The following is a 57,671-nucleotide window of genomic DNA, read 5'->3' as shown; positions in this document are numbered from 1 at the left end:
GGTGTCCTGAAAAAGATGCGCGCGCGCCGCGAGACGGTGTTGTCCGCAGGAGCGGTCGGCTCGCCGCATGTTCTGGAACTTTCCGGCATTGGCCGGGGTGACGTCCTGCAGGCAGCCGGTATCGATACCGTGGCGGAAGTTCAGGGTGTGGGCGAGAACCTGCAGGACCATCTGCAATTGCGCATGGTCTACAAGGTCTCCGATGTTCTGACGCTGAACGAAAGGGCTTCCACCCTGTTCGGCAAAGCGAGGATCGGCCTCGAATATGCGCTGACCCGCTCCGGGCCGATGTCGATGGCGCCGAGCCAGCTTGGCGTCTTCACCCGCTCCTCGCCGGAAAAGGAAACTGCGGATCTGGAGTATCATGTCCAGCCGGTTTCTCTCGACAAGTTCGGTGATCCGGTTCACACTTTTCCGGCCATTACGGCAAGTGTCTGCAATCTGCGGCCGGAAAGCCGGGGCTCAGTGCATGTGAAAGGACCGGATTTCGCCATGCAGCCGGAAATCCGCCCCAACTATCTTTCAACGGAAGGTGACCGCCAGGTTGCCATCGATTCCATGCGGCTGACGCGCCGCATCGTCTCCCAGCCGGCCTTTGCCCGGTTCAAGCCGCAGGAATACCGGCCCGGCCCGTCTTTCGAAAACGACAACGATCTTGCCAGGGCGGCAGGGGATATCGGCACCACGATCTTCCATCCCGTCGGCACGCTCCGCATGGGATCGGACGCCGAAAGTGTCGTCGATACGCGACTGAAATTCCGCAGACTTGCCGGCTTACGCGTCGCGGATGCCTCCATCATGCCGAGGATCACGTCCGGAAACACCAATTCGCCGACGATCATGATTGCCGAAAAGGCCGCCGACATGATCCTTGCGGATAATCGTTAAGAGGAGCGTTCCCATGAAGACCGTCGCTTTTATCGGACTTGGACATATGGGCCTGCCGATGGCCGCCAATCTTGTCAAAGCGGGTTACGCCGTCAGGGGTTTCGACCTTTCCGAGGCCTGCCGTGCGGCGGCAAGGGAGGCAGGCATTCCCGTGGCAGTTGATACTGCCGAAGCCATTGCAGCGGCGGAGGTGATCGTCACCATGTTGCCGAAAGGGGAACATGTCGTTTCGGTTTATGGTGATCTGGTGCAGAAAATCTCTGCCGGAACGCTGCTCATCGATTGCTCGACGGTGGATATGGAAAGCGCCCTGAAAGCGCATGAACTGGCCGCTTCCGCCGGTTGCCCCTCCGTCGATGCCCCTGTCTCGGGCGGCACGGGTGGCGCGGCCGCCGGCACCCTGACCTTCATGTGCGGCGGCGAGGCAGAGGCATTTTCGGCGGCAAAACCGGTGCTGGAAGCGATGGGCAAGAAGATTGTCCATTGTGGCAAGGGCGGCAACGGGCAGGCGGCAAAGATCTGCAACAATATGATCCTCGGCATTTCCATGATCGCGGTTTCCGAAGCCTTCGTGCTGGGTGAAAGGCTCGGCCTTTCGCATCAGGCGCTGTTCGATGTCGCATCCACCTCGTCAGGCCAATGCTGGTCGCTCACCACCTATTGCCCGGTTCCGGGACCGGTGCCGACATCGCCCGCCAACAAGGATTATCAGCCGGGATTTGCGGCGGCCCTGATGCTGAAGGACCTGAAGCTTTCGCAGGCGGCTGCAAATGGAGCCGGGGCCTCCACCCCGCTCGGTGCGGCTGCGGCTGCGCTTTATGAGAACTTTGTCGGTGAGGGCGGCGGGGCGCGTGATTTCTCCGCCATCGTCGAGATGCTACGCGGGGGCGAGGCATGATGGACGCTACGCCGTCGGATATTCTATGGGTGCCGCCTCGGGAAAGGATGGAGCGCTCCTCGCTTTTTACCTTCGCTGTAAGGACGGCGTCGCAGCACGGGATTGCTGCCGATGATTATTCCGGTCTGCTGCGCTGGTCCATCGAAGCACCGAATACCTTTTACGACGCCTTGTGGGATGAGCTCGGGATTATCGGCACACGCGGTGAAGCGGCCTTCAAACCCGGCGCGACGATCCGCGAGGCCGAGTTTTATCCGGGCGCGAGGCTCAACTATGCCGAAAACCTGTTGCGTGATGCCGACGACCGGTTGGCGATCATCGCCCATCGTGATGATGGCACGAGGCGCGAGATAAGCCGCAGGCAGCTTTATGAACATGTCTCCCGTCTGGTGCAGGCGCTCGTCCATGCCGGCGTGAAGGAGGGCGACCGCGTCGGGGCCATCGTCACCCATGATATTGAGGCGATTGTCAGCTATCTGGCAACGAGCGCCATCGGGGCCATCTGGTCGTCCTGCTCGCCGGATTTCGGCCCGGCGGGAGCTTCCGACCGGCTATCGCAGATCGATCCGAAAATCCTCATCGCCGTGCCGGAATATGGTTATGCCGGCAAGCGCATCGATGTCGGCCCCACCATCCGCGCGGTGGCGGAAAGCGCTTCGCCTCAAAAGATCGTGCTGATCGGCGATGCCGTTCCGGCCAGCCTTTCCGATCTCGGCTGCGTGACGCTGCATGATTTCGTCGCGCCCTTTGAGCCGGGTGAAATTGCGTTCAACCGGCTGCCGGTCAAGGCGCCGCTCGCAATCCTTTATTCCTCCGGCACGACAGGCAAGCCGAAATGCATCACCCATTCCGGCGGCGGCCTGCTTCTTCAACATATGAAGGAGCAGAAGCTGCAATGTGATATTCAGCAAGGGGAGCGCTTCTTCTACTTCACCACCTGCGGCTGGATGATGTGGAACTGGCAGGTCTCCGGTCTGGCGCTTGGCGCTACTCTGGTGACCTATGACGGCAATCCCGGTTATCCCAACCCTGCGCGGCTGATCGATCTCATCGACGCCGAACGGATCGCCACCTTCGGAACCTCGGCCAAATTCATCGACGCCTGCCTGAAGGCCGGGCTGAAGCCGCGCGAAAGCCATGACCTTTCGTCCTTGCGGACGATCCTTTCCACCGGCTCACCGCTCATCCCGCAATCCTTCGATTATATCTATCGCGACTGGAAGGCGGACGTGCATCTCGCCTCCATTTCCGGCGGTACGGACATCTGCGCCTGTTTCCTCGGCGGCAATCCGCTGCAGCCGGTTCATCGCGGCGAATTGCAGGGCGCGATGCTGGGCATGGATATCGATACGCTGGATGACGAAGGGCGTTCCGTGCGCGGCGTTGCCGGTGAACTCGTCTGTCGCAATGCCCACCTGTCGATGCCGGTCAAGTTCTGGGGTGATGAGGACGGTTCGCGGTATCAGGCCGCCTATTTCGACCGCTTTCCTGGTATCTGGGCGCATGGCGATTTTGCCGAGATGCGTCCGTCCGGCGGATATGTCATTCACGGGCGTTCGGACACGACGCTCAATCCCGGTGGGGTTCGCATTGGAACGGCGGAAATATACCGCCAGGTGGAAACCGTGCCGGAGGTCGAGGAAGCCATTGCCGTCGGGCAGGATTTCGACGGCGACCAGCGGGTCATCCTTTTCGTGCGCCTGAAAGCGGGGGCTGAGCTGACGGAGCCGCTGGAAAAGACCATTCGCAGCCGCATCCGTTCGGGCGCGACGCCCCGGCACGTTCCGGCAAGGATCATCGCCGTCAGCGCCATTCCCCGCACCCGCTCGGGCAAGATTTCCGAAATCGCGGTTCGTGACACCATTCATGGCCGGCCGGTGAAGAACACCGATGCGCTCGCCAATCCCGAAGCGCTCGATCTTTTCCGCAACCTGCCGCAGCTGAAGGACTAGGCCGATGGAAGATCAACCGAAGACCGTTCTCGTTACGGGTTCCACCAGCGGCATCGGGCTCGCCATCGCCAAACGTTTCGCCGAGGAGGGATTTCTGGTCGCCGTCCACGGCATTGAAACGTCGGAGGAAGCGGCGCAGGCACTGGAGGCGGTTGCGAAAGTGGCGCGACATCGCCCGGTCTATTTTTCAGCCAACCTTGCGAATTATGATGAGAGTGCACATCTGCCGGAAAAGGTCATTGCCGAGTTCGGTCACATCGACGTGCTCGTCAACAATGCCGGCATCCAGAAGGTCGCGCCGATCGATGAGTTCGATTTCGCCGATTTCTCCCATATTGTCGCGATCTCGCTCGACAGCGCTTTTCATACGATCCGTGCCGCCCTCCCCGGAATGAAGGAAAGGGGATGGGGACGCATCGTCAACATCGCTTCCGCCCATGGCTTGCGCGCATCACCGTTCAAGGGGCCCTATGTGGCGACCAAACATGCCGTGGTGGGCCTGACCAAAAGCGTGGCGCTTGAGGTGGCCGAGCTCGGCATTACCTGCAACGCAATCTGCCCCGGTTACGTCTGGACACCGCTTGTGGCCGCGCAGGTCGCCGATCAGGCGCGGGTGCATGGCATGAGCGAGGAGGATGTGGTGAAGAAGGTGATGCTTGCGCCACAGCCGACGAGACGCTTCATACAGCCGGAGGAAGTGGCGGAGATGGCGTTTTATCTCACCGGCGATATGGCCCGCTCGATTACTGGCGCGACCATTTCCATCGATGGCGGCTGGACCGCAAAATAATCTTCGCGCAACCGGTGCCTGTTCCCACGTCTGGAACCAAATTGTGGCCCCGTGGATTAAATCTGCAGGGTTACAGGGAGTAAAAGACATGGCCAGAGAAAATGCCAGCTATCTCGACGGTCGGGATTCCCCGAAAAACGAGACGGCAACGCGGGCGCGGCAAGGGGCCAGAGGACGGCCTGTCCTCGTCATATTGATCGTCAGCGTGCTTCTCGCACTGGTGGTCTGGGCCGTGGTCGAATATTCGGTTTTTGAGCCCGATGAGAACCGGCCACCAAATCCTCAGACCGAGAATGCGCCTGTTCCGCAGCAGCCATCCGGATCCGGAAGCTTCGATAACAACCCGGCGAATGGGCGTGCCGCACCGCCGTCATCGACGGAGACAAATCCTGCGCCGCAGGACTCGACCGGCGCTCCGCAAAACCCATGACCACCATGCCGTGAAATTTTTCATGCCAAATGAATAGTTTGTATGGAACCAGATCGCACCCGATTTCATTTCACGCAAAGTGACAGGAATCGGGGGTCTCATTCATGGCAGTCACAGTCACTGCGGTTATTCTCTCGCTGATCGGCCTTGCGCTGTTCGGTTTCGGCTCTCAGCTCGTCATGCTGGGCGGGAGCTTTTATTACGTTCTTTCCGGGCTGGCCTTCCTTTTGACGGCCATCCTCCTGTTCAAGCGCAATCGCGCAGCACTCCACGTCTACGCCGTTTTCATTGTCGCGACCCTCGCCTGGGCTGTCTGGGAAGTCGGCTTCGACTGGTGGCAGCTTGGCCCGCGTGGCGGCATCATCATTCTCATCGGCCTCTGGCTTCTGGTGCCCTGGGTCAGAAAACCGCTTGGTTTTGCGAGCCCGACAGGGCTGAGTTACGGCCCGAATGCCTGGCCGCTTGCGCTCTCGGTTCTGGCCTCCATCGTGGTGGCCGGATATTCCATGGCGCAGGATCCGCATGACAAGCCGGGCTCCCTGCCGCAGGAGACTGCGTCTGCTGCACCCGTCTATGGCGGCAACGTGCCTGACGGTGACTGGCATCAATATGGCCGCACGCCCTATGGCCAGCGTTATTCGCCGCTCACGCAGGTCAATGTCGACAATGTCTCGCAGCTGAAGGAAGCCTGGCGTTACCAGACGGGCGACGTGAAGCTGCCGGATGATGTGGGTGAGACCACCTATCAGGTCACGCCGCTCAAAGTCGGCAATACGCTTTATATCTGCACGCCGCACAATTGGGCGATTGCCATCGACGCGGCCACCGGCAAGGAAAAGTGGAAATACGACCCGAATGTCGGCCTTAACCCGGACCGCCAGCACCAGACGTGCCGCGGCGTGTCCTATTATGCCGAACCTAACGCCGCACAGGGTACGGCATGCGCAGAACGCGTCTACCTGCCGACCTCGGATGCACGGTTGATCGCGCTTGATGCGGCAACCGGTCAGGTCTGCACTTCCTTTGCCGATCAGGGTGTGCTGCATCTTGAACAGGGCATGAAATACAATCCCGCCGGTTATTATTATTCGACCTCGCCGCCCGTGATCGCGGCGGGCAAGATCATCATTGGCGGCGCGGTGAACGACAACTATTCCACACAGGAACAGTCCGGTGTCATCCGTGCCTTCGATGTGAACAGCGGTGCACTTATCTGGAACTGGGATTCCGGCAATCCGACAAAGACCGAGCCGCTGGCGGAAGGCGAAACCTATACGACGAACTCGCCGAACAGCTGGTCCGTGCTGAGTTATGATGAAGGATTGGGTCTCGTTTACGTCCCGTTGGGCAATCAGGTGCCGGACCAGCTCGGCATGGGTCGAAGCGAGAATGTGGAGAAATATTCCTCCTCCATTGTCGCGCTCGATATCAATACCGGCAAGGATCGCTGGGTGCGCCAGACGGTTCACCACGATCTTTGGGATATGGACGTGCCCGCTCAGCCGGTGCTGCTCGACATCACCAAGGACGGTCAGAGCGTTCCGGCGCTCGTCGGTCCCACCAAGCAGGGCGATATCTACGTTTTGGACCGTCGTACCGGCGAGCCGCTTCTGCCGATCACGGAAGAACCGGCTCCGAGTGGTGCGATCCCTGAAGACTTCACATCTCCGACCCAGCCGACGACCGCGCTGTCGTTCAAGCCGGAGCCGCTGAAGGAAAAGGACATGTGGGGCGTCTCCATGTTCGATCAGCTCGCCTGCCGCATCCGCTTCCACCAGCTGAACTACAAGGGCCGTTACACCCCGCCGTCGCTGACCGGATCGATCATCTATCCCGGCAATTTCGGCACCTTCAACTGGGGCAGTGTGGCGGTCGATCCCGAACGTCAGGTCATGTTCGGCATGCCGACATACCTTGCCTTCACTTCGAAGCTCGTGCCGCGCGCCGACATTCCGCCGAAGGGGCAGGACGAAAAGGGCAGCGAACAGGGTTTGAACCGTAATGATGGTGCGCCCTATGGTGTGTTCATGGGTCCTTTCCTCGGCCCGCTGCAAATTCCCTGCCAGGCACCGCCGTGGGGCTATGTGGCAGGCGCTGACCTTCGCACCGGCGATATCGCCTACAAGCACAAGAACGGCACGGTCTATGACATGACGCCGCTGCCGCTGCCCTTCAAGGTGGGCGTGCCGGGCATTGGCGGACCGATGATCACCAAGGGTGGCGTTGCCTTCCTCGGCGCCGCCGTCGATAACTATCTGCGGGCCTACGACCTCACCACCGGCAAGCAGCTCTGGGAAGCGCGCCTGCCGGCCGGCGGTCAGGCAACGCCGATGACCTACGCGCTGGACGGCGGCAAGCAATATGTCGTGATGGTTGCCGGCGGTCATGGTTCCGTCGGAACCAAGCCGGGCGATTATGTGATCGCCTATACCCTGCCGTAAAACGCGGCCGCTTCAGGCAAACAAAAAACCGGAATGGGTAACCATTCCGGTTTTTGCTTGTGCAGCTGATGCCGTGATCAGGCTGCCTTTTTCTGGGCGGCCGCATTGATCGAAGTCTTGGCAAGCGAGGTCAGCGCGTCGTCGGTCTTGTTTTCTTCCTTGAGCGTCGCATCCAGCAGGGAAACGGCGTTGGCGTGTCCAAGCTTTTCCGCCCATGCCTTGAGGGTGCCGTAACGGGCGATCTCATAATGTTCGACGGCCTGAGCCGACGAGATGAGGCCGGCATCGAGAGCGGCCGTGCCCTTGAAGTCATCCATGATTTCCTCGCCCTCGGCGATGATGCCCTGGATTGCCTCGCAGGTCTTTCCCTGCGCCCGCTTGCCGATCATCTCGAACACTTCCTGCAGGCGTTCAATCTGGCCCTGGGTTTCTTCCTTGTGCTTTTCAAAGGCCTGTTTCAGCTTCGGATCGGTCGCTGCCCGTGCCATCTTCGGCAGGGCTTTGAGGATCTGTCTTTCGGCGTAGTAGATATCCTTCAACGTGTCGTAAAACAGGTCGTCGAGTTTCTTCTCGGCCATTGGTCCTTCTCCCATGTGTGAAAGTGCGTGGCGTGCGCCCGCACGGGAGACAAACCCTTCGCAGCTCCCATAGTTCCGGCTCCGTTGCGCGCAACGTTTATATTACTGCAGGGAACCAACAGGCTTTCCCGAACTTACTGTGCTGAAATTTCGGGAGGAGACACGACTGTGCCCCAAAGCCTTGCAGAAGAATTTTCCATGAATATTTCCATTCCCTTCGAGGTGCTGGTGGTGCGCGTTTTTGGTGCGGTCATCCTGTGCGGCCTGATCGGTCTGGAGCGCGAATTTCACAAGAATACTGCCGGTCTTCGCACCAATATGCTGATCGGTCTTGCAGCGGTCACTTTCTGCGTCATCACCATCCATATGATGGAGACGATGGCGGAAGGTCATGAGGCCGCGCGGCTCGATCCCATCCGGCTCGTGGAGGCCGTGACGGCGGGCATCGCCTTTCTTGCGGCAGGTGTGGTCGTCTATACCAGGGGCGATGTCAAAGGTCTGACGACGGGGGCAAGCATGTGGCTCTCCGCGGCGATCGGCCTTGCCGCCGGTCTCGGCATGTGGCCGCTGGCCATTGTTGCCGCCGGCATCGGCATTATCGTCCTGTGGACGCTGCGCCGCATACAGGTGGTGGCCGGCATCAAGGAAGAATGAATGGTGATCAATCGAACCGGAAGAGATCGGCGTCGGGATCCTTGCCGCCATTGACGGCGGCAGCGATTATCTCGGCGGCGATCTGGCTGAAGGTGATGCCGTTACCCCCAAAGCCCATGACGGCGTAGACGTTCCTCATGCCGGGAACCGCGCCGATCAGCGGCAGGCCGGTGGTGGTGGTGCCGAAGGCCGCCGCCCAGCGATATTCCGGCTCTCCGATGTCGATACCAAGGAGACTTTCTATCTTACGCCGGATTGCGTCCTGTTTGGCAAAGAGCTTTCCTTCAGAAAGGTACGATGTCGGGTTTTCCTCATCCTCGCCCCCCGCGATCAGGCGTCCGTCACGGTCGGTACGCAGGTAGAGATATGGATCGGAAGCCTCCCAGACGATATGGCTTTTCAGCCAGTCCGGCAGGTCGATGCCCTTCCTGCTCGCCAGCGCCCAGGTGGAGATGATCTGATGCTTCGGGCTTTCAAGCGACTTCAGGAATTCGTATCCGGTGCAGAAAACGACATTGCGGGCGGAAAGGATCTTGCCCTGTGCGGTGGCGACGACCACCTCGTCACCGAGGTTTCTGAGATCGGTGATTTCCAGATGGGACACGATTTCCGCACCGGCGCCCGACGTGTGGCGCAAAAGGCCGGCCGTCAGCTGTGCGGGATTGGCGGAGGCCGAAATGTCGCTGAGGATAGCCCCGGTCCGATCGATGGCGTAGTCGCTCCTCAATTCGGCGGGGCCAAGGAGGCGCGCTGCAATTCCTGCTTCTTCCCGGGCTGCCGCTTCAGCCTTCAGCGCGCGCGAACCCATTTCGTCGCCGGCGAGATAGAGCGCCTGCTTGCGCGCCATGCTGCAGGATATGCCGAGCGACGAGACGATTTCCTCAAGGCGCAGGACGGCCCGCGCCGAGCGTTGCCACGCCCGATCCGCAGCGTCCCTGCCGATCATCTTTCTGAGCTCGGTCAGAGGCGTGTCGATCTCGTGCTGAATCATCGCGGTGCTGGCGACGCTGCTGCCCATTACCGGGTCACGCCGGTCGACGATCAGCATCGACTGGCCCGGCCTGTGCAACGCATGGGCCACAAGCGCGCCGCTGATGCCGGCACCCACCACGATCGTGTCATAATGGTTGGCTTCCGGGGTCTTTCCGCTGCGAATGCCGATGCGGGGCGTATCGGCCCACAGGGGTTTTGATTCCCTGAGGTCTCGTTCCTTCGTCAGTTCCGATGTGGGCATGAAAGTGTCCTGAAAGGTCTCACGGCTCGGTATAGCCGGCGACGTTGATGATGAGCGTTCCGTTTTGGGGATTGTTGCGAAAGAAGAGCGTGCCGGTGTCGCGGGATTCCGAGGCGACATAATCGAACGTCACGTCGGCGCTTTCCAGCGTGGCGGCATTTTGCTGCAGGTCGCCGCGCACATGCACCTGCGCCGCCGTCGTCATGGAGAGATTGCGAATGTCGAAACTCACCCGGTACTGTCCAGCCTGCGCCTCGACGTCCGTGACGGCAATCTCGAAGCGTGCCCTGTCCGGCTTGTAGCGATAGATGTCATAGCCGATCCAGCCGAGCATCGCGACGACAAGAAGCGTACAGACGGCGCCCGTCAGCCACTCCACCCAATGCGGCTTGGGGCTTTCAACATGTTTGCGGCCCTTCGATATGGTCATTTTGTCCTCACAGGATCAGCCGGGCAGAGGCTGCGCCGATCGAAGCGGGAACGCCGAGAATAACGGCGGCATTCATGATCTGCGACAGCGAGGTATGGTCGAGACGTTCGAAGGTCCAGAGCGTGTAGATACTGATGGCAATGGCGATGACATAACCGGGCAGGGTGAAACGCAGGAAGGACTGCCACCATTCCTGCCCCTTGTGCACTTGGTGCGACCCCTTGAAATGAAGCGCATAAACGAAGCCATGCATGATGGCGATCGAGACCAGGCAAAGCGCCAGAATGTGATAGGGGGTTACCTTGTAGGCAATCAGGATCATTTCTTCCGTCGGGGCGACATTGAGGCTGAGAAAAAGCGCGCCGACCATCATCATGAAGAGTTCGTGCAGATAACCCGTCTCGCCCGAATATTCGCCATCCTCCTCATCCTCGGTGTCGGAATGTTCGCCGAGCTGGCTGCGGCCAAGCAGCGCCCCGATGCTTGCAGGTACGGATTGCAGGGCGATTTTGGCGATGAGATTTGAGGTGGTGAGCTGATCGTTCAAAATGCCGAACAGCAAAAGCACGGCGGCGCTGACGGCAATGCCCAGCCCATAGGCCGTTATCGCATCGCGTAGCGCCTGTGTTCGGGAATGAATATTTTCAAAGCCGATGCGGCGGGCGAGCAGGAAAAGCAGCGGCAGGTTCAGGATGCAGAGCAGCAGAAGCCGCCAGGAATTGATATAGAGGCCCAGAAACCACATTTCCATGGTCATCAGCATGGGCAGGGCAAACAGCAGTGCGCCTGCCGTTCCACGTGCAAGACCGATCAGAAATTGCCTGACCTCATCACTATCCGCATCTTTTCGTATGATTGCCGCCGCCATGCGTCCCCCTGCATGAAGGGATAACGCAATGGCGTTTTTCCGGTTCCGTTGGTCTATTTCGCGGGATCGATGAGGGCGATGCCGAATTCGCGGCGGTAACTGCGCCGCAACTCCGCCGGTGTTTCGCGAATGACGACTTCGAGCGTCGGGCGCACCACCCCCTTCAGGAAATGGCCGCCTTTTGTGGAACCATCGGCAAAGCCCAGGACGACGTGCAGGTGCGGATTTGGCGTGTCGTTTTCGTCAAGCGTAATATCGCCAAGCAGGCTCAGAACCTCGCTCTGCTCTGTCACGGGAATCTCCTTATATTCCCGCGTCGAAAGGTCGAAAAAAGCGAGCGTCGCAGTTGAAAAGGCACCTATCGCGGTCACCGAGGCGGCATTGATGTTTTCCGATTTTGCGAAGCGGCGGATCGCCTCGAATGCCTCTTCCTCCGGGTCGATGACAAGAATGAAGGTACGTTCGGCACCGGTGGCCAGCAATCTGCTTTTCATGGATGTCTCCCAATAAAAGTGCCGCCGGCAGGCGGCGGCACAGGAATGTCATGCACCTCAGGCGGCGCGGCGTTCGTGGCGGCCTTCCTCGACCTCCTCGACGATTTTCGCAACGAAGGCATCGAGGTCTTCCGGGCTGCGGGACGTGATGATGCCCTTGTCCGTCACCACCTTTTCGTCCTTCCAGTTGGCGCCGGCGTTTTTCAGGTCGGTCTTGATCGACCAATAGGAAGTGGCGTTGCAGCCGCGCAGGGCATCGGCTTCAACCAGAAGCCAGGGGGCGTGGCAAATGGCGGCCACGACCTTGCCGGACTTGACGAAATCGCGAACGACGCGCATCGCATCCTCGTCGTGGCGCAGGACGTCCGGATTGATCTGGCCGCCTGGAAGAACCAGCGCATCGAAATCATCCGATTTGACACTTCCGGCGGAAAGATCGACGGCAATGCTGTCGCCCCAGTCCTTTTTATCCCAGCTCCTGATCTCGCCATCCTTGATTGAGGCGATCTTTACATCTGCACCCTTGGCCTTCAACTGGTCATAGGGCACGCGCAGTTCGGAGCGCTCATAGCCGTCCGTTGCGAGAATGAGGATCTTTGCAGCGTTGATGGCAGTCATATCTGTCTCCTTATGGGTTCAATCGTCCTTGTCGGAATTTACGGAAGGGAGGAAAAATTCCACGTCCTTCAGGCGCTCCTCGTCGAGATTTTCGATGTTGGTCTGCCAGAATCTCTCCGCTTCCGCCGGTTCGTCTTTCCATTGGCGCACGAAGGTCTTGTTGTCGTCGATCATGACCTGGCGGGTTCCGCCGAGCCGCAGATATTCTTCCGCAAGTTTGCGCGTTTCGGTCTTTTCCATGTCGCGGCTCCTTGTGCGTGGAAAGCGGGGACGGAGGGACGCCGGATGGGTAAGAAGCTCGGCTGCCATTTCGTTGGCCACCGGGAGAAAACGGAAAAATCCCGATGTTCTTCAGCGCCATCGCGTCCGTTTGACACGGCGGCCCTCCTGCCAGAACAACGTGAGCTCTCCGGTATGGTTCCCCATTTTTTAAAGGGGTGTCATTGCCGGGGCCAAATACATCGCGCGCAATTTTTCCCGGAACAAACGGGCAAGTCACGTTGTTTTAGCCGTGATGCAGGGGAGGCAGCATGGCAGCCAGACAGAGCGACGGCGAATACAGCGACAACAACGAAAACAAGGGTTTCTGGTCGATCGACTTCGGCAATTCGCCCGTCATCGGCACGGCCATTCATGACGGTCATCGCATCCGCCCCGATATTGCCGATCTGATGGCGCTTTCCCCGGACGAACGCCTGCGGGAAGAAGATCCCTTTACCGGCGAAATGATCGCGGGGATGACCAACCGCATCATCGTCCATCATTCGCGTTTCGAAATCGATCTCAACCGTGCGGCCGACCAGGCAATCTACCTCAAGCCGGAGCAATCCTGGGGACTGGAGGTCTGGAAACAGGAGCCGCCCGCGGCATCCATCCGCCAATCGCTCGATTTTCACGCCGACTATTACGCAATGCTTGAAACCGTTCTTTCAACGGTCGAACGGCGGCACGGTGCTTTCGTGGTACTGGACGTGCACAGCTATAATCATCGCCGGCAGGGTGCCGCCGCGCCGCCGACGGCCCAGGCGGAAGCGCCTGATATCAATATCGGCACCTTTTCCATGGACCGCAGCCGCTGGAGCGATGTCGTCAGCGCCGTTGGCCATCATTTTGCGTCAGCGACCATCGGCGGCCGCCGTCTCGATGTTCGCGAGAATGTGGCCTTTCAGGGCAAGGGGGAGCAGACACGTTTCATTCACGAGCGTTTTGCGCAGAACGGCTGTGCGATTGCGGTGGAGTTCAAGAAATTCTTCATGGATGAATGGACCGGCAAACCGGCCGTACGCGTGGTGTCGGATATTCGCGACACGATGGCCGCACTTCAACCGGTTCTTGAAGAGTGCCTGAGGGCGCGGCGATGAACCTCTCTTCCGCACGCAGCGAACCGTCACCGGTCGCCGATCTGGTAGACGATGTTGTCTCCTGTCTGGAAGCTGGCAAGGCGGTCCGTCGCGATGTCGGAAAGACTGGCAGGCTGCATATCGACCGGCCGCTGCCGTTTCTCTGCCTGCATCTGACTGGCGGTACGAAGGATCTCGCGGCCCGCGACATCGCGTCTGCACATGCGTCCTATCTGATCGCATCGACCATTCAGGAGGCTGCGCCGCTGATTGAGGCCGTAGGCGCTGCCATGCGGCAACGCTTCGGCGCCTTCATGGTTCTCGATATCGGCGAACTGGAACATGACATTCTGCTCGCTGACGATTCGCCCTTTCTGCCGCATTATGAGGTTTCCGTCTCGGCGACGGACGAGCCCGAAACACAGAACGCCCGCCGTGTTTTCATCAAGGCGGTTTGCGACGCCGAAGTGCGGTTTCGCACGCCGCGCATCACCAGGCCAGAAGTGGCGGCGGATCCGATCCTTAGATTTCAGAATGCCGGCCTCGATTTCCCCTGCATCAGTGTGCGTTTTGCGCCGATCTACCGGCAACCGGAATCCGGCGCGGATTATCCCGGCCTGCGCGAGACGATGATTGCCGATATTTTCGATGCCGGTTTACAGGCCTTCTCGTCATTCGCGGCCGGTAAAGATGCCCTCAAGGTCACCAGTCACCGGGCGCTCGGCCGCAAGGCTTTCGTCGATGCCGTCAGGCGCGCCGATCGCTCGATCGACGACATCGTCTCTTCCTTCGATTTTCTTCTGTCCGTCACGCCGATCAATGCCCGCCGGGCCTTCGAGGAGTTTCGTGACGGCAGCTTTCAATATGCGCCGCGCCTGCTTTACCGGCCCCTCGGCGTTGATGTCGAGGAACAGAAACGCAAGCTGTATTCCGTGGTTTTCGACCATCTGGAAGACCCGGTGCTTTATCATCTTTACCGGGAAAAGCAGCAGGAGATCGATCTGCAACTGACGATGCTCGCCAATCTGCATCGCCGCACGTTCACAGATTTCTCCCGCGCCCTTTACGGCGCCGTTGAACCCGCTCTTTTGACACTGGCCCTCAGCGTGCTTGCGGATTGCCCGCGCAAGGATGAGAGCGGCGAAATCACCATGGTTGATTGTTATGCGGTCGCCAGAAAGTCGCGCGAGATGGTCGAGACCTATCTGGCGGAGGAGCCGGAATTCAAGGCCCGTGTCGAAATCAGGGACGACCTGCCGCCCGGCCTGATGGTGACGGGCGAAAAGCTGCTGATCTCGCGCCACACTGTCATGGAACAGCGCCGGGTCGAGGCGCTTCTCTCGCATGAGATCGGCGTGCATCTGCTCACCTATTTCAACGGTTCATCTCAGGGCCTCAGGCTCTTTCGCACCGGCCTTTCCGGTTACGAGGGCGTGCAGGAGGGGTTGGCGGTGCTGGCGGAGCACCTGGCCGGTGGCATGACACGCGAGCGCCTGCGGCTGATCGCCGGCCGTGTCGTCGGCTGCGCCGCCATGCTGGACGGCGCGACTTTCGTTGAGACGTTCCGGATCATGACCCGGGATCACGGTTTCGACGAGGCCGGCGCCTTCAACATGGTGCTGCGCATCTATCGGGGCGGTGGTCTTTCGAAGGACGCAATTTATCTGCGCGGACTGGCAGAGGTGCTGGAACATCTGCGCAAGGGCGGCGCGCTCGATCCATTCTGGATGGGCAAAATCGCCGCCGCCCATTTCCCGGTTATGCAGGAGCTTGCCTTGCGCGGCCTCCTGCGTCCGCCGGGCGTACGCCCCGCTTTTCTGCTGCCGGCCAAGGCCAATGAGCGGCTGGAAAAGATCCGGGCGGGATTATCCATCGCCGAACTGGCGACACTATAACATGACAGGAGGGGCTACATGCGTATCGCATTTTTCGTCAATTCCATCGAAACCGAGGGACCGAATTTCGCTACCGGGCTTATGGCCATGGCTGCGCTCAATCGCGGACATGAGGTGGTCTATCTGACGCCTGGTGATTTCACCTTGCGGTCGGACGACAGTCTGACCATTCATGCCTCTGTGCTGCCGAAGGCGAAATACAAGAAGGCCGACGCTTTCCATGCCGCCCTTCAGGACAAGGCGTTGGAACGGCGCACGATGGATGTGGAGGAAATCGACGCGCTGATGCTGCGCAACGACCCTTCGCTTGACCAGACGACGAGGCCTTGGGCGGTGCATGCCGGCATTCTGTTCGGCCGGCTTGCCGAACAACGGGGCGTCGTGGTGCTGAACGATCCCGAAGGTTTGGCGCTTGCGCAGAACAAGCTCTATTTCCAGAGCTTCCCCGAAATCGTCCGTCCGACCACGATCATCTCGCGCAATGTCGATGAAATCCGCGCATTCGCCGATGCTCATCCCAAGGGTGTCATCGTCAAGCCGCTTCAGGGTTCAGGCGGCAAGAATGTCTTCAAGATCGGCTCCAGCAAGGAGGCCAATCTCAACCAGATTTTCGAGGCCGTCAGTCTCGAGGGCTATCTGATTGCGCAGGCCTATCTGCCTGCTGCCAAGGATGGCGATGTCCGTTTCTTCATGATGAATGGCAGGCCGCTGATGCGCGACGGAAAATATGCCGCACTTCGCCGCGTGCCGGCAAAAGGCGATCTGCGCTCCAACATTCACGCCAAAGGCACCGCCGAGGCGGTGAAAGTGACCGATGAGATCGTGGCGCTTGCCGAAATGATGCGGCCGAAGCTGGTGGAAGACGGCATGTTTCTGGTCGGGCTCGATATCGTCGGTGACAAAATACTGGAGGTGAACGTGTTTTCGCCGGGTGGTCTCTCGAACATCCTCGAACTCACCGATGTCGATTTCAGCGATACGATCATAGAGTCGATAGAGACCAAGGTTGCCATGCAGAGCGCGTCCGGCGGCATGCTCTCCAATCGCCTGCTGGCGACGCTTTGAGTTATTCGCGCAGTTCCGTCGAGCGCATCTCACGATACCAGGCGACGAGGGCCTTGATGCCCTCTTCGACCGGGGTTTGCGGCACGTAGCCGGTCAGGGCTCTCAAAAGATCGGGCGAGGCGAAGGTGCGGGGAACGTCTCCCTGCTGCATGGGCAGCATGTTGCGGATCGCCGGCCTGCCCACCGCCTTTTCGACCGTTTCGACAAAGTGCATCAGTTCCACCGGCTGGCCGCCGCCAATATTGACGATACGGAAGGGGGCATGGTGCGACAGCGTGTCGGTCACGCCTTCCTGCGTCACCCGGTTTTCCTCGGACGGGACGATCTCACTCAGCCGGACGATGCCCTCCACCAGATCGTCAATATAGGTGAAGTCGCGGCTCATATTGCCTTCGCCGTAAATATCGATCGGCTGGCCGTTCGATATGGCATCGACGAATTTGATCGGAGCCATGTCGGGCCGTCCCCAGGGTCCGTAGACGGTGAAGAAGCGGAAGGCCGTGGTGGGCAATTTGTGGAGATGGGCATAGCTATGCGCCATCAGTTCCATCGATTTTTTGGTGGCCGCATAAAGCGTCATCGGCTCATCGGCCTTGTCGCTTTCCGCAAAGGGCACTTTTTCGTTGGCGCCGTAGATGGAGGAGGTCGAGGCCAGCATCAGGTGTTTGACACGCAGGTTCTTGGCAAGCTCCAGCATGTTCCACGATCCGATGAGATTGGAATCGATATAGGCGCGTGGATTTTCAAGGCTGTAGCGGACACCCGCCTGTGCTGCGAGGTGAATGATGATTTCCGGTTCGGCAGCCTCCGCCGCCCGCTTCAGGGCGTCCACGTCTTCCAGCATGCCGATTTCGGCCCTGAAACCATTGGAACGGGAAAGGATGGTGTGGCGTTTTTCTTTCAGGCTGACGTCGTAATATTTCGTCATTCCGTCAAAACCGGTCACGAAATGGCCGGCATCCAGAAGCCGCTTGGCAACGTAAAAACCGATGAAGCCCGCGGTGCCCGTAACCAGATAACGCATGATGATTATATCCCGAATCCGTTGGTGCGTTTGCCGTCGAACCGGAAAGCGCGAAAACCTTTTAAGTGAAATGCCGAAGGCGAAACGTTATAGTTCTTTGCCGGAACTGCTCTCGTGCGGACGGCCAACCGCAGCATAGATGAAGCCATGTGCGGCGACTTCATCCGTGCGGTAAATATTGCGCAGATCGACCAATACAGGGCTCTTCATGATCGCTTTCAGGCGCGGCAGGTCGAGCGCGCGGAACTGGTTCCATTCCGTCACGATGACGACGGCGTCAGCATCTTCCGCAGCCTCGTAAGGACCCGTCGCATATTCGATATCCTCCATGATATGGCGGGCATTCGCCATGCCTTCCGGATCGTAGCCCCTCACCCGGGCGCCGCCATCCTGCAGGGTCTGGATGATGGCGATTGCCGGGCTGTCGCGCATATCGTCGGTGTTCGGTTTGAAGGTCAGACCGAGCACCGCGATCTTCTTGCCGCGCACGTCGCCGCCCACTGCGTTGATGACCTTGCGGCCCATGGCGCGCTTGCGGTTGTCGTTGATGGCGATGGTGGTCTCGATCAGCCGCACCGGCGCGTCATAGTCCTGCGCGGTCTTGGCGAGCGCCAGCGTATCCTTGGGAAAACAGGAGCCGCCATAACCGGGGCCGGCATGCAGGAACTTGGAGCCGATGCGGCCATCAAGGCCGATGCCGCGCGACACGTCCTGAACATTGGCACCAACCTTTTCACACAGATCCGCCATCTCGTTGATGAAGGTGATCTTCATCGCCAGAAAGGCGTTGGCGGCATATTTGATCAGTTCCGACGTGCGTCTGGTGGTGAAGAGCAGCGGCGACTGGTTGAGGTAAAGCGGACGGTAAACCTCGGTCATGACGGGGCGCGCGCGCTCATCCGAAAGGCCGACGACGATGCGGTCCGGCCGCTTGAAATCCTCGATGGCCGCACCCTCGCGCAGGAATTCCGGATTGGAGACCACGGCGAAATCGGCCGACGGATTTTCCTCGTGAATGATGCGCTCCACTTCGTCGCCCGTGCCGACGGGAACGGTGGATTTCGTGACGATAACGGTAAAACCATCAAGCGAATGGGCGATTTCTTTTGCCGCGGCGTAGACGTAACCGAGATCGGCGTGGCCATCGCCACGCCGTGAGGGCGTGCCAACAGCGATGAAGACGACATCGGCATTGGCGACCGCGGAGGAAAGATCGGTGGTGAAGCTCAGACGGCCGGCCCTGGCATTATTGGCGACGATTGTCTCCAGACCCGGTTCGAAGATCGGAATATGGCCGCTTTTCAGCGCTTCGATCTTTTCCGGCATCTTGTCGACGCAGATCACGTCGTGGCCGAAATCGGCAAAACATGCGCCTGAAACAAGACCGACATAACCGGCACCGATCATCACTATCCGCATTCTTCTTCCTTTCGGTTCGTGAGGCGATGTTCGCGCAGCAAGCTTCAGGCGAAATCAGCGGGTGCAATCACACCACAATGTTTAGCCGCCTTCGCGCTTGCCGCCAAGCGTCACGATCAACACGGGCTAACCTCTTTCCATGACGGTGATGTGATGGCGGTGGCGGGACAAATTTGCCGCACCTTGCAGCCATTTGCATCGGTTGGGTTCAATCGGGCAATTTTGCCGTTTTTCCGGCTTGCACTCATAGGTAGCCGGGTCTAGCCATAGGGTGAGGATCAAATCTGCCAGACTGTCTGTCCCTTTAAGGGGCGTCCGGGTCGCTTTACGCGGCCGGGGTGCGCTTTGCATTCCGGTCGGTGTTCGGGGAAGTTCAAATGCAAAAGGGTTTTCTGCTCGGTCTGTTCGCCTATGCGAGCTTTTCCTGGGGCGATGCCACGATCAAGTCGCTTGGATCACAGGTCAGCGTTTTCGAGATCGGCTTCTTCAGCATATTGTTTTCCGGCATCTTCATCTTCTTCAGCAAACCCCGCGAGGAAAGGTGGCGTGAATTCTGGCGCATGAGCCGTCCCTTCGCCGTGCACGGCCGGGCGATCTCGGGTCTGTTTGCCGGTATTCTCGGCATTTACGCCTTCACCACCATTCCCTTGGCGGAAGCCTATGCGCTGATCTTCCTGTCGCCGCTCTTCGTCACCGTGCTGTCGGCCGTTGTCCTCAAGGAAGATATCGGGCCGTGGCGCTGGGCGGCGGTTCTGGCCGGCATCGTCGGCGTCATTCTTGTCGTGCGGCCCGGCTTCAAGACGCTGGAACTCGGGCATTTCGCCGCGATCGGTGTTGCATTTCTGGCGGCCATGACCATCGTTTTGCTGCGCTCGCTGGCGGGTAAGGAAAAGCGCACCTCGATCATGGGCGTGCTGTTGATCTACGGTCTTACCTTCAACGGCCTTGCCTCCATCCCTGAATTCGTCATGCCCAATCTGCACCAGCTTGTTGCCTTTGCCTTCATCGGGCTTTGCACGGCAACGGGACAGATAACGCTTCTGGTGGCAACCCGCATCGCGCCGGCGAGCCAGATTGCGCCGTCGCATTATTCGCAAATCCTCTGGGCCGTCGCGATCGGCATGGCCTTCTTCCACGAATATCCGGATGCGATCGCCGTTCTCGGTCTCGCCGTCATTGCGGCCTCGGGACTGCTGACGATGATCCGTGAAAAGGTGAGGCTCGGCACCGTGCGCTGGAACCCGTTTTTCCGCAATCGTCTCTGACCCTTTCGCCGTTATCGTGATGATCGGAAACAGTGCGTCAACCGAAGCGCGGCTTGCGGGGTGGCCTCAGGCGGCTCCATAAGGCTTTTCATCTTTAGATGAATGGAGAGCCTAAATGCTCGTTGATGGAAAATGGACGGCCGAGTGGCATCCCGTGCAGGCGACCGACAGGAAGGGTGGCTTCGTTCGCCAGACATCCGGTTTCCGCAACTGGGTGACACCGGATGGTTCGGTTGGCCCGACGGGTGAGGGCGGGTTCAAGGCCGAGGTTGGGCGCTATCACCTCTATGTCGCGCTGATATGCCCATGGGCATCGCGCACGCTGATAGGCCGCAAACTGAAGAAGCTGGAAGAGGTGATTTCGGTTTCCGTGGTCGAGCCGGCGCTTTCCGACGAGGGCTGGAGGTTCGGCGATTATCCGGGCTCGGGACGCGACGGGCTGAATGGCTTCACCTATATGCACGAGGCCTATACCAGCGCCGATCCGCACTATACCGGTCGTGCCACTGTTCCCGTGTTGTGGGACAAGAAGACGAAAACCATCGTCAACAATGAATCCGCCGATATTCTGCGCATGCTGAATTCCGGCTTCGGCGATCTGGCCGATAACGGGATCGATCTTTATCCGGAGGCGCTTCGCGATGAGATTGATGCCCTCAACGACCACATCTATCCGCGCCTCAACAATGGTGTCTACAGAACCGGTTTCGCCACCACCCAGCTTGCCTATGAGGAAGCCTTCGCCGACGTCTTCGCGACACTTCAGGAACTGGAAACCCGCCTCGCATCAGGCGGATCTTTCCTCTTCGGGGATCGCCTGACAGAAACGGATGTCCGGCTTTTCGTGACGCTGGTGCGTTTCGATGCTGCCTATTACGGCCTGTTCAAGTGCAATCTTCGCCGTATTGCCGACTATCCGGCCTTGCAGGCTTATATGATGCGGGTGCTGACTGTTCCGGGCGTGCGCGACACGGTGAATATCGATCACATCAAGCGCGGTTATTATTCGATCAAGGCGCTCAATCCGACCCGGATCGTGCCGGTCGGCCCCGATCTTCCGGGGCTTGACGAGGTTTCCGCGAGAACTGTGTGAATCTCTAAGCCGGCTTGCCGACCTGATCGAGAAGCCATGCCTGGAAGGCGCGGGCAAGGACATTGTCCTGCCGCCCTTCCGGCAAGGCAACGTAATAGCTCTTGTCGGTTTGCAGGGGGATATCGAAGACGATTTCGAGGCGGCCGGAGGCGAGTTCCGCCTCGATCAGATATTTCGGCAAGAGGGCAAAACCGATGCCGCTTATGGCCGCTTCAATGATCATCGAAAACTGGTCGAAACGGCTGCCCTTATAGGCATTCTCTGCCGTTACCCCGTTCATCTCCAGCCATTCCGTCCACAGTTTCGGGCGCGTGGTCACATGCAGCAATGGCTGCCGGTTGAAATCGCCGGGCTCTCTCATTCCTGCGCGCTGAAGCAGAGTGGGGCTGGCGACCGGAACGATCACCTCATTGCATAAAAAGGTGCAGGTGCCGTGTGCCCAGACCGCTTGGCCATAGTGAATGGCGAGGTCGAAACCTTCCTCGTCGAAATCGAAGGGGTGCGAGCGCGAGCCGATCGTGATCGTCATGTCCGGATTGGCATCGATGAAGCGGTGCAGACGTGGCATCAGCCAGCGGCTGCCAAACGTTGGCAGAGTGGCGACGGAAAGCGAGGCGTGCGATGTTCCGGCCGAAACCGCGCGCACCATCAGCTGTTCGGATTGCTGCAGCAGGCGCCGTACGTCGGGCAGGAATTTGCGGCCCGCTTCCGATAAAACGACGCGCCGGCGGATGCGTTCGAAAAGCTGCATTCCGGTCTGGGCTTCCAGATCGCTGATCTGCCGGCTGACGGCGCTTTGCGTGAGGTTGAGTTCTTCCGCGGCACGGGTAAAATTCCCATGCCTTGCAGCACACTCGAAAGCTTGCAGGGTGACGATGTCAGGGACCAGTCTTCTGCGCGGATCCATACCATTCTCGCATCAACATACCCGCTTTCCTCATTGGAAAAGGGTCATTATGCCCATATATGATTACGGGAGAGAATGGAATGGTGTTTTGCCGGTTGCGGCGGAGGTCGTTTCCACAGAATGACAAATTCGGGGAAAGAACAGCGACGGGAGTTGAAAGAGCCGTATCAAAAACGGCCTTTCCTCCCCTTTGAGCCAAAAAGGAAATTGGACATGGATGCGACCACGAAGCTTGACGTGAAAAAGGAAGCCGCGGCCCTGCTCGACAGGATGGGTGTTGCCCGCGATCTTTATACCGGTGGCGACATGGCGTCCTTCAGCCCGGTTACGGGTGAACAGATCGCCAGCCTCAAGACCGTTTCGGTTGAAGGTGTCGCAGCCGTGGTCGAGAAGGCCGATGCGGCCTTCAAGACATGGCGCAACGTGCCGGCACCCCGCCGTGGCGAGCTGATCCGGCTTTTGGGCGAAGAACTGCGCACCTTCAAGGCCGACCTCGGCCGCCTCGTCTCGCTGGAAGCGGGCAAGGTGCCGTCCGAGGGTCTCGGCGAAGTGCAGGAAATGATCGATATCTGCGATTTCGCCGTCGGTCTCTCCCGCCAGCTTTACGGCCTCACCATCGCCACCGAACGCCCCGGCCATCGCATGATGGAAACCTGGCATCCGCTCGGTGTCGTCGGCGTCATCTCGGCATTCAATTTCCCCGTTGCGGTCTGGTCGTGGAACGCGGCGCTCGCGCTCGTCTGCGGCAATTCGGTGGTCTGGAAGCCATCTGAAAAGACCCCGCTCACGGCGCTTGCCGTGCAGGGCATCTTCGAGCGCGCGGCCGCCCGTTTTGGCGATGCGCCAGAAGGTCTTTCGCAGCTTCTGATCGGTGACCGCGCCGTGGGTGAGGCATTGGTGGACAACCCCAAGGTTCCGCTTGTTTCGGCCACCGGTTCCACCCGCATGGGCCGCGATGTCGGTCCGCGTCTGGCGAAACGCTTCGCCCGCGCCATTCTGGAACTTGGCGGCAACAATGCCGGCATCGTCTGCCCCTCTGCCGATCTCGACATGGCGCTGCGCGCCATTGCCTTCGGCGCCATGGGCACGGCCGGCCAGCGCTGCACCACGCTTCGCCGTCTCTTCGTGCATGACAGTGTTTACGACCAGCTCGTGCCGCGCCTGAAAAAGGCCTATGCCTCCGTTTCCGTCGGCAACCCGTTGGAAACCTCCGCACTCGTCGGCCCGCTGGTCGACAAGGCGGCTTTTGACGGCATGCAGAAGGCGCTCGAAGCGGCCAAAGCGCATGACGGTGTGGTGAATGGCGGCGGCCGCGTGGATACGGGTGCGCCGGATGCCTATTACGTCAAGCCGGCTCTGGTCGAAATGCCGAAGCAGGCTGGACCGGTGCTGGAAGAGACCTTCGCGCCGATCCTTTACGTGATGAAGTACAGCGATCTCGATCAGGCAATCGACGCGCATAACGCCGTCGCCGCTGGTCTGTCGTCATCGATCTTCACCCGCGACATTCAGGAATCAGAACGTTTCCTGTCTTCGGAAGGCTCGGATTGCGGCATTGCCAACGTCAATATCGGAACCTCGGGCGCGGAAATCGGCGGTGCCTTCGGTGGTGAGAAGGAAACCGGCGGCGGCCGCGAATCCGGCTCGGATGCGTGGAAGGCCTATATGCGCCGCGCTACCAACACGATCAATTACTCCAAGGCTCTGCCCTTGGCGCAGGGCGTGTCCTTCGACATCGAATAAATCGCTCGCAGGTCTGATCGCGATTGTGACATTGATCCGTTATGCCGGTGCGGTTCGTTCCGCACCGGCATTTGCTTGTCGAAAGGGTTCATACAAGGGCGCCTGCGATGATTTGCGGGAAAGCGGCCTATCTGCGGAATTTTATTCCCGCAAGATTGCTGATATTGAATTATCGTCTCTCTATCGTTTTAATGGAAAACCCTAGCATTGCTCCATATCGCAAACCGGCACAGCGCCGGTGATAAGGAGATAAAATGCCAGTCATCACCCGCCGTGCCCTTTCCGCCAGCATTCTCGCCGTTGCGGCATTATCCAGTCTGCCTTTGCAGGCTAAGGCGACGGAAGAGCTCAAGATCGGTTATCAGAAAACCGGCCTGCCGGTGATCGCAAGGCAACAGGGCGTCATCGAAAAGGCGCTTGAAGCCAAGGGCGTCAAAGTGTCGTGGGTCGAATTCACCGCAGGCCCGCCGCTGGTCGAGGCCTTGAATGTCGGCTCGATCAATGTTGGCTGGACGGGTGATGCGCCGCCGATTTTCGGTCAGGCGGCCGGTTCGGCCATCGTGTATGTTGCGGCACTGCCCTCGAACGGTAAGGGCGAGGCGGTCTTTACCAAGCCGGAGAGCGGCATCAAGTCGGTTGCAGATCTCAAGGGCAGGAAGGTCGGCGTTGGCAAGGGCACCAGCGCCCATAACCTGCTGGTGGCGGCGCTGGAGAAGAACGGCCTAAAATTCAGCGATATCGAAGTGATCTATCTCAGCCCGGCTGATGCCGCCGCAGCCTTTGCCAGCGACAAGATCGACGCCTGGGCCGTCTGGGATCCTTTCTATGCGATTGCGGAGACCCGCTACAAGCCCGTCACGCTCGCCCGCACCAGCGACGTTCTTGATGTCAGCACCTATTTCCTCGCCAATCGCGACTACGCAAAGTCGCATGCGGACACCATCAACACCACCATCGATGCCCTGGGCGAAGCGGCCAAATGGTCTGCCGCGAACCGTGACAAGGTTGCCGCAGCGCTGCACGAGGTGACGGGTGTGCCGCTGGAAGCGCAGACGCTTGCCGCCAACCGCTCAGAATTCGGGATTACGAAGATCGACGACAAGATCGTTGCCAGCCAGCAGGAAACCGCCGACCGCTTTTATCGTCTCGGCCTGATCCCGAAACAGATCAGCATCAAGGATGCCGTCTGGTCGGGCGCCACCAACTGAGCAAGAGCCGGAGGGCATGCCATGAGCACCGGAAAGCGTATCGAGATTGGCGGCATCACAGGCTGGCTGCTCCCCGCACTCATTCTTGCGGGCTGGGAGGCGGCGTCGCGTGCCGGTCTGATTTCCGCCAATGTGCTGCCAGCCCCTTCCGCTGTCGCGGAAGCCTTCTGGCGGCTTCTGCTTTCGGGTGAGCTTCTCGCCAATATCGGCGTCAGTTCCGCTCGTGCGCTTGTGGGTTTCGCCATTGGCGGCTCCATCGGCTTCATTTTCGGATTGGCCAATGGCCTCTCCAAATTCTCCCGCAGCTTCACCGACACGACGCTGCAGATGATCCGTAACATCCCGCATCTGGCGCTCATTCCGCTCGTTATCCTGTGGTTCGGCATCGACGAGGAGGCGAAGCTTTTCCTTGTGGCACTCGGGGTGTTTTTCCCGATCTACATCAACACGCTGCTCGGCATTCAGGGTGTCGATCCGCAACTGGTGGAGATGGGACGCACCTATGGCATGTCGCCCTTCACCCTGTTCCGGCGGGTGATCCTGCCCGGTGCGCTGCCTTCCATTTTCACCGGCCTGCGTTATGCGCTCGGCATCATGTGGCTGACGCTTATCGTGGCGGAAACCATCTCCTCGTCCTCCGGGCTCGGCTACATGGCCATGCAGGCGCGCGAGTTCCTGCTGATCGATGTCGTCGTGCTGTCGATCCTCATCTATGCGCTTCTCGGCAAGCTGGCGGACAGTTTCGCCCGCTTCCTCGAAAGCATCTTCCTGCAATGGCATCCAGCCTTCAAGAAAGTCTGAGGTAACCCATGTCGACCAGCAATGTTACGACGTTGAGACGCCCCGATGCCCCGCCATCCTCCCCGCCCGGGGCGGAGCCGAAGGTTGAACAGCGCGGCAAGCAGAACGACAGCAAGGTCGCCTTCAGCTTCCGAAATTTGACCAAGACCTTTGGCGACAAGCCGGTGCTGCGCGGCATCGATCTCGATGTGCGGGAAGGCGAGTTTCTGGCAATCATCGGCAAGAGCGGCTGTGGCAAGAGTACGCTTCTGCGTATCCTGGCCGGTCTCGATGCGCCCACAAGCGGCACCGTTTCGAAAGATGCATCGAGCCGCACCCGCATGATGTTTCAGGAGCCGCGCCTTCTGCCATGGGAGCGCATTGCAAACAATGTGTCCGTGGGCCTGACCGGCATTGCCAAAGGCGAGGCCGCGAATGAGCAGGCGCTTGCCATTCTCGACGAAGTCGGGCTGAAGGATCGGGCGGGCGAATGGCCCTATGTCCTGTCTGGCGGTCAGAAGCAGCGCGTGGCGCTGGCGCGCGCACTGGTGGCCCATCCACAAATATTAGCGCTAGACGAACCGCTCGGCGCACTTGATGCACTCACCCGCATCGAAATGCAGCTTCTGCTCGAGCGCATCTGGCGCAAGCAGAGATTCACCGCTGTCCTCGTCACCCATGATGTCTCGGAAGCTGTTGCGCTTGCCGACCGCATTGTCGTCATCGATGAAGGACGCATTGCGCTTGATCTCGACGTGAAACTGCCGCGACCGCGCCGTCACGGCACAGCGGAATTTGCAAAGCTGGAAGAGCAGGTCCTGAACCAGCTCTTCGGGCGTGGCGAGATCAGTGGATAAGGGTTGGCCGGCAGGGCCTGGGCCCTGCCGGGTTATTTATCAGCCGATGCTCATCAGGCTGGCATTGCCGCCGGCGGCGGTGGTGTTAACGCTGACGGAGACTTCTTCGACCAGCCAGTCGAGCGTATAGGGCTGGTTTTCCCCGGAAAGCGCTTCCGTTGTCGCGGCCTGAACCAGAACGAGCGGGCCGGGCAAGGCGGCAATCTTCTTGTTGAGTGCAACGACGCGTTCCGCATCGCCTTCGATCAGCGCGCCGGCGAAGGGTACGGATTTTTCCCAGCTGTCAGCCCAGGTGATACGCGAGGTGACGGTTGCCGGCAATCCGTAGATCGATTTTTCCAGCCCCGACGCATTGTCGATGACGACCGAGTTGCCGGTGGCAAGTGCTGCGGCCAATTGGCGATAGAGCCCCTGCTCGGTGGCCGGGATCAGCAGAACCTTGCCGCGCGGATGCAGCGCATAGACGTTGCGTTCGCCGACCGGGCCCGCCAGTTCGGTTTCGAAACCGAGGCCGGAAAGCGCTGCGGCCTGCCGTGCGGCTTCGGCTGCCACGGTCTGGCCGTTTTCATCCAGCCAGCGGGCAAGATCGACAGCCGCCTGATCCTGCTGGCTGGCGACACGATCAATCTTCGGCGCGCTTTGTGTGACGCGGCCGAGATAAAGCGGGCCGCCGGCCTTTGGACCGGTGCCGGAGAGGCCGCGTCCGCCAAAGGGCTGCACGCCGACCACCGCGCCGATGATGTTGCGGTTCACGTAAAGATTGCCGGCGGCGACGCGCGACAGAACGTGCTGGATTGTATCGTCAAGGCGCGTATGCAGGCCGAAGGTGAGGCCGTAACCGGTGGCGTTGATCTCGTCGATCAGCCGGTCTAGATTGTCGCGCTTGAAGCGGATGACATGCAGCACCGGACCGAAGACTTCGCGTTTCAGATCGGCGAGCGATTTCATCTCGATGATCGTCGGCGGTACGAAGGTGCCCTTGCCGGTTTCGCCGGCAAGCGAAATCTGCTCGATCCGGTGGCCGAGCGTGCGCATGCCATCGATGTGCTTTTCGATGATGCCCTTGGCTTCAGCGGTGATGACGGGGCCGACATCGACGGAAAGGCGGTCGGTACGGCCAATGCGCAATTCATGCAGCGCGCCTTTCAGCATCGTCAGCGTGCGATCCGCCACATCTTCCTGCAAGCAGAGAATGCGTAGCGCCGAGCAGCGCTGGCCGGCGCTGTCAAAGGCAGATGCGATGACATCGGCGACGACCTGCTCGGCAAGTGCGGAGGAATCGACGATCATGGCGTTCTGGCCGCCGGTTTCGGCAATCAGGGGAATCGGCTGGCCGTTGGCCAGAACCCGGCCGGCAAGCTGGCCCTGAATGAGCCGCGCCACTTCCGTCGAACCCGTAAACATCACACCGGCCGTCAATGGTGAACCAACAAGTGCGGCACCCGTCTTGCCGTCGCCCGGCAGAAGCTGCACGGCATCCTGTGGAACGCCAGCCTCATGGAGCAGGCGCACGCCTTGGGCCGCAATCAACGGCGTTTCTTCGGCGGGCTTCGCCAGCACCGGATTGCCGGCAACCAGCGCCGCCGTCACCTGACCGATGAAGATGGCGAGCGGGAAGTTCCACGGGCTGATGCAGACGACCGGGCCGAGCGGTGTTTCGCCGGATTTGAAGTTCCTGCGGGCTTCAGCGGCGTAATAACGCAGAAAGTCGATCGCCTCGCGCACCTCGGCAATGGCGTTCGGCATGGATTTTCCGGCCTCGCGCATGATGAGGCCAAGCAGGGCCGGCATCTCAGCCTGCATCTGGTCGGCAGCGCGCTCCAGGCAGGCGGCGCGTTCGTCAACCGGTGTGGAAGACCAGTTCGAAGCGGCGGCCCGCTGCATCGCCGCGTCCACATCGGCCTCTGTCGGTTCGGCCACATAACCGACGATATCATTGTGGTCGCCGGGGTTGAGAACCGGGCGTGTCTTGCCGCCCGCCTGTGGTGCTGCAGCTTTCCATTCCGTTGCCGCACTCGCCTTCAGGACGTTGTCCAGCGCCGCAAGTGTCGTTTCGCTAGAAAGATCGAGACCGGCGGAATTTGTCCGTTCGGGGCCGAACAAACCGGCTGGCGCGGCGATACGATCGTGTTGAGCACCGGGAACGGGATAGGCATTGACCACGGTGACCGGATCTTCCAGCAGCGAATCCACCGGCACGGCGGGATCGGCAATGCGGTTGACGAAGGAAGAGTTCGCACCGTTTTCCAGCAGGCGGCGGACGAGATAGGCAAGCAGCGTTTCATGGGTGCCAACCGGCGCATAGAAACGGCAGGGACGATTGAGCTTCTTTTTACCGACGACTTCGCTGTAAAGCGGTTCGCCCATGCCATGCAGGCACTGGAACTCGTAGTCACCGAGTTTGAAATCGGGACCGGCGAGGTGGTAGATCGTCGCCATGGATTGCGCATTGTGGGTCGCAAACTGCGGGAACACCAGATCGCGCGCGGCAAGCAGCTTGCGGGCGCAGGCAATGTAGGAGACGTCCGTGTGCACCTTGCGGGTGAAGACCGGGAAGTCCTCCAGCCCGTCCACCTGCGCACGCTTGATTTCCGCGTCCCAGTAAGCGCCCTTGACGAGACGCACCATGATGCGGCGACCGGCGCGGCGGGCAAGATCGATGATGTAATCGAGAACGAAGGGGCAGCGGCGGCCATAGGCCTGCACGACGAAGCCGAGGCCGTTCCAGCCGGCGAGATCCCTGTCGAGCGCCAGTTCCTCCAGAAGATCGAGCGACAGTTCCAGCCGGTCGGCTTCCTCGGCGTCGATATTAAGGCCGATATCGTATGTCTTGCTGAGCAACATCAAGGATTTGACGCGTGGCAGCAGCTCCGCCATCACCCGCTCGGCCTGGGAGCGGGCGTAACGCGGATGCAGCGCCGAAAGCTTGATGGAAATGCCGGGACCGCCATAGATGCCGCGCCCGGCCGATGCCTTGCCGATGGCGTGGATGGCGTTTTCGTAGTCCTTGTAATAACGCTCCGCATCCTTCGCGGTGGTCGCGGCTTCGCCCAGCATATCGTAGGAATATTGGAAGCCCTGTTCTTCCAGCGGCTTCGAACGCTTGATTGCCTCACCGATGGTTTCGCCGGTCACGAATTGTTCGCCCATCATGCGCATCGCCATATCGACGCCGCGACGGATGACGGGTTCGCCGGCGCGAGCGATCAGCTTGGTCAGCGCCGCCGAAAGGCCGCTGTCGTTTACCGTCGAGGTCAGCTTGCCGGTGATGACGAGACCCCAGGTGGCGGCGTTGACGAAAAGCGAGCGCCCGCCGCCAATGTGGGACTTCCAGTCGCCGCGGGCGATCTTGTCGCGGATCAGCGCATCGCGGGTGGCGGTGTCTGGAATGCGCAGCAACGCTTCGGCAAGGCACATCAGGGCCACGCCCTCATGGCTGGAAAGCGAATATTCCTGCACCAGCCCTTCGACCCCCGTGCCCTTGGTCTTGGCGCGCAGTGCCTCGATCAGCTTGGCAGCCGTGGTGCGAATGGCGCTCGCCTGCTCGGGCGTGACGGTCGCAGCCTCGATCAGCGGCGCAAGGCATTCTTCCTCGGGGCGGCGATAGGCGGCGGTAATCGCCTTGCGCAGCAGGCTCTGTTCGCGCACCGGCGGCGCAAAATTCTGGAAAATACCGTTCACTGCTACACTGGCGTTGCTTGCACCATCGGCCATTCTGAAGATCCTGAAAAAGCGTTGAAGACAGACCGTCGGCGGCAGCGTGTCCTCCGCCCGCCGCTTTTCATCCTGGCGGGTACAATACCATTGTCGCGGAAATTGCTATGGCCCTATTTTTGGATTAAAACAGGAAATATGAACTTTTATTGCTCGACTTAGGCGTGAAATTACATGGCAAATAGTCATAAAACAGACGATCTGGATCATTTCGATCTCAAGATTCTTGAGGCCCTGAGTGAAGATGGGCGCATGTCCGTGCTGCAGCTGTCAAAAAGGGTGGGCCTCTCCAAGACGCCGTGCCAGACGCGGCTGAAACGGCTGGTGGACGAGGGCTATATTCTCGGCTTTCGGGCCGTTCTCAATCCGCACAAACTTGGGGTCGATCACATCGCCTTTGCCGAGGTGAAGCTTTCCGATACGAGGGAAAAGGCGCTGGAGGAATTCAATACTGCGGTGCGCAAGATCAAGGAAGTGGAGGAATGCCACATGATTGCAGGCGCCTTCGATTATCTCCTGAAGGTGCGCACCAGTGACATTCGCAAATACCGCAGGGTGCTCGGCGAAAAAATCTCAAGCCTGCCATCGGTTTCCAACACCTCCACATTCGTAGTGATGCAGTCGGTCAAGGAAACCGGCATCTAGCCAAGCGGGCAACGAAAAACGGGCAGGCGCTTGCCTACCCGTTTATTGCCTGGTGAATCCCGTTATTTCAACGCGCCGTTGCCGCAGCGGTTACCGCGCTCATCTGCGCGTCGGGTCCAAACTCGTTCTCGTTCTCGATGCCGAGAAGCTCCTGCAGGCGCAACCTTGCGCGGCTGACGCGGCTCTTGATCGTGCCGACGGGGCAGCCGCAAATCTCGGCAGCTTCCTCATAAGCAAAGCCCGAGGCTCCGATGAGGAGGATCGCTTCGCGCTGATCGTCCGGCAGCTTCGCGAGCGCCGTGCGAAAATCCTGCAGGTCGACCGATCCATGCTGCTCAGGCGGCACCGACAGGCGCGAGGTGTAAACCCCATCCGTATCCTGCACTTCGCGACCGGATTTGCGGATCTGGCTGTAAAACTCGTTGCGGAGGATCGTCACCAGCCAGGCGCGCATATTGGTGCCCGGTTGATAGCTGTCCTGTTTCGCCCAGGCTTTCATGATCGTATCCTGGACAAGATCGTCGGCGCGGTCCCTCGAGCGGATAAGCGAAATCGCGAATGCCCGCAGGTTCGGCAGCGCTGCCAGCATTTCCCGCTTGAAATTATATTCTGTCTGCTCCGGCTCTTTCGCCATCATTCCTCCGAAGCCTTGATTTTGGCTTTGCTTTCGGCTTCATCAAGTTTTTCGAGAAGATCGAGGAATTTATCTGGGATGCCTTCATCCTGAACAGCATCGTAAAGTTCTCTGAGCTTGCGGGAAATCACCGCCCGCCCGGAGTGCGGAACCTGGGGGGCGGCCGGATTGTCCGGCGAGTCTTGGTCCGATTGAAATATGTTCATAACGTCCGGTATTCCTTTTGTGTCGAGCAAAGAATGCGCGGTGAAAAAAATAGTTCCGACGCTTCGGAACTTTTTTTGCGATACGCACGTTGCTATCTTGGGTTTGCGTTGCAGACCGCATGAAAGGGGAGAATTCCATGTCAGTTTCTACACGCATCGCACCGCACCTGCCATATCTGCGCAGGTTCGCGCGTGCCGTTTGCGGCTCACAATCCACGGGCGATGCCTATGTTGCGGCAACACTCGAAGCTCTGATTGCCGATATCAGCATCTTCCCGCAGACAAGCAGCGATCGGGCTTCGCTCTATCAATTGTTTGTATCGATTTTTAGTTCCGTCACGATCAATATTAAGGCCGATGAAAATCTGTCGGGATGGGAAAAACGCGCCTCCGCGAACCTTTCCGCCGTGCCGCCTCTGGCACGTCAGGCATTCCTTCTGACAACGGTTGAGGAGTTCACGCCTTCGGAAGCCGCAGAGGTTCTGAAAGTGTCTGAAGAGCGTGTCGGTCAATTGATCGATGAGGCGGCTTCGGAAATCGCCCGCCAGGTGGCGACCGATATCATGATCATCGAGGATGAGCCTCTGATCGCCATGGATATCGAGCAGATGGTCACCGATCTCGGCCACCGCGTCACGGGCATTGCCCGCACACATACCGAGGCGCTCGACCTCTTCCATCGCACCCAGCCGAAAATGATCCTTGCCGACATCCAGCTCGCGGATGGGAGCTCCGGCCTCGATGCGATGAAGGATATCCTTCAGATGACGTCCCTGCCGGTGATCTTCATCACGGCCTTCCCGGAACGGCTTCTGACGGGTGAACGTCCGGAACCGACCTTCCTCGTTACCAAGCCGTTTAACCCGGATATGGTAAAAGCACTTATCAGCCAGGCTCTGTTTTTTAACGAAAGCTCTCGCGTCGCAGCGTGAAGTTTGCCGAAACCGCGGACGAACTGGGAACCAGTCGGGTACCTGGGCGTTGGCGGTTACGGTCGTGGGGCTATCCCGCGGCTTTCTGCAAGGAGACGAATTTGCATCGGCTGGCATGGCATAACGCGGAAAGGAACGAGAGCGAGCTTCACGATTCGCTCGTCCTTGCGTTGCTCGACTCGGGTGAAACAGTCATGCTGCAGGACTGGAACCGCGATTACATATTCGTGGCCAACCTGCCGGATGTCTGGCGTTTGCCGGCAGATTCCCATCCGACCGATGAGAACCTGTTCGGCAACGATCTCTCTGCGCGGCTTGCCGAACTTAAAAAGGATATGAATGCCGCGGGTAGCCGGGGCATGCTGGAAGTCAATGCCGGGAATGACCGGGTCTTCCAGTTTCAGGTCTATTCCACCTTCAACCAGTCCAACCAGACAGTGTTGAAAACCACCATACGCGAAGTGACAGCGGAAAGGCGGCGCGAGCAGCTTTTGCGCTCACTGCTGCGTGAAGTCAGCCACCGTTCCAAGAACCTCCTGGCTATCATCCAGAGCCTTGCGGGCCAGACGGCTCGATTCAGCCTCACCAAGGATGATTTTCTGCGCAAATTCCGGGGGCGGTTGCATGCCTTGGCTCAAAGTCAGGATCTTATCACCGATTCCGATTGGAGGGGCGCTCGTATTTTCGAACTTCTTCGCCAGCAATTCGATCTTTATGTGCCGGAATATCCAAACCTCATCCACATGGAAGGGGAAAACCTGCTGCTCAATCCAAATGGTGCGCTTTATATCGGGCTCGCCTTCCACGAGCTGGTCGTCAATACGGTGAGCCACAGCGGCAATCTTGCCTATCATCCGCCGATATCGCTGCAGTGTCGCCAGGAAGATGATGTCTACATCGTCGAATGGATAGAGCCGATCAAACCGTCGAAAGAGCCGGCAGAGGCCCGGCGCGGCAGTTTCGGCAGCGTTGTGCTTGAAAAGGTGGTTCCATCCGCACTGGGCGGAAGCGCAGAATATCAGCTGACACCGGAACGGATCGTCTATCGGCTGAAATTTCCCACCGGGGATAGCGTAGATTCTTGAGATGATTGCCGGATGTGCAGGTCGGGCCTGACAGGCGTGACCCGGCTTCGATCGTGCAAAAAGCGCAATAAAAAAGCACGGCTCGTATGAGAGCCGTGCTATTTTTATAACAGGTTTTCAGGGGCGAAACCTGTTTATTTTCAGCCAAGCTTCAGGCGGGGACGGGGGAATTGCTTGGCCTGCAGTAAAAATGCATGTCGCCGGATTCGGTTCCCATAAAATGCATTTTTTTGACAAAGGCCAGATTTTGCCCGTGGTTTATCCTTCAGTGCGGCTGTTCGGCCCGCTTGGGAATGAAATAGCGCATGGGTGCTTCAAGCGACCATTCGAACCCGGTTTCCCGATATTCCGTCGTCACCTGTCCGCCGAATGCGCCTTCGGCGTGCCTTTTGATAACGGTGGTGCCGAAACCCTTTCGGGTCGGCTCCATGGCAGGGGGGCCTCCGGTTTCTGTCCAGACGAGACGGATCATCTGCCGCCCGTCTTTTTCGAAAGCCGTCCAGCCGACGTTGATCTTCCCCGCCGCAACTGACAGCGCCCCATATTTGATGGAGTTTGTCGTCAGCTCATGTACCACGAGGCCAAAATTCTGCGCCGCTTCCGGCGAAAGCATGAAATCGTCTCCCGAAAGCACGAAACGCTCCGATACGGTGCCGAAGACGTCGAGGTGTGTCTCGATCAGCTTGCGGATCGGCAGACCCTGCCACTGAACCTCGGCCAGTGCCCGGATCGACATTCCAAGACCGCGCAGTCGATGATCCACTTCTTTCTGGAATTCCGGAATGCTTTTGTTTTCGCGACCCAGCTGCCGGATCATGGCCTGAACCAGCGTCAGAATGTTCTTGGAGCGGTGAACCAGTTCGTGCAGCAGCAATTGCAGCCGTTCTTCCGACTGACTTCTGTCGAAGGAGGCGTTGGAGAGCGCAATGGCAACCTGGTTGGCCTCCTTGATCTTGGTGTCGACGGGCGCCACGATCTCGCCCTCACCGATGCGCTCGGCCATATGGGTCAGGTCGCGAATGGACATCCGCAATTGCCGGCCGACCAGATACGCGCCGCCGACGGCGATCAGCACCAGCATCAGGCTGCCGATCATCATTTGCCGCCAGGTATCCACCAGTGCCGCCTGGCTTGCGGCAAGCGGTCCCCACATCACGATCTTCCATTGCCAGCCGGGCAATTGGGCGTAAGCGTAAAGATTGCCTTTGCCGTCGAAAAAATTGCCGCTGAAGGCCTGCATTTCCGAAAGAACGGCGGGGGTGACGAAGGGTTTGCCCACCTCCGCCTCACCCTGCGAACTGGAAACGACGACGCGACTTGTACCGTCGATGATGGCGACCACCCAGTTGCGCGGCAGGTTTTCGGTGGGGATGAGCCGGCTGAGGTCGCTGGCATTCTGCGTCAGGATCAGGGCGTCTCCGGCCGAACCCAGTTCCGGGTTGAGCGGCATGGTGACGTTGAATACCCATTCCTTGCTGGTCGCGCCGAAAAACATGTCCGAGACGGTGATGCGGCGGGATTCGATCGCCTTGGCGAGATTGGCCTCCGCCGGCACTTTGCCCAGGGGCTGGCCATAGGGCACGCGGGTATTGAGGCGCTGCTGGCCGTCCTTGGTGGCGAGAATGGCGAAAAGCCCTTCCCGCTTCAGACTTTCGGCGACACGTCCCTGAAAGGCGGAAAGATTGCCGCTTTCAAGCTCGGGGAATTGCGACAGCAGATTGAGGGAGGTGGCGATTTCCTGCAGGCGGCGATCGATATTGCGGCTGACGACCCGCGCATCCTCGATCGTCTCGCGTTGCAGGTCATCGCGTTTTTCCGCTTCGAGACGCAGCATCAGATAGCCGCCGAAAAGAATAAGCGGCAGGGTAATGACGGTTGCCATCACCACCAGATAGGTGCCGATGGATGCTGTCGGGAAAAAATTCGCGCTGCGTCGACGCAAAGCGGAGATCACGTCTTTCATTTTTTTGCCGGGTTGAGGCATACAAAAACTCCGGCAGTTACTGCATTGTTACGTCAGGGATAATAGCGTGCCAGCCCCCTTTAGCAATGCCTGATTTTTACCCCCGGTTGTCGCGACACGCCACAATTGCATCGGCATGATTGAAAAAATCGGAACTATTTCAACGATCAACCCGTTTGCAAGACGAACCGGTCATGGAGCGGAAACGAAATTCATTCACCGCCCGGCCAGTTGAGAACGATGAAAGGAAGGTACGAAAATGGCAAAGAAACTGAACATACTCGTCACCGCCGCCCTGATGGGCACGACGGCTTTCGCGCCGCTTGCCATCGCTCAGGGCACCACTCAGCCCGCACCTGCAAATCCGAGCGCACAGACCGAGCCGGCAACGCCCCCGGCCACCCCGATGGCGCCGGCGGCCCCGACGGCGAATGACAGCGCGGCAGCAACGACGGGCGGCGCCTACATCACCGAGCAGGGTGAAACGCAGATCAGCGCCATTGATTATATCGGCAAATCGGTCTACACCGCCGCTGATGAAAGCATCGGTAACGTCACCAACCTCATCATGGAAGAAGATGGCGGTCTTGTCGCAGCCGTGATCGGCGTCGGCGGCTTCCTCGGCATCGGCGCCAAGGATGTAGCTGTTCCCATGGACAAGGTGACAATGACGCGGAACGCGCAGGACGGGACAATCCGTCTGACGACGACGGAGACGGCGGAAACGCTGAAGGCGGCTCCGGAATTCAAGACGCTGGAGCAGAAGACCAGTGAAAAGAATGCCGCGACACCTGCTGCTCCGGACAGCACGACCACTTCAGCTACAAAGCCTTAATCCCATACCTGGGAGGCAGGAGCGAGACTGGCTGACACCAGCCGTCTCGCGAGAGGCACCGGCCAAAAGGCCGGTGTCTTTTTTGTGCTGTTTACGCCTGCAGGTGTTCAGTCCCCGGCGTTGCGCGAGGAATGCCAGGCCCAGGCGGATTTGATGATGTCGGCCAGCGAATAACGCGGTTCCCAGCCGAGAACCGCCTTTGCCTTGTCATTATTGGCGACAAGGGTTGTGGAATCGCCATCGCGGCGGTCTGTATATTCCACGGGGAAGGGGCGGCCGGACACTTCCGAAATCGCCGCCAGCAATTCCTTCACCGTCGTGCCGGTGCCGGTGCCGAGGTTCAGTTCAACCGTTTCACCGCCTGCCAGCAGATAATCCACTGCCCGCACATGGGCGTCGGCGAGATCGAGAATGTGGATATAGTCACGCACGCAGGTGCCGTCACGGGTGTCGTAATCCGTGCCGAACACCTTGAACCCCTGACGCCGTCCAAGTGCCGCCTCGATGGCAAGCGGGATCGCATGGGTTTCCGGCTTGTGCCACTCACCGATACGGCCTTCGAAATCCGCGCCGGCAGCATTGAAATATCGCAGCATCACCGAGCGCAGCCCCTTGTAAGTGCTGTAATCCTTCAATGCCTGCTCGACCACCCATTTGGTGCGGCCATAGGGGTTGATCGGCGCCTGACGGTGCGTTTCGTCGATCGGCACCTGTTCCGGCAATCCATAAGTGGCGCAAGTCGACGAAAAGACGAAGGTCGTGACACCCGCATCGATGGCGGCGGAGAGAAGGTTGAGCGAGCCGATGACGTTGTTGTCGTAAAAGGCGACCGGTTGCTTCACCGATTCGCCGACCTCGATCAGCGCGGCAAAATGCAGGACGGCTTCCGGCTGGTGTTTGGCAAAGACTTCGTCAAGCCGCGCCCGGTCGCGAATATCGCCCTGCTCGAAAGGTCCCCAGCGGACGAATTCCTCATGTCCATTGGACAGATTGTCGAAAACGACCGGTTCATATCCTCTTTCGGAGAGAAGGAGGCAGGTGTGCGAACCGATATAGCCGGCACCGCCGACGACAAGGACTTTCTTCTTCATCAATCGCCTTTCAGAAAAATACGAGGACGCGCCGAGACTGTATGTCACTTTGTTCAAATAAGGGCGGCGTGGCGGCAGGCGCCAGCAACCAGTCTATCCATCGCGGGTAACATAAAAAAAACTGCGCATCCATCATCTGGATGCGCAGCCTGCATGAGAGTTTTAATAAGTATCGAAAACACGCCCGGAGGCGTGTTTATTTCTTTTTCCTCGTATTCGCCCGTGTCGCCAGAAAACCGGCGGCCATGGCGACAGCAAGCGTTGCATAGGGCCGCGCCTGGATGGCCAGCGTCAGCAGCGATTGCAAGGCGAGGGGTGCTGCGGTCAAGGGTGCCGCCGTCAAAGGTGCGACTGGCCGTGCGGCATAGGCTCTTGGGCGTTTGACGATCGCCAGCGCCACCAGCATGATGACGCCGAGCAGAAACGCCGTGCCGGCGACCACAAGCGCGGCAGGACCGGCGCCGACATGCCGGGCAAGATAGATCGACCCCGCAACCACAGCGGCGACGAAGGCGATCAGGAAAAAGACACCGGTCAGCACCCACAGGATGATGGTGGCGCGCAGACGCCGCGTCACGACGCGTCCTTCGCGCTGGGTGTCTCCCAGATAGACCAGCAATGCCTCAAGCATGATGCGGCCTTATCGACGTGTGAGAAGAGCGAGCACGAAGCCGACGCCGACGGCGATGCCGAGGGACTGGAGCGGATTTTTCTGGACCTGATCCGTCAGATTGTCGTTCAGCGAAGAAATTTCGTTGCGAACGCTGTCGGCCATCTCGCCGGAGGCGGTCAGCGCATCGTCGGCAACGCGGGCGGCCTGCGCCTTCAGCTCATGCGAGGCGCCAACGCCTAGCGCCTTAACGCTCTTGGCAAGATTTGCGAGATCTTCGCGAAGCTGGGCAAGCTGTGCCGCCACGTCGGCTGCATCACCGCTTTCGAGGGATTGCTGGATCTTGTCATTAACGCTGCTACGCACGCTTGCCATAGGTGAAGTCCTTCCTGGAACATCGTTGATGGAAATTGCGGCGGGCCAAACCGACCGCCGCTGCAGGTGCATTCTGTCGCTCAAGACCATTCGTTCCGGCGACCGAAACACCTGCCTGTCCGCCATTCAAACGCGCCGATGCATGCTTGGTTCCGCGCCTCCGATGTTTTCTTCATGCAGATTTAGGGGCGGGGGCAAATTTCCGGGAATTCGGTGCCGAACATTTGTTTTCCTGTCACAAGCATCATATAAGGCCCATCATCGAGACGTACCTTGACTTCAATCAATCTGTGAAACGACATGCTTCAGACGCCTTATTACCTCATCGACAAGACAAAACTTCTTCGCAACATGGAGAAGATTGCCTATGTGCGGGAAAAATCCGGCGCCAAGGCGCTCCTGGCGCTGAAGTGCTTCGCCACATGGTCGGTGTTCGATTTCATGTCGCAATATATGGACGGCACGACCTCGTCTTCGCTTTACGAAGTCCGTCTCGGCCGTGAGAAATTCGGCGGTGAAACGCACGCCTATTCCGTCGCCTATGCCGATTATGAAATCGACGAAGTGATCTCGAACGCGGACAAGATCATCTTCAATTCCATCGGCCAGCTGGAACGGTTCGCAGAGAAAGCCTCGGGCATCACCCGGGGTCTGCGCCTCAATCCGCAGGTCAGCTCCTCTAGCTTCGATCTTGCCGATCCCGCGCGTCCCTTCAGCCGTCTTGGCGAATGGGATGTCGCCAAGGTCGACAAGGTCATGGACCGTATTTCCGGTTTCATGATCCACAATAATTGCGAAAACGGCGATTTTTCGCTGTTCGATCGCATGCTGACGCAGATCGAAGAGAAATTCGGGTCGCTCCTGTCGCGCGCGGAATGGGTGAGCCTTGGCGGCGGCATTCATTTTACCGGCGACAATTACCCGCTCGACCAGTTCTGCGACCGTCTCCGGGAGTTCTCGGAAAAATACGGCGTGCAGGTCTATCTGGAGCCGGGCGAAGCCTCGATCACCAAGAGCACGACGCTGGAAGTGACGGTTCTCGATACGCTTTTCAATGGCAAGAACCTCGCCATCGTCGATAGCTCCATCGAAGCGCACATGCTCGACCTCCTGATCTATCGGGAAACCGCCAAGGTTTCTCCGAACGAGGGCGAACATCCCTACATGGTCTGCGGCAAGTCCTGCCTTGCGGGCGATATTTTCGGTGACTTCCGGTTCGACAAGGAGTTGAAGGTCGGCGACCGCATCTCCTTCCAGGATGCGGCCGGTTACACCATGGTCAAGAAGAACTGGTTCAACGGCGTGAAGATGCCGACCATCGCCATCAAGGAACTCGACGGCACCGTCCGCGCCGTTCGCGAATTCGACTTTGCCGATTTCGAGCAAAGCCTGTCTTAAACCCCTGTTTTAACATGAAACGAAGCTCATCCCTGCGGGGAAAAGGAGGCATCACCTGAAATGAAGAAGAACGTTCTGATCATCGGCGCCGGTGGCGTAGCACAGGTCGTGGCGCATAAATGCGCCCAGAACAGCGATGTATTGGGAGACATTCATATTGCGTCACGGACTTTGGAAAAGTGCCGCAAGATTGTCGAGTCCGTACGCGAAAAGAAGAGCCTCAAGACAGATGTGAAACTTGAGGCCCATGCGCTTGACGCTATGGATATCGAGGCGACGAAAGCCTTGATTAAACAGACCGGTGTTGAAATCGTCATCAATGTCGGTTCGGCTTTCGTCAACATGTCCGTTCTTCAGGCCTGCATGGATACAGGCGTTGCCTATATGGACACGGCGATCCACGAGGATCCGACCAAGATTTGCGAGGCGCCGCCGTGGTACGGAAACTACGAGTGGAAGCGTGCCGCGGAATGCAAGGAAAAGGGCGTGACCGCCATTCTCGGCGTCGGTTTCGACCCCGGCGTGGTCAATGCCTATGCCCGCCTTGCCAAGGATGAATATTTCGACAAGGTCACCTCGGTCGATATCGTCGACATCAATGCCGGCAGCCATGGCCGCTGGTTCTCGACCAACTTCGATCCGGAAATCAACTTCCGTGAATTCACCGGTGTCGTCTATTCCTGGCAGAATGGCGAGTGGCAGACGAACCAGATGTTCGAAGTCGGCCAGGAGTTTGATCTGCCTGTCGTCGGCAAGCAGAAGGCCTATATGACCGGCCATGACGAGGTCCATTCGCTGTCCCGGAACATGGACGGCGCCGATGTGCGCTTCTGGATGGGCTTCGGCGATCACTACATCAACGTCTTCACCGTGCTGAAGAACCTCGGCCTGCTGTCGGAGAAGCCGGTCAAGACGGCTGAAGGCCTTGAAGTCGTGCCGCTGAAGCTGGTCAAGGCCGTGCTGCCTGATCCGTCTTCGCTGGCGCCCGATTATGTCGGCAAGACCTGCATCGGCGATATCGTCAAGGGCACCAAGGACGGCAAGGAACGCGAAGTCTTCATCTACAACGTGGCTGACCATAAGGAAGCCTATGAGGAAGTCGGTTCGCAGGGCATTTCCTACACCGCCGGCGTTCCGCCGGTCGCCGCCGCCATGCTGATTGCGACAGGCGAATGGGACGTGAAGCAGATGGCCAATGTGGAAGAACTGCCGCCGAAGCCGTTCCTCAACCTTCTGAACAAGATCGGCCTGCCGAACCGCATCAAGGACGAAAACGGCGACCGCGCGCTGACGTTCTGATTGATGATCTTCCGATCTGTCGAGACAATAAAGCCCCGCAAAAGCGGGGCTTTTTTAATGGCGACCTCAACTTTTGGTGAGCTGCCTTATGAAGAGATGCAGCGTTTTATGCATTGCCTCCGAAGGCGGTTCTGCACCATGCCATTCCGGAAAATGCCCATCGATTGCCATCCGGGCAAGGCCATAGACCAGTGCGCGAGCGCCCAGTACGAGCTGGTTGAGGTCGAGGCTTGGGGATAGCTGGCCGTTTTCGCGCGCCTGCGTCAGCAAACTGATCATCAGACGCCGGATGGCGTCATTCTGCTCACGCAAAATATCGGAAGAACTGAAGTCGATCAGCGTTCGAGAACTTATGACCTCGAAATGCGTCGGGTTGGCCAGCGCCCAGCGTAAATAACCGTGGCCAATGGCCTCAAAGATGACAAGCGGGGCCTCATCGCCGGCCTGTGCTCTCGCGGTTTCGACGGATTCGGTCAGCCGGTTCATGGCCTGCTCCGCGACAGCCGTCATCAGTGCCGTTTTTGAACGGAAATGCCTGAATGGTGCTCCGGGGGAGACGCCCGCGCGTTTGGCCGCCTCGCGCACGGAGACGTTTTCAGCGCCCCGCTCCTCGATGATGGCGATCGTCGCCGCGACAAGTTCATCGACAAGATTTCCGTGGTGGTAGGGCCTGTCTGGCCCCGTCTTTTTATCCTGGCGTTTTTCCATGGGTCTTTGGTTAGCACCGAACCCAGATGTAATCACTGTTTATTTTCTTGCGTCGGAGTGAATCTTATGTAAGCATCGATTACATTGAGCCATGGAGATTTCAATGCTGCATTTGTTTTTAAGAATCACTCTCGTATTTTCATTCCTTCCGATCGCCGCCGCCCAGGGCGAGGAAAGCCCGAAGCTGGAAATCGTCTGGCCGAAGGCCGGCGATGTCATCGAATTGGGCAATGATCCGGAAGGCGCGATCGGCGTCATCGTGAAAAGCACCTTCAAACTGCTCCCCGGCGGGCAGTGCGGAGGAAACGGCCAATGCGGCCATGTGCACATGAAAATCGACCCTTCGGGCGATACATGCAACATTCCCGGCCGCGCCTATAACAGCATGAACAGTGACTTCGGTGGCGATCTCATCAAGGCCCGTTTTGGACATTGCCCAAGCCCGACCGGGCGGCATGTCATCGGCATTCTGCTGGCCAATGATCACCATCAGCCCGTTCTGGTAGACGGCAAACCCGTGACGGCGCTTGTCGAAGTGACGACAAAAGACTGATCCCTGGGAACGGCGTCCATCCCGCAGGTTGGCACAATAAAAAAGGTCCCGTGCAAACGGGACCTTTGTCTTGAAAATTCTGAACGCGGGTGAGTCTTCAACCCTTTGTGGGCTTCGGCCCGCGCTTTTCGAAGGGCTTGTCTTTCTTGCCTTCGAATTTCGGCTTGTCGCCGAAGGCCTTTTTCTTTTTCCAGGGCTTGTCCTCAGCCTTGCGGTCATCACGCGGCGCGCTTGCATTGTCCGATTTGGTGAATTTGCGCTGGGCCTTGGCCGGGCGGGTGTCTTCGCGGACGTTGCCGGTCATTTCCGGCTTGCCTTCGAGCGCCTTAAGGCGAATGCCCTTCTCAAGCATCATGTCCTTGCCGATGGCGGAGGTGAAACGATCAACGGCATCGGCCGCCAGTTCCACGAAGGTCTCCGTCTGCTGCATGCGGATGGCGCCGATATCCTGACGGGTGATCTTGCCGAAACGGCAGAGCATGGGAATGAGCCAGCGCGGCTCGGCGCTCTGCTTGCGGCCGACGGACAGCGAAAACCATGCGCTGTCGGAAAAATCCGACCGTTCGCGGCGCGGCGCATTGTTTTCGACCGGTTCGAAACTGTCGCGACGCGGTTTGCGGGTATTGTCCAGCGCGACTTCCGTGATGTCCTCCGGAGCGGAGCGTCCGGCATGGTAAAGACGCACGAAGGCGGCGGCGACTTTCTCCGCACCGTGCTGCTCGAGCAGCTGGGTGACGAAATCGCGTTCGTCCTCGGCCACGGCCTCGGTCAGCGAAGGATCGGCAAGAAGGCGAGCGCCGTCGCGCTCGACGATTTCTTCAACGGACGGTGGGCGAACCCATGCCGCACTGACCTTGGCGCCTTCGAGAAGGCGTTCTGCCTTGCGGCGCTGGTTGATCGGCACCACGACGGCGCTGACGCCCTTCTGTCCGGCACGGCCGGTACGGCCTGAACGGTGGAGAAGCGTCTCCGAATTGGTCGGCAGGTCGGCGTGGATGACGAGTTCGAGACCCGGCAGGTCGATGCCGCGTGCGGCAACGTCGGTTGCCACGCAAACACGGGCGCGGCCGTCACGCATGGCCTGCAGCGCGTGGGTGCGCTCGTTCTGGGTGAGTTCACCGGAGAGCGCCACGACCGAAAAGCCGCGATTGTTCAAGCGGGCCGTCAGATGGTTGACGGCAGCGCGGGTGGAGCAGAACACGATGGCGTTGCGGGCTTCGTAAAAACGCAGCGCGTTGATGATGGCGTTCTCGCGGTCCGCACCCGTTACCAGCAGGGCGCGATATTCGATATCCACATGCTGCTTCTGTTCGGAAGCGGTGGCGATGCGCACGGCATTTTTCTGGTAGCTTTCTGCAAGCTTGGCGATGCTGCGCGGAACGGTGGCCGAGAACATCAGCGTGCGGCGGGTATCCGGCGATTCTTCCAGAATGAATTCCAGATCCTCGCGGAAACCGAGATCGAGCATTTCGTCGGCCTCATCAAGAACGACGGCGCGCAGCGACGACAGATCGAGCGCGCCGCGCTTGATGTGGTCACAGAGGCGGCCGGGTGTGCCGACGACAATATGCGCACCGCGCTCCAGCGCCCGGCGTTCGCTGCGGATATCCATGCCGCCGACGCAGGAGGCGATCGACACACCGGCGAATTCATAAAGCCATTCCAGCTCGCGCTTGACCTGCATGGCCAGTTCGCGGGTCGGTGCAATGGCAAGCGCCAGCGGTGCGGAAGCCTGACCGAAACGGGTGTTTTCCGAAAGCAGCGTGGTCGCAAGCGCGATGCCGAAGGCAACCGTCTTGCCGGAGCCGGTCTGCGCGGAAACCAGCGCGTCCTTGTCGGCGAGTTCCGGCGACAGCATTGCCTGCTGCACGGGGGTCAAGTCTTTGTAGCCGCGTTTTTCCAACGCCTGCGCGATCGCCGGGGCGATACCCTGGGTGTCTGTCATCTACCGTCTTTCGGATATGAAGCTGCCCGCATCCGCCCGAAACCAATAGGTCCTAATGTCTCCGGGGCAGCCGATACAGGCCATTTCGGCCATCTGGCCGGTTGCATTGCCGCGCTCATACTGCGAATGGGCCCGTTTGTACAGTGCACTGCGGTACGCTCTTTCACGGTTGGATATGCGGTCGCCTGCTCCGTACCCCCATCTTCTTTCTCTGGCGCCACTAAAAAAGGCGTACCGCATGGTTCATAAACGGCATTGCGTGCCCCCCGCCTTTTCGCTAAGAGACCCGCAACTTGAGGCTCTTTGTCAGGAAGAGCCGACTGGGTTTGTTCTTGTCCACACCCGGCAAACGGGCTGGCGGAAAAAAGGGATGGTACTGGTCAAGGCTATGGCTCGCATTGTCATGAAATTCGGCGGCACGTCCGTCGCGAACCTCGAACGCATTCACAATGTCGCAAGGCACGTGAAACGCGAAGTGGATGCCGGCCATGAAGTGGCTGTTGTCGTTTCCGCCATGTCCGGCAAAACCAACGAGTTGGTGGACTGGGTGCAGAACGCCGCGAAGGTGGCTGGCACCAATGCCGCTTCCTTTTACGATGCACGCGAATATGACGCGGTCGTCGCATCCGGAGAGCAGGTGACGTCTGGTCTTCTGGCGATCACGCTGCAGTCCATGGGCATCAATGCGCGCTCCTGGCAGGGCTGGCAGATTCCGATCCGCACCGACAATGCGCATGGCGCCGCCCGCATTCTCGAGATTGACGGTTCGGATATCGTCCACCGCATGGGCGAGGGCCAGGTTGCCGTGGTTGCCGGTTTCCAGGGTATCGGCCCTGATAACCGCATTGCGACGCTGGGTCGCGGCGGCTCGGACACATCAGCTGTTGCCATCGCTGCCGCCGTCAAGGCGGATCGTTGCGATATCTATACCGATGTCGATGGCGTTTACACCACCGATCCGCGCATCGAGCCGAAGGCTCGCCGCATGAAGAAGATCGCTTTCGAGGAAATGCTCGAAATGGCGTCTCTCGGCGCGAAGGTTCTGCAGGTTCGCTCGGTCGAGCTTGCCATGGTACACAAGGTGCGCACCTTCGTTCGCTCCAGTTTCGAGGATCCCGATGCGCCGGGCATGGGCGACCTCATCAACCCGCCCGGTACTTTGATTTGTGACGAGGATGAAATCGTGGAACAGGAAGTCGTAACCGGCATCGCCTATGCCAAGGATGAAGCACAGATCTCGCTGCGCCGCGTGGCCGACCGTCCGGGCGTCTCCGCTGCGATCTTCGGGCCGCTGGCGGAAGCGCATATCAATGTCGACATGATCGTGCAGAACATCTCCGAAGACGGTTCGCGCACCGACATGACCTTCACCGTTCCCTCAGGCGACGTTGCCAAGGCTCTGAAGGTTCTCGACGAGAACAAGGCCCAAATCGGCTTCGACGTCGCTCAGAACGAAACGGGTCTCGCCAAGGTGTCCGTCATCGGTATCGGCATGCGCAGCCATGCCGGCGTTGCAGCCAGTGCGTTCAAGGCACTTGCCGAGAAGAACATCAACATCAAGGCAATCACCACTTCCGAGATCAAGATTTCGATCCTGATTGACGGTGCCTATGCCGAACTTGCCGTTCGCACTTTGCATTCTGCCTACGGTCTCGATAAGGCTTGAACCCGAGACATCGGTTTCCGATGCTCCGATTTTTCGGAGTTGCGTTCTTCCGATGTGGCGTTTCATGAAAGCGTGTCCCTTGCGGGACGCGCTTCTCTCGCTATAAATTTTTAAATGACGTTTTGATTCTCGAATATTATGACATTCGGATCGGAAGCGTCGGGGAGCAAACGCGATGAGAGACCTTTCCGCAGGTCCGCGCGTCCTGCTCAAGCGGCTACGCGAAATGATGGCGGAGCACCTTGAGCCGCAGGACCGCCTGGATCAGATCGTTCGCCAGATTGCCAGCAACATGGTGGCGGAGGTTTGCTCGGTCTATGTGCTGCGCTCCGACAGCGTGCTGGAGCTTTACGCGACAGAAGGTCTCAACAAGGATGCCGTGCATCTTGCCCAGCTGAAAATGGGGCAGGGTCTTGTCGGCACGATCGCCGCTTCTGCCCAGCCTCTCAATCTTTCCGATGCGCAGGCGCATCCCGCTTTCCGCTATCTTCCTGAAACCGGTGAGGAAATTTATCATTCCTTCCTCGGCGTGCCGATTTTGCGTTCCGGTCGCACTCTTGGCGTTCTTGTGGTCCAGAACAAGGCCAGCCGAACATACCGGGAGGATGAAGTTGAAGCGCTCGAGACAACCGCGATGCTTATCGCTGAAATAGTGGCGAGCGGCGAGTTGAAGAAGATCACCCGCCCCGGTGTGGAGCTGGACCTGACCCGTGCCGTCTCCATCGATGGCGACGCTTACGGCGAAGGCATCGGTCTCGGCCATGTCGTGCTGCACGATCCCCGTATCGTCGTCACCAATCTCTTGAACGAGGATGCGGATACGGAAATCCGGCGTCTTGCCGATGCCATCGGATCGTTGCGCCTGTCGATCGACGACATGTTGCAGCGCCGCGACGTGCCGACCGAAGGGGAGCACCGCGAGGTGCTTGAGACTTACCGCATGTTCGCCCACGATCAGGGCTGGGTGCGGCGCATGGAAGAGGCGATTCGCAACGGCCTGACGGCGGAAGCCGCGGTCGAGAAAGTGCAGAGCGACACCAAGGCGCGCATGATGCGCCTGACCGACCCCTATCTGCGCGAGCGCATGCATGATTTCGACGATCTTGCCAACCGTTTGCTGCGCCAGTTGATCGGTTTCGGCGGGCGTGGACCGGAGCAGGATTTTCCGCTGGACGCGATCGTTCTGGCACGCGCCATGGGTGCCGCCGAACTCCTTGACTACCCGCGTGAGAAATTGCGCGGTCTCGTGCTCGAAGACGGCGCGGTGACGAGCCATGTCGTCATTGTGGCGCGCGCCATGGGTATTCCCATCATCGGGCAGGCAACCGGGATCGTAGCGCTTGCTGAAAATAACGACCCCATCATCATCGATGGTGATGACGGTCAGGTGCATCTGCGTCCGATGTCGGATCTGCAGCGCGCCTATGAGGAAAAAGTGCGTCTGCGCGCCAAGCGCCAGGAGCAGTTCCGCGCGCTTCGCAATGTCGAGCCGATCACCAAGGATGGCCAGAAGGTCAATCTCAAGATGAATGCGGGCCTGCTTGTGGACCTGCCTCAGCTTGAGGAGTCCGGCGCCGATGGCATCGGCCTGTTCCGCACCGAACTGCAGTTCATGATCGCCTCCAACATGCCCAAGGGCGAGGAGCAGGAGGCTTTTTACCGATCGGTTCTTCGACAAGCCAAGGGGAAAAGCGTTACCTTCCGCACGCTGGATATCGGCGGCGATAAAGTCGTTTCCTATATGCGCGGCCAGGAAGAGGAAAACCCGGCGCTGGGCTGGCGGGCGATCCGCCTGTCGCTCGACCGTCCGGGCCTGATGCGCACGCAGATGCGCGCGCTGCTGCGCGCCGCCTCGGGCGCGGAACTGCGCATGATGCTGCCGATGGTGACGGAAGTGTCAGAAATCCGCGCCGCACGCGATCTTCTCCAGAAGGAAGTGCAGCATCTCTCGAAGTTCAGCCATGCGCTGCCCAAAAAGCTGCAATTCGGCGCAATGCTGGAAGTGCCGTCCCTGATGTGGCAGCTCGATGAGCTGATGCAGGAGGTGGATTTCGTCTCCGTCGGTTCGAACGACCTGTTCCAGTTCTCGATGGCGGTCGATCGGGGTAATGCAAGAGTTTCGGATCGTTTCGACAATCTCGGCAAACCGTTCCTGCGCATTCTGCGCGATATCGTGCGCGCCGGTGAGAAGCACCATACCTCGGTCACGCTGTGCGGTGAAATGGCAAGTAAGCCGCTTTCCGCCATGGCTCTGATCGGTCTCGGCTTCCGTTCCGTTTCCATGTCGCCGACGGCGATCGGGCCGGTCAAGGCCATGCTGCTCGGGCTTGATGCCGCGCGCCTTGCCGATGAGCTGAACGCCGCGCTCGACGATCATAATTCGCTGGAAAGCGCGCGCGAGGTGTTGTTACGCTTTGCTGCGACGCATTCCATTCCCATTTAGAGCATTTCCAGGAAAAGTGGACCCCGGTTTTCCGACCGGAAATGCGTTAAAGCAAAAAGTTAGAGCATTTTCGCGTTTCGAAGAAAAGCGAAAGCGCTCTAAAAGACCTGTTTCATTATTGGAGTGACTGGTGGCGAAGCTTCCCGTCGAAAAAATGCGCGAGTTGGAAAGGCGTTTCGGCGAGATCGAAGCGCGTATGTCGGCCGGCCCTGCAGCGGATGTTTATGTGAAGCTGGCTTCGGAATATTCCGAACTTGAGCCGGTGGTGAAGAAAATCCGCGATTACGAGAAGGCTGTCTCCGAAGCCGCCGATCTCGAGGCGCTGCTTGCCGACAAGACGACCGACAAGGACATGCGCGATCTGGCGGAGATGGAGCTGCCGGAGGTCGAGAGCCGCATCAGCGAGCTTGAGAAGGACATGCAGGTCCTGCTGCTTCCGAAGGATGCCGCAGACGAGAAAAGCGCGATCCTTGAAATCCGTGCCGGCACAGGCGGGTCAGAGGCCGCGCTTTTCGCCGGCGACCTGTTCCGCATGTATGAGCGCTTCGCATCAACCAAAGGCTGGAAAGTCGAAGTTCTTTCCGCCAGCGAAGGCGAAGCGGGCGGTTACAAGGAAATCATCGCCACCATCAGCGGGCGAGGGGTCTTTTCCAAGCTGAAATTCGAATCCGGTGTGCACCGGGTGCAGCGTGTGCCGGAAACGGAAGCGAGCGGCCGCATCCATACCTCCGCCGCCACCGTTGCCGTTCTGCCGGAAGCGGAAGATATCGACATTGAAATCCGCCCGGAAGACATCCGCATCGATACGATGCGTGCTTCGGGCGCGGGCGGCCAGCACGTCAACACCACCGACTCCGCCGTTCGTATCACCCATCTTCCCACGGGGTTGATCGTTACCAGTTCGGAGAAATCACAGCATCAGAACCGCGCAAAAGCCATGCAGGTTCTGCGCTCGCGTCTTTACGACATCGAGCGCCAGAAAGTGGATAGTGAGCGATCGGCTGACCGCAAGAGCCAGGTGGGTTCCGGCGACCGGTCCGAGCGTATTCGCACCTATAATTTTCCGCAGGGGCGCGTCACCGATCACCGCATCAATCTGACGCTCTACAAGCTTGACCGAATGATCGAAGGCGAGATCGACGAGCTTCTCGATGCGCTGATCGCCGATTATCAGGCCGGTCAGCTTGCCCAGCTTGGCGAACAACAGTTGTGAGCGGCGGCGCTGGCGCAACGGTTTCGAGCGAGCTTGCCGCAACTCGCAAACGGCTGCAGGCAGCGGGCGTCGCCGATCCACTTCTCGATGCACGCCTGTTGATTGCAGATGTCACCGGTTTTTCACTGACCGATTTCGTGATGAAACCTCAGCATCCAGTTACGGCGGAAGAAAGCGACCGCATTGCCGCCATGATCGAAAGGCGGGTTGGGGGAGAACCGGTCCATCGCATCCTCGGCCATCGGGAGTTCCATGGCCTCGATCTTCTTCTGTCAAAGGAAACGCTCGAACCCCGTCCGGATACGGAAGTTCTCGTCGACACGCTGCTGCCGGCTTTGAAGAAAGCTGTCGCCGATAAGGGCAGTGCGCGCATTCTGGATCTGGGCACGGGCACGGGCGCGATCTGTCTGGCACTTCTGAAGGAATGCCCACAGGCGTCGGGTATCGGCAGCGATATCTCAACCGATGCACTGGAGACGGCCGCCAAGAATGCGGCTCGCAACGATCTTGGTTCGCGTTTCGAAACCTTGCGCAGTAACTGGTTTGAAAAAATCTCTGGCAGCTTTGACATAATTGTGTCGAATCCGCCTTATATAAGAAGTGATATCGTCGCAACGCTCGACCAAGAGGTTCGTAACCACGATCCGATGGCGGCGCTGGACGGAGGTCAGGACGGCCTTGCACCGTACCGCCTTATTGCTGCCGATGCAGGCCGCTTTCTTGTGGAAAACGGGATTGTCGGTGTGGAGATCGGTTTCGATCAAAGGCTTGATGTTTCCGCTATATTTGCTTCCAACGGCTTCTCTCTTCTCGACGCCGTGAAGGATTATGGTGGCAACGACAGAGTTTTGACCTTCCGGAGATAGTTGTTCGCGATATGTCTGCGGATTTTTTGCAAGGATATTTTGCACAGCAAAAGAAAAGGCTTGGATTTCCGCATGAAGCGGGATAGTTTGCGGCCACATGCCGGGTGGCTGAGGACGAACGCAGATTCGTCAGGGTATGGGTCAGTCCCGAAGCGGGTTCTTTGAGAGCCCTGAAAGGCTGGGCGTTTCCGGCATGTGAATCAGTAAACTTTGTTCGCAGGCGGCGTGGTGCAGCATTTGCGCGACCGGTCGTCATACGCGAGGTCTTGTCTGGGGTTATCTTCGGCAGGGCGCGTGATGGAGCAATTTCAGGAAAAATTTCCAACGGTTTTCCGTCCGGAATTGCATGAAAATAACCAGATTGTCAGCAAAACAGAATTCAGGTGAGCAATTGATGAGGCCAGGACAGCAAAACAAGCGCGGCCGGGGGCGTGGAAGCAACAACAACAATAACAATGGTGGCGGTGGTAACAATAACTTCAACCGCAAGGGTGGAAACCCGCTCACCAGGACTTATGACAGCTCCGGCCCCGATGTAAAAATCCGTGGCACAGCCCAGCACATAGCGGAAAAATACGCTGCCCTTGCGCGGGACGCTCAGAGTTCTGGCGACCGCGTGATCGCGGAAAACTATCTGCAGCACGCTGAACACTACAATCGCATCATCGCCACGGCTCAGGCCCAGATGCAGGAACGTTTCCAGCGCGACGACCGTGGTGAATACAATGCCGCGGATGGCGACGAGATGGATGGAAACGATGGCGACGACGGCGTCGTTGCATCGCAGCAGCATTCCGAACAGTCTGAACGCGCGCAGCAGCCCGAACGCCAGGAGCGGTCAGAACCGCGCCAGGAGCGCCGCGAACGTCCGGACCGCCGTGAACGGCAGGAGCGCCAGCCCCGTCAGCCGCAGGCTTCAGGCGATCAGCAGCCGCCGGTTTACGATGCCAGCCAGGCCCCTCAGCCGGTCATCGAAGGCACGCCAATGGAAGTAGCCGTCGAGGAAGAGCAGCAGCAGGCGGAGACCCCAGCGAGCGAGCGTGCACCGAAGACCCGCCGCGCCACAACCCCGCGCCCGCGTCGTCCGCGCCGCGCCGCAACGGCGGAAGGTGCTGAAGGCGAAGATGCGCCGGCCGGCGAAGAAGCAACACCTGCGACACTTGAAAACGCTGCCGAATAAGCAGGGTTCAAAAAATACGCGATTGAAAAACTCCGGCTTGCCGGAGTTTTTTCGTTTCCGGGGATCACACATATGGGTCGGATCGCGGCCAGCCAAGGCAATTGCCGAGAACAGATGTGACACCTGTCAAATCCGGTGAAAATTTCCCGAACGATGGTTTTCCTCCCCTTTAAACCGATGAAATTGCCTCCCATATTCGTGCAGGAAGGCTGGGTGCCGCGTTCAGCAGCAATCATCCTTCGAGAGGCGGCGATCGTGAAATCCTTTAAAACGCGACTGTCGTAGCGGGGCTTGCCTTTGAGGGAGCCTCAACCCAAACATCCGGGACCGTGCCGAAAGCGGGCGGGCCGGTAAATGGAGGTTCGACTATGAATATTGAAAAATACTCCGAACGAGTTCGCGGTTTTCTGCAATCGGCGCAGACCTTTGCACTTGCGGAAAATCACCAGCAGTTTTCTGCCGAACACGTTCTGAAAGTTTTGCTCGATGACGAGCAGGGCATGGCAGCATCGTTGATCGAGCGGGCTGGCGGCGACGCCAAGGAAGCGCGTCTTGCCAATGACGCGGCGCTGGCGAAATTACCAAAGGTTTCCGGCGGCAATGGCGGCCTTTCTCTGACCGCTCCGCTTGCGAAGGTATTTTCGACCGCGGAAGACCTCGCCAAGAAGGCGGGCGACAGTTTCGTGACCGTCGAGCGTCTTTTGCAGGCGCTTGCGATCGAAACCTCCGCCTCAACCTCGGCTTCTCTGAAGAAGGCGGGCGCAACGGCGCAGGCTCTCAATCAGGTCATCAACGACATCCGCAAGGGTCGCACGGCTGACAGCGCCAATGCCGAACAGGGCTTTGACGCGCTGAAGAAATACGCGCGCGATCTGACGGAAGAAGCCCGCGAGGGTAAACTCGACCCGGTCATCGGCCGTGACGACGAAATCCGCCGTACCATTCAGGTGCTGTCACGCCGCACCAAGAACAATCCCGTGCTGATCGGTGAACCGGGCGTCGGTAAAACGGCGATTGCGGAAGGGCTTGCGCTGCGCATCGTCAATGGCGATGTGCCCGAAAGCCTGAAGGACAAGAAGCTGATGGCGCTCGATATGGGCGCGCTGATCGCCGGCGCGAAATATCGCGGTGAGTTCGAGGAGCGCCTGAAGGCGGTTCTGAACGAGGTGCAGGCCGAAAATGGCGGCATCGTCCTGTTCATCGACGAGATGCACACGCTGGTTGGTGCCGGCAAGGCCGATGGCGCGATGGATGCCTCCAACCTCCTGAAGCCTGCTCTTGCCCGAGGCGAGCTGCACTGCGTTGGCGCCACCACGCTTGATGAATATCGCAAGCACGTGGAAAAGGATCCGGCCCTTGCCCGCCGTTTCCAGCCGGTGCTGGTGGATGAGCCGACCGTGGAGGACACGATCTCTATCCTGCGCGGCCTGAAGGAAAAATACGAACAGCATCACAAGGTCCGCATCTCGGATTCGGCTCTGGTTGCGGCTGCAACGCTTTCCAACCGCTATATTACCGACCGCTTCCTGCCGGACAAGGCGATCGATCTGATGGACGAGGCCGCTTCGCGTCTTCGCATGCAGGTGGATTCCAAGCCCGAGGAGCTGGACGAACTGGATCGCCGGATCATTCAGCTCAAGATCGAGCGCGAAGCCTTAAAGCAGGAGACGGACCAGTCATCCGTCGATCGCCTGAAGAAACTCGAAGACGAACTGGCCGATACGGAAGAAAAGGCAGACGCTCTGACGGCCCGCTGGCAGGCGGAAAAGCAGAAGCTCGGCCATGCCGCAGACTTGAAGAAACGGCTGGACGAAGCCCGCAACGAACTGGCGATTGCCCAGCGCAACGGCCAGTTCCAGCGCGCTGGCGAATTGACCTACGGCATCATTCCGGGTCTTGAAAAGGAACTGGCTGCGGCGGAAGCACGCGACAGCAGCGGTGCCGCTTCGATGGTTCAGGAAGTGGTAACGGCGGACAATATCGCCCATGTCGTTTCCCGCTGGACGGGCATTCCGGTCGACAAGATGCTGGAAGGTCAGCGCGAGAAGCTGCTGCGCATGGAAGACGAACTTGCCAAGTCCGTTGTCGGGCAGGGTGAGGCCGTGCAGGCGGTTTCCAGGGCGGTTCGCCGCTCGCGCGCCGGCCTCCAGGACCCGAACCGGCCGATCGGCTCGTTCATCTTCCTCGGTCCGACCGGTGTGGGTAAGACCGAGCTCACCAAGTCGCTCGCACGCTTCCTGTTCGACGACGAAACTGCGATGGTTCGCCTCGACATGTCGGAATATATGGAGAAACACTCCGTTGCCCGGCTTATCGGTGCGCCTCCCGGCTATGTCGGCTACGAAGAGGGCGGCGCATTGACGGAAGCGGTTCGCCGCCGGCCCTATCAGGTCGTTCTGTTCGACGAGATCGAAAAAGCGCATCCGGATGTGTTCAACGTCCTCTTGCAGGTGCTGGATGATGGCCGCCTGACGGATGGCCAGGGCCGCACCGTCGATTTCAAGAACACCATCATCATCATGACCTCGAACCTCGGTTCGGAATTCATGACGCAGATGGGCGACAATGATGACGTGGATTCGGTTCGCGATCTGGTGATGGAGCGGGTCAGGTCGCATTTCCGGCCGGAATTCCTCAACCGTGTCGACGATATCATCCTGTTTCACCGGCTGGCGCGGGACGAGATGGGTGCGATCGTGGAAATCCAGCTCAAGCGCCTTGTCTCGCTTCTCGGCGATCGCAAGATTTCGCTGGAACTGGACGAGGATGCCCGCAGCTGGCTCGCGAATAAGGGTTACGACCCGGCTTATGGCGCGCGTCCGCTGAAGCGTGTCATCCAGAAGTCGGTTCAGGACAGGCTTGCCGAAATGATCCTCGGCGGTGAAATCCCGGATGGGTCGCGGGTCAAGGTCACGTCTGGCACCGACCGGCTGCTGTTCAAGGTCAAGCCCCCCAAGGGTGAAGCCGAAACCGAAACGGCCGATGCGGCATAAAACGAAAGGGCTCCGGAAACGGAGCCCTTTTCATTTGGCCGTTTTTTGAAACGCAGAGGTCCGGTGGATTACCGGCTCGCCACCTGATTGGACTTTTCCTCGATGTTGAGCAGATTGTCGATGCGCTTTCTCTCGTCGGAGAAACGCGCGAGCGCATCGCCAGAAAGCGACTTGCCGCCCGGCAGGCGCACTTTCATCGCGTCCACTTTCGTGCCGTTGACGATCAGTTCGTAGTGCAGATGCGCGCCGGTGGAAAGACCGGTCGATCCGACATAACCGATGACTTGGCCCTGCCTGACCTTGGAGCCTTCGGTGACACCCTTGGCGATGGCGCTCTGGTGGTTATAGGAAGAAACATAGCCGTTGGCGTGGCGGATCAGGGTCTGGTTGCCATAACCCGAGGCCCATCCGGCCTTCTCGACAGTGCCGTTGCCCGTCGCGATGATCGGCGTGCCGCGGGCGGCCGCCCAGTCGGTGCCGGTATGCATGCGGCTGAATTTTAAGACCGGGTGCCGGCGCATGCCGAAACCGGATGTCATGCGGCCGTTCGGAACGGGGTTACGCAACAGGAACTGCCGGATGCTTTTACCGTTCTCGTCGAAATAATCGACGCTGTTGTCTTCAGGGCTCTGGAACCGGTAAAAACGCGTCTCGTTGTCGCCGAACTTGGCGTTGACGTAAAGCAGTTCCGACTTGTCCGTCGCCTTGCCGTCCGCATCTTCCACGGAGAAGAAAGCTTCCAGCGTATCGGCAGGTTTCAGCTGCGCCTGAAAATCGACGCTGCTGGCCAGAAGCTTGATCAGCTGGGAAACCATGCTCTGGTTCATGCCATAGGCAAGAGCCGCCCGGTAGACGCCGTCATAGACGCTGGGCAGGTCGCGGCCGGCCGCCGGCGCCGGTGTGCTGTCGAAAGCGGTCGCCACCGCATCGAGCTTGGGCGGCTCGCTTGCCTTGATGAAATTCTTGCGGTCGTCAACGGCCATGGTAACCATGTGCCGGCCTTTGCGGTAAAGGCTGACGCGCACGATGTCGCTTTTTTCGTCTTCCTGGATAATGCCGACGCGCAACACATCGCCGCTTTCGACATTGTTCGACTGGAGTTGCGGCGACAGCAGCCCGGCGATTTCCGTCGATTGCGCCTTCGAATAGCCGGCGCCAAACAGGGCGGCTTCAATGGTCTCGGTCTGGCGGGCAGGGATCACGTCGTCGGCATATTCCTTGACGGGCACGGACGCAGATTGCGGAGTCGAAACCGACATGTTCTGTTCGACGACACGGGCCGCGAGCCCGGCGGTGATATCGACATCGCCTTCATCATTATCGAAACGGCGGGGGTCGATGTAATAGAGCGCGGCCAGCTGTTCGTTGCCATCCGTCAGGATCGAGCCGTTCGAGCGCACCGCTTCTTCAACTTCGTCGAAGCTTAGAGAGCCGGCAAAGGCATATTTGGAATGCTGAACGGGAAAGGCGACCGTCTTCAGGCTGACTTCGGATTCGACCTCGGAGCCATAGATCGTTCCCGTGCGGCTTGGCGCGGGTGCCGGGGCGTCCTTGTCGTCATTGCTTGCGAAGATATTCAAGGGATCGAAGGCGGGATAGTCGTCCTGCTTGGCGAAATTGGCCGCCAGCGGTATTTTGACATGGGAGAAGGGTACCTTGCGGACCACTTCCTTGTCGCCTTCATTGATGACGGTGGAGACTTCCATGATCGACCGGTCAGACGGCCGGGCTGCGATATTCGGCGCTACGAGACGTGTACCCCGGCGCGCGGCTTCCGCTGCATTGTTGCCCATATCCGCCTTGGCGAAGGCTTCGGCTGGAATGGCAAGCTGCTGGCGTCCGTCGAGCGCGGCAAACAGCGCCACACCCATCAATATGGAAGAGGTGATACCGGTGAGGAACGTGCCGGAAAGCCAGCGCAGGGAAATCTCGCGACGATCGGGTGCACGGCGCCCTTCCGCCAGAATTGGCGGTTCCGTGCCTAGAGACCGGATCACATTACGATCCGCAGTCATGCTAGCTGTGCCCCGTCGGTCATGCGCTCTCCAGAAACTTCAGGCGAAGGTGTGCAACTTTCAAAGCCGTGAGTCAAATCGATCGGCACACCGAAAGATATGTCGCAACAGCCTACATAAAGGGACGCGCGCACGCATGCCCGCATTAACGCTTCGTTGGCAAAGCAATTAGCGAGGAGTCGGGCTAAAACAAGGCGCAAGGCCCGTGACATTGTCTCTGGATGCATTCCACTGTTGAAAACCGGCGGTCCGGTAGTGGCTTTCGGGGCCGCTCATACACAAAAAACAAAACTATCGTTTAGAATCAATGGCATGTATGATTTTTTTAGAATTTGTATTTTGGTGTGTTGACTTGTTTGTGGGTGTTCTCTTATAAGTCCGCTCACTGAACGAGGGCGGCGGCGCTGCTGGCGACGAAGTCTTTCGTTCTC

49 protein-coding genes (1 of these 49 running past the window's edge) are annotated in these 57,671 nt (G+C 59.1%); 29 read left to right on the top strand and 20 right to left on the bottom strand.

The window, feature by feature from the left end; translation table 11 throughout:
- From OK142_RS16565 to OK142_RS16540, 6 genes are all read left to right on the top strand, one after another.
- Positions 1–888 carry the 3' portion of a GMC family oxidoreductase gene (locus OK142_RS16565; protein WP_313607767.1) on the top strand. 708 nt of this gene lie to the left of the window's left edge, so 888 of the gene's 1,596 nt are visible here — the last part of the coding sequence; the start codon falls outside the window, past its left edge; the stop codon is at positions 886–888.
- Positions 889–901: 13 nt separating this feature from the next.
- Complete coding sequence (gene mmsB, locus OK142_RS16560; protein WP_216331738.1) at positions 902–1,786, top strand: 3-hydroxyisobutyrate dehydrogenase; 885 nt, start codon at positions 902–904, stop codon at positions 1,784–1,786.
- Complete coding sequence (locus OK142_RS16555; protein ID WP_216331739.1) at positions 1,783–3,738, top strand: acetoacetate--CoA ligase; 1,956 nt, start codon at positions 1,783–1,785, stop codon at positions 3,736–3,738. The genes mmsB and OK142_RS16555 overlap by 4 nt, the downstream gene beginning before the upstream one ends.
- 4 nt (positions 3,739–3,742) lie before the next feature.
- The gene (locus tag OK142_RS16550) at positions 3,743–4,528 is read left to right on the top strand and encodes a 3-hydroxybutyrate dehydrogenase (RefSeq protein WP_216331740.1); all 786 of its coding nucleotides are present in this window, start codon (positions 3,743–3,745) and stop codon (positions 4,526–4,528) included.
- 88 nt (positions 4,529–4,616) lie between these two features.
- Positions 4,617–4,958 carry a hypothetical protein gene (locus OK142_RS16545; protein WP_498683978.1) on the top strand — a complete coding sequence of 114 codons (342 nt, stop codon included), beginning with the start codon at positions 4,617–4,619 and terminating at the stop codon, positions 4,956–4,958.
- Positions 4,959–5,062: 104 nt separating this feature from the next.
- Positions 5,063–7,399 (top strand): glucose/quinate/shikimate family membrane-bound PQQ-dependent dehydrogenase, encoded by a 2,337-nt coding sequence (locus OK142_RS16540; protein ID WP_003498464.1) that lies wholly within the window; start codon positions 5,063–5,065, stop codon positions 7,397–7,399.
- A gap of 77 nt (positions 7,400–7,476) precedes the next feature.
- Here OK142_RS16540 and OK142_RS16535 read toward each other — a convergent pair whose 3' ends face one another.
- Positions 7,477–7,977, bottom strand: a complete 501-nt coding sequence (locus OK142_RS16535) for a YciE/YciF ferroxidase family protein (protein ID WP_498683977.1) — start codon at positions 7,975–7,977, stop codon at positions 7,477–7,479.
- Positions 7,978–8,145: 168 nt separating this feature from the next.
- On the opposite strand from OK142_RS16535, the gene OK142_RS16530 reads away from it, so the two are divergent.
- On the top strand, positions 8,146–8,631 hold the full coding sequence (locus OK142_RS16530) for an MgtC/SapB family protein (protein WP_498683976.1): 486 nt from the start codon (positions 8,146–8,148) through the stop codon (positions 8,629–8,631).
- 7 nt (positions 8,632–8,638) lie between these two features.
- Here the strand turns inward: OK142_RS16530 and OK142_RS16525 are convergent, their stop codons facing one another.
- Genes OK142_RS16525 through OK142_RS16500 form a run of 6 tightly spaced genes read right to left on the bottom strand, consistent with a single transcriptional unit; the run spans position 8,639 to position 12,515 of the window.
- Positions 8,639–9,865: an NAD(P)/FAD-dependent oxidoreductase gene (locus tag OK142_RS16525; RefSeq protein WP_498683975.1), complete on the bottom strand. Its 1,227-nt coding sequence runs from the start codon at positions 9,863–9,865 to the stop codon at positions 8,639–8,641.
- 19 nt (positions 9,866–9,884) lie between these two features.
- A complete protein-coding gene (locus OK142_RS16520) occupies positions 9,885–10,295 on the bottom strand; it encodes a TIGR02588 family protein (RefSeq protein ID WP_498683973.1) in 411 nt (136 codons plus the stop codon).
- Between the two features lie 7 nt (positions 10,296–10,302).
- On the bottom strand, positions 10,303–11,163 hold the full coding sequence (locus OK142_RS16515; RefSeq protein WP_498683972.1) for a TIGR02587 family membrane protein: 861 nt from the start codon (positions 11,161–11,163) through the stop codon (positions 10,303–10,305).
- Positions 11,164–11,216: 53 nt separating this feature from the next.
- The gene (locus OK142_RS16510) at positions 11,217–11,657 is read right to left on the bottom strand and encodes a PPC domain-containing DNA-binding protein (RefSeq protein ID WP_080839048.1); all 441 of its coding nucleotides are present in this window, start codon (positions 11,655–11,657) and stop codon (positions 11,217–11,219) included.
- Positions 11,658–11,714: 57 nt separating this feature from the next.
- Positions 11,715–12,275 carry a DJ-1/PfpI/YhbO family deglycase/protease gene (locus OK142_RS16505; protein WP_216331747.1) on the bottom strand — a complete coding sequence of 187 codons (561 nt, stop codon included), beginning with the start codon at positions 12,273–12,275 and terminating at the stop codon, positions 11,715–11,717.
- 18 nt (positions 12,276–12,293) lie between these two features.
- Positions 12,294–12,515 (bottom strand): hypothetical protein, encoded by a 222-nt coding sequence (locus OK142_RS16500; protein WP_035223556.1) that lies wholly within the window; start codon positions 12,513–12,515, stop codon positions 12,294–12,296.
- Between the two features lie 290 nt (positions 12,516–12,805).
- On the opposite strand from OK142_RS16500, the gene OK142_RS16495 reads away from it, so the two are divergent.
- From OK142_RS16495 to OK142_RS16485, 3 genes are read left to right on the top strand one after another with little or no spacing between them, the layout of a single operon-like run.
- Positions 12,806–13,636, top strand: coding sequence for an N-formylglutamate amidohydrolase (locus OK142_RS16495; protein WP_216331748.1), 831 nt, complete (start codon positions 12,806–12,808; stop codon positions 13,634–13,636).
- Positions 13,633–15,510 (top strand): flavohemoglobin expression-modulating QEGLA motif protein, encoded by a 1,878-nt coding sequence (locus OK142_RS16490; RefSeq protein ID WP_498683969.1) that lies wholly within the window; start codon positions 13,633–13,635, stop codon positions 15,508–15,510. Before OK142_RS16495 ends, OK142_RS16490 begins: the two co-directional genes overlap by 4 nt.
- An 18-nt stretch (positions 15,511–15,528) precedes the next feature.
- Complete coding sequence (locus OK142_RS16485; RefSeq protein ID WP_498683968.1) at positions 15,529–16,575, top strand: glutathione synthase; 1,047 nt, start codon at positions 15,529–15,531, stop codon at positions 16,573–16,575.
- Position 16,576: 1 nt separating this feature from the next.
- On the opposite strand, the gene OK142_RS16480 is transcribed toward OK142_RS16485, so the two are convergent.
- Positions 16,577–17,599 (bottom strand): NAD-dependent epimerase, encoded by a 1,023-nt coding sequence (locus tag OK142_RS16480; protein WP_498683966.1) that lies wholly within the window; start codon positions 17,597–17,599, stop codon positions 16,577–16,579.
- 87 nt (positions 17,600–17,686) lie between these two features.
- On the bottom strand, positions 17,687–19,018 hold the full coding sequence (locus OK142_RS16475) for a UDP-glucose dehydrogenase family protein (RefSeq protein ID WP_498683963.1): 1,332 nt from the start codon (positions 19,016–19,018) through the stop codon (positions 17,687–17,689).
- 377 nt (positions 19,019–19,395) lie between these two features.
- On the opposite strand from OK142_RS16475, the gene OK142_RS16470 reads away from it, so the two are divergent.
- Together OK142_RS16470 and OK142_RS16465 are read left to right on the top strand one after the other, a co-directional pair.
- A complete protein-coding gene (locus tag OK142_RS16470) occupies positions 19,396–20,283 on the top strand; it encodes a DMT family transporter (protein ID WP_035243014.1) in 888 nt (295 codons plus the stop codon).
- 115 nt (positions 20,284–20,398) lie between these two features.
- Entirely contained in the window at positions 20,399–21,376 is a 978-nt protein-coding gene (locus tag OK142_RS16465) for a glutathione S-transferase family protein (protein ID WP_498683961.1), read from the top strand.
- A gap of 4 nt (positions 21,377–21,380) precedes the next feature.
- Here OK142_RS16465 and OK142_RS16460 read toward each other — a convergent pair whose 3' ends face one another.
- The gene (locus OK142_RS16460; RefSeq protein WP_498683960.1) at positions 21,381–22,283 is read right to left on the bottom strand and encodes a LysR substrate-binding domain-containing protein; all 903 of its coding nucleotides are present in this window, start codon (positions 22,281–22,283) and stop codon (positions 21,381–21,383) included.
- A gap of 213 nt (positions 22,284–22,496) precedes the next feature.
- Between OK142_RS16460 and amaB the strand changes: the two genes are divergently transcribed.
- The 4 genes from amaB (at position 22,497) to OK142_RS16440 (ending at position 26,871) form a co-directional block, all read left to right on the top strand.
- Positions 22,497–24,026 (top strand): L-piperidine-6-carboxylate dehydrogenase, encoded by a 1,530-nt coding sequence (gene amaB / locus OK142_RS16455; protein ID WP_137039460.1) that lies wholly within the window; start codon positions 22,497–22,499, stop codon positions 24,024–24,026.
- A gap of 254 nt (positions 24,027–24,280) precedes the next feature.
- Entirely contained in the window at positions 24,281–25,234 is a 954-nt protein-coding gene (locus tag OK142_RS16450) for a sulfonate ABC transporter substrate-binding protein (RefSeq protein WP_498683958.1), read from the top strand.
- Between the two features lie 21 nt (positions 25,235–25,255).
- The gene (locus OK142_RS16445) at positions 25,256–26,035 is read left to right on the top strand and encodes an ABC transporter permease subunit (RefSeq protein WP_498683957.1); all 780 of its coding nucleotides are present in this window, start codon (positions 25,256–25,258) and stop codon (positions 26,033–26,035) included.
- An 8-nt stretch (positions 26,036–26,043) separates the two neighbouring features.
- Complete coding sequence (locus tag OK142_RS16440; RefSeq protein ID WP_498683955.1) at positions 26,044–26,871, top strand: ABC transporter ATP-binding protein; 828 nt, start codon at positions 26,044–26,046, stop codon at positions 26,869–26,871.
- Positions 26,872–26,910: 39 nt separating this feature from the next.
- On the opposite strand, the gene putA is transcribed toward OK142_RS16440, so the two are convergent.
- Entirely contained in the window at positions 26,911–30,585 is a 3,675-nt protein-coding gene (putA, locus tag OK142_RS16435; RefSeq protein ID WP_498683954.1) for a trifunctional transcriptional regulator/proline dehydrogenase/L-glutamate gamma-semialdehyde dehydrogenase, read from the bottom strand.
- Between the two features lie 174 nt (positions 30,586–30,759).
- Here putA and OK142_RS16430 point away from each other — a divergent pair, with 174 nt between their 5' ends.
- Positions 30,760–31,230, top strand: a complete 471-nt coding sequence (locus tag OK142_RS16430) for an Lrp/AsnC ligand binding domain-containing protein (RefSeq protein WP_003498512.1) — start codon at positions 30,760–30,762, stop codon at positions 31,228–31,230.
- A gap of 67 nt (positions 31,231–31,297) precedes the next feature.
- Here OK142_RS16430 and OK142_RS16425 read toward each other — a convergent pair whose 3' ends face one another.
- Entirely contained in the window at positions 31,298–31,864 is a 567-nt protein-coding gene (locus OK142_RS16425; RefSeq protein ID WP_035243019.1) for an RNA polymerase sigma factor, read from the bottom strand.
- Positions 31,864–32,070 carry a NepR family anti-sigma factor gene (locus OK142_RS16420; protein ID WP_035243021.1) on the bottom strand — a complete coding sequence of 69 codons (207 nt, stop codon included), beginning with the start codon at positions 32,068–32,070 and terminating at the stop codon, positions 31,864–31,866. Before OK142_RS16420 ends, OK142_RS16425 begins: the two co-directional genes overlap by 1 nt.
- A 137-nt stretch (positions 32,071–32,207) precedes the next feature.
- Between OK142_RS16420 and OK142_RS16415 the strand changes: the two genes are divergently transcribed.
- Both OK142_RS16415 and OK142_RS16410 read left to right on the top strand, forming a co-directional pair.
- Positions 32,208–33,002 (top strand): response regulator, encoded by a 795-nt coding sequence (locus OK142_RS16415; RefSeq protein WP_035243023.1) that lies wholly within the window; start codon positions 32,208–32,210, stop codon positions 33,000–33,002.
- A gap of 101 nt (positions 33,003–33,103) precedes the next feature.
- A complete protein-coding gene (locus OK142_RS16410) occupies positions 33,104–34,087 on the top strand; it encodes a sensor histidine kinase (protein WP_035243025.1) in 984 nt (327 codons plus the stop codon).
- Between the two features lie 265 nt (positions 34,088–34,352).
- Here OK142_RS16410 and OK142_RS16405 read toward each other — a convergent pair whose 3' ends face one another.
- Positions 34,353–36,071 (bottom strand): sensor histidine kinase, encoded by a 1,719-nt coding sequence (locus tag OK142_RS16405; RefSeq protein ID WP_082185047.1) that lies wholly within the window; start codon positions 36,069–36,071, stop codon positions 34,353–34,355.
- 238 nt (positions 36,072–36,309) lie between these two features.
- On the opposite strand from OK142_RS16405, the gene OK142_RS16400 reads away from it, so the two are divergent.
- Positions 36,310–36,885, top strand: a complete 576-nt coding sequence (locus tag OK142_RS16400; protein WP_498683952.1) for a PRC-barrel domain-containing protein — start codon at positions 36,310–36,312, stop codon at positions 36,883–36,885.
- A gap of 107 nt (positions 36,886–36,992) precedes the next feature.
- Here the strand turns inward: OK142_RS16400 and galE are convergent, their stop codons facing one another.
- The 3 genes from galE to OK142_RS16385 all read right to left on the bottom strand — a co-directional run bounded on the left by galE (position 36,993) and on the right by OK142_RS16385 (position 38,961).
- Entirely contained in the window at positions 36,993–37,976 is a 984-nt protein-coding gene (gene galE, locus OK142_RS16395; RefSeq protein WP_498683950.1) for a UDP-glucose 4-epimerase GalE, read from the bottom strand.
- Between the two features lie 196 nt (positions 37,977–38,172).
- Positions 38,173–38,607, bottom strand: coding sequence for a hypothetical protein (locus tag OK142_RS16390; RefSeq protein ID WP_003498528.1), 435 nt, complete (start codon positions 38,605–38,607; stop codon positions 38,173–38,175).
- A gap of 9 nt (positions 38,608–38,616) precedes the next feature.
- On the bottom strand, positions 38,617–38,961 hold the full coding sequence (locus tag OK142_RS16385; RefSeq protein ID WP_003498530.1) for an ElaB/YgaM/YqjD family protein: 345 nt from the start codon (positions 38,959–38,961) through the stop codon (positions 38,617–38,619).
- Between the two features lie 300 nt (positions 38,962–39,261).
- Here OK142_RS16385 and nspC point away from each other — a divergent pair, with 300 nt between their 5' ends.
- Together nspC and OK142_RS16375 are read left to right on the top strand one after the other, a co-directional pair.
- Positions 39,262–40,359, top strand: a complete 1,098-nt coding sequence (gene nspC, locus OK142_RS16380; protein ID WP_003498532.1) for a carboxynorspermidine decarboxylase — start codon at positions 39,262–39,264, stop codon at positions 40,357–40,359.
- A gap of 60 nt (positions 40,360–40,419) precedes the next feature.
- Positions 40,420–41,658: a saccharopine dehydrogenase family protein gene (locus OK142_RS16375; protein ID WP_444783257.1), complete on the top strand. Its 1,239-nt coding sequence runs from the start codon at positions 40,420–40,422 to the stop codon at positions 41,656–41,658.
- A 66-nt stretch (positions 41,659–41,724) separates the two neighbouring features.
- Here OK142_RS16375 and OK142_RS16370 read toward each other — a convergent pair whose 3' ends face one another.
- Positions 41,725–42,366 carry a TetR/AcrR family transcriptional regulator gene (locus tag OK142_RS16370; RefSeq protein ID WP_498683946.1) on the bottom strand — a complete coding sequence of 214 codons (642 nt, stop codon included), beginning with the start codon at positions 42,364–42,366 and terminating at the stop codon, positions 41,725–41,727.
- A 103-nt stretch (positions 42,367–42,469) separates the two neighbouring features.
- Between OK142_RS16370 and OK142_RS16365 the strand changes: the two genes are divergently transcribed.
- On the top strand, positions 42,470–42,919 hold the full coding sequence (locus tag OK142_RS16365; protein WP_498683944.1) for a hypothetical protein: 450 nt from the start codon (positions 42,470–42,472) through the stop codon (positions 42,917–42,919).
- A gap of 97 nt (positions 42,920–43,016) precedes the next feature.
- Here the strand turns inward: OK142_RS16365 and OK142_RS16360 are convergent, their stop codons facing one another.
- Positions 43,017–44,864 (bottom strand): DEAD/DEAH box helicase, encoded by a 1,848-nt coding sequence (locus tag OK142_RS16360; RefSeq protein WP_003498539.1) that lies wholly within the window; start codon positions 44,862–44,864, stop codon positions 43,017–43,019.
- A 388-nt stretch (positions 44,865–45,252) separates the two neighbouring features.
- On the opposite strand from OK142_RS16360, the gene OK142_RS16355 reads away from it, so the two are divergent.
- The 6 genes from OK142_RS16355 to clpB all read left to right on the top strand — a co-directional run bounded on the left by OK142_RS16355 (position 45,253) and on the right by clpB (position 55,225).
- Positions 45,253–46,530, top strand: a complete 1,278-nt coding sequence (locus OK142_RS16355) for an aspartate kinase (RefSeq protein ID WP_035243307.1) — start codon at positions 45,253–45,255, stop codon at positions 46,528–46,530.
- Positions 46,531–46,705: 175 nt separating this feature from the next.
- On the top strand, positions 46,706–48,973 hold the full coding sequence (gene ptsP / locus OK142_RS16350; RefSeq protein ID WP_003498545.1) for a phosphoenolpyruvate--protein phosphotransferase: 2,268 nt from the start codon (positions 46,706–46,708) through the stop codon (positions 48,971–48,973).
- A 130-nt stretch (positions 48,974–49,103) separates the two neighbouring features.
- Entirely contained in the window at positions 49,104–50,186 is a 1,083-nt protein-coding gene (gene prfA, locus OK142_RS16345; protein ID WP_498683941.1) for a peptide chain release factor 1, read from the top strand.
- Positions 50,183–51,052, top strand: coding sequence for a peptide chain release factor N(5)-glutamine methyltransferase (gene prmC, locus OK142_RS16340; RefSeq protein WP_498683939.1), 870 nt, complete (start codon positions 50,183–50,185; stop codon positions 51,050–51,052). Before prfA ends, prmC begins: the two co-directional genes overlap by 4 nt.
- A gap of 394 nt (positions 51,053–51,446) precedes the next feature.
- Positions 51,447–52,232, top strand: a complete 786-nt coding sequence (locus OK142_RS16335) for a DUF4167 domain-containing protein (protein ID WP_498683936.1) — start codon at positions 51,447–51,449, stop codon at positions 52,230–52,232.
- A gap of 368 nt (positions 52,233–52,600) precedes the next feature.
- The gene (gene clpB / locus OK142_RS16330) at positions 52,601–55,225 is read left to right on the top strand and encodes an ATP-dependent chaperone ClpB (protein ID WP_082185038.1); all 2,625 of its coding nucleotides are present in this window, start codon (positions 52,601–52,603) and stop codon (positions 55,223–55,225) included.
- Positions 55,226–55,293: 68 nt separating this feature from the next.
- On the opposite strand, the gene OK142_RS16325 is transcribed toward clpB, so the two are convergent.
- Positions 55,294–57,240 (bottom strand): M23 family metallopeptidase, encoded by a 1,947-nt coding sequence (locus OK142_RS16325; RefSeq protein ID WP_035243030.1) that lies wholly within the window; start codon positions 57,238–57,240, stop codon positions 55,294–55,296.
- Between the last annotated feature and the right edge of the window lie 431 nt (positions 57,241–57,671).

The organism is Agrobacterium sp. BT-220-3 (genome assembly GCF_025910175.1).
Lineage (GTDB): Bacteria > Pseudomonadota > Alphaproteobacteria > Rhizobiales > Rhizobiaceae > Agrobacterium > Agrobacterium oryzihabitans.
Note: the sequence above shows the minus strand (reverse complement) of the source record. Positions and strands in the feature narration are given on the sequence as shown.

Bases quoted from the DNA above. Each gene is read 5' to 3' on its own strand.
- mmsB (WP_216331738.1), top strand. From the start codon at position 902: ATGAAGACCGTCGCTTTTATCGGACTTGGACATATGGGCCTGCCGATG.
- OK142_RS16555 (WP_216331739.1), top strand. From the start codon at position 1,783: ATGATGGACGCTACGCCGTCGGATATTCTATGGGTGCCGCCTCGGGAA.
- OK142_RS16550 (WP_216331740.1), top strand. From the start codon at position 3,743: ATGGAAGATCAACCGAAGACCGTTCTCGTTACGGGTTCCACCAGCGGC.
- OK142_RS16545 (WP_498683978.1), top strand. From the start codon at position 4,617: ATGGCCAGAGAAAATGCCAGCTATCTCGACGGTCGGGATTCCCCGAAA.
- OK142_RS16540 (WP_003498464.1), top strand. From the start codon at position 5,063: ATGGCAGTCACAGTCACTGCGGTTATTCTCTCGCTGATCGGCCTTGCG.
- OK142_RS16535 (WP_498683977.1), bottom strand. From the start codon at position 7,977: ATGGCCGAGAAGAAACTCGACGACCTGTTTTACGACACGTTGAAGGAT.
- OK142_RS16525 (WP_498683975.1), bottom strand. From the start codon at position 9,865: ATGCCCACATCGGAACTGACGAAGGAACGAGACCTCAGGGAATCAAAA.
- OK142_RS16520 (WP_498683973.1), bottom strand. From the start codon at position 10,295: ATGACCATATCGAAGGGCCGCAAACATGTTGAAAGCCCCAAGCCGCAT.
- OK142_RS16515 (WP_498683972.1), bottom strand. From the start codon at position 11,163: ATGGCGGCGGCAATCATACGAAAAGATGCGGATAGTGATGAGGTCAGG.
- OK142_RS16510 (WP_080839048.1), bottom strand. From the start codon at position 11,657: ATGAAAAGCAGATTGCTGGCCACCGGTGCCGAACGTACCTTCATTCTT.
- OK142_RS16505 (WP_216331747.1), bottom strand. From the start codon at position 12,275: ATGACTGCCATCAACGCTGCAAAGATCCTCATTCTCGCAACGGACGGC.
- OK142_RS16500 (WP_035223556.1), bottom strand. From the start codon at position 12,515: ATGGAAAAGACCGAAACGCGCAAACTTGCGGAAGAATATCTGCGGCTC.
- OK142_RS16495 (WP_216331748.1), top strand. From the start codon at position 12,806: ATGGCAGCCAGACAGAGCGACGGCGAATACAGCGACAACAACGAAAAC.
- OK142_RS16490 (WP_498683969.1), top strand. From the start codon at position 13,633: ATGAACCTCTCTTCCGCACGCAGCGAACCGTCACCGGTCGCCGATCTG.
- OK142_RS16485 (WP_498683968.1), top strand. From the start codon at position 15,529: ATGCGTATCGCATTTTTCGTCAATTCCATCGAAACCGAGGGACCGAAT.
- OK142_RS16480 (WP_498683966.1), bottom strand. From the start codon at position 17,599: ATGCGTTATCTGGTTACGGGCACCGCGGGCTTCATCGGTTTTTACGTT.
- OK142_RS16475 (WP_498683963.1), bottom strand. From the start codon at position 19,018: ATGCGGATAGTGATGATCGGTGCCGGTTATGTCGGTCTTGTTTCAGGC.
- OK142_RS16470 (WP_035243014.1), top strand. From the start codon at position 19,396: ATGCAAAAGGGTTTTCTGCTCGGTCTGTTCGCCTATGCGAGCTTTTCC.
- OK142_RS16465 (WP_498683961.1), top strand. From the start codon at position 20,399: ATGCTCGTTGATGGAAAATGGACGGCCGAGTGGCATCCCGTGCAGGCG.
- OK142_RS16460 (WP_498683960.1), bottom strand. From the start codon at position 22,283: ATGGATCCGCGCAGAAGACTGGTCCCTGACATCGTCACCCTGCAAGCT.
- amaB (WP_137039460.1), top strand. From the start codon at position 22,497: ATGGATGCGACCACGAAGCTTGACGTGAAAAAGGAAGCCGCGGCCCTG.
- OK142_RS16450 (WP_498683958.1), top strand. From the start codon at position 24,281: ATGCCAGTCATCACCCGCCGTGCCCTTTCCGCCAGCATTCTCGCCGTT.
- OK142_RS16445 (WP_498683957.1), top strand. From the start codon at position 25,256: ATGAGCACCGGAAAGCGTATCGAGATTGGCGGCATCACAGGCTGGCTG.
- OK142_RS16440 (WP_498683955.1), top strand. From the start codon at position 26,044: ATGTCGACCAGCAATGTTACGACGTTGAGACGCCCCGATGCCCCGCCA.
- putA (WP_498683954.1), bottom strand. From the start codon at position 30,585: ATGGCCGATGGTGCAAGCAACGCCAGTGTAGCAGTGAACGGTATTTTC.
- OK142_RS16430 (WP_003498512.1), top strand. From the start codon at position 30,760: ATGGCAAATAGTCATAAAACAGACGATCTGGATCATTTCGATCTCAAG.
- OK142_RS16425 (WP_035243019.1), bottom strand. From the start codon at position 31,864: ATGGCGAAAGAGCCGGAGCAGACAGAATATAATTTCAAGCGGGAAATG.
- OK142_RS16420 (WP_035243021.1), bottom strand. From the start codon at position 32,070: ATGAACATATTTCAATCGGACCAAGACTCGCCGGACAATCCGGCCGCC.
- OK142_RS16415 (WP_035243023.1), top strand. From the start codon at position 32,208: ATGTCAGTTTCTACACGCATCGCACCGCACCTGCCATATCTGCGCAGG.
- OK142_RS16405 (WP_082185047.1), bottom strand. From the start codon at position 36,071: ATGCCTCAACCCGGCAAAAAAATGAAAGACGTGATCTCCGCTTTGCGT.
- OK142_RS16400 (WP_498683952.1), top strand. From the start codon at position 36,310: ATGGCAAAGAAACTGAACATACTCGTCACCGCCGCCCTGATGGGCACG.
- galE (WP_498683950.1), bottom strand. From the start codon at position 37,976: ATGAAGAAGAAAGTCCTTGTCGTCGGCGGTGCCGGCTATATCGGTTCG.
- OK142_RS16390 (WP_003498528.1), bottom strand. From the start codon at position 38,607: ATGCTTGAGGCATTGCTGGTCTATCTGGGAGACACCCAGCGCGAAGGA.
- OK142_RS16385 (WP_003498530.1), bottom strand. From the start codon at position 38,961: ATGGCAAGCGTGCGTAGCAGCGTTAATGACAAGATCCAGCAATCCCTC.
- nspC (WP_003498532.1), top strand. From the start codon at position 39,262: ATGCTTCAGACGCCTTATTACCTCATCGACAAGACAAAACTTCTTCGC.
- OK142_RS16375 (WP_444783257.1), top strand. From the start codon at position 40,420: ATGAAGAAGAACGTTCTGATCATCGGCGCCGGTGGCGTAGCACAGGTC.
- OK142_RS16370 (WP_498683946.1), bottom strand. From the start codon at position 42,366: ATGGAAAAACGCCAGGATAAAAAGACGGGGCCAGACAGGCCCTACCAC.
- OK142_RS16365 (WP_498683944.1), top strand. From the start codon at position 42,470: ATGCTGCATTTGTTTTTAAGAATCACTCTCGTATTTTCATTCCTTCCG.
- OK142_RS16360 (WP_003498539.1), bottom strand. From the start codon at position 44,864: ATGACAGACACCCAGGGTATCGCCCCGGCGATCGCGCAGGCGTTGGAA.
- OK142_RS16355 (WP_035243307.1), top strand. From the start codon at position 45,253: ATGGCTCGCATTGTCATGAAATTCGGCGGCACGTCCGTCGCGAACCTC.
- ptsP (WP_003498545.1), top strand. From the start codon at position 46,706: ATGAGAGACCTTTCCGCAGGTCCGCGCGTCCTGCTCAAGCGGCTACGC.
- OK142_RS16335 (WP_498683936.1), top strand. From the start codon at position 51,447: ATGAGGCCAGGACAGCAAAACAAGCGCGGCCGGGGGCGTGGAAGCAAC.
- clpB (WP_082185038.1), top strand. From the start codon at position 52,601: ATGAATATTGAAAAATACTCCGAACGAGTTCGCGGTTTTCTGCAATCG.
- OK142_RS16325 (WP_035243030.1), bottom strand. From the start codon at position 57,240: ATGACTGCGGATCGTAATGTGATCCGGTCTCTAGGCACGGAACCGCCA.